The sequence below is a fragment of the Streptomyces misionensis genome, from assembly GCF_007896895.1.
Classification (GTDB): Bacteria; Actinomycetota; Actinomycetes; order Streptomycetales; family Streptomycetaceae; genus Streptomyces; species Streptomyces misionensis_A.
Window position 1 is genome coordinate 1 of the sequence record NZ_VOGW01000173.1, and the last position, 56326, is coordinate 56326.

At 71.0% G+C, this 56326-nt stretch carries 54 protein-coding genes and 2 pseudogenes (1 of these 56 cut by a window edge); 33 read left to right on the forward strand and 23 right to left on the reverse strand.

All coding sequences use genetic code 11. The features are described from left to right. Positions 1–1217, reverse strand: a 1217-nt coding sequence (gene arsB, locus FRZ03_RS28470; protein ID WP_261399384.1) for an ACR3 family arsenite efflux transporter, incomplete at its 3' end; no start/stop codon positions are given. Continuing rightward, a complete protein-coding gene (locus FRZ03_RS28475; protein WP_146467977.1) occupies positions 1214–1621 on the reverse strand; it encodes an ArsR/SmtB family transcription factor in 408 nt (135 codons plus the stop codon). The genes arsB and FRZ03_RS28475, both read right to left, overlap by 4 nt. A 91-nt stretch (positions 1622–1712) precedes the next feature. Between FRZ03_RS28475 and FRZ03_RS28480 the strand changes: the two genes are divergently transcribed. From FRZ03_RS28480 to FRZ03_RS28490, 3 genes are all read left to right on the forward strand, one after another. Further along, a complete protein-coding gene (locus FRZ03_RS28480; protein ID WP_146467978.1) occupies positions 1713–2138 on the forward strand; it encodes an ArsI/CadI family heavy metal resistance metalloenzyme in 426 nt (141 codons plus the stop codon). Positions 2139–2264: 126 nt separating this feature from the next. Next, the gene (locus FRZ03_RS28485) at positions 2265–3239 is read left to right on the forward strand and encodes an L-threonylcarbamoyladenylate synthase (RefSeq protein ID WP_146467979.1); all 975 of its coding nucleotides are present in this window, start codon (positions 2265–2267) and stop codon (positions 3237–3239) included. A 62-nt stretch (positions 3240–3301) separates the two neighbouring features. Further along, complete coding sequence (locus FRZ03_RS28490; RefSeq protein WP_146467980.1) at positions 3302–3697, forward strand: hypothetical protein; 396 nt, start codon at positions 3302–3304, stop codon at positions 3695–3697. A 44-nt stretch (positions 3698–3741) separates the two neighbouring features. On the opposite strand, the gene FRZ03_RS28495 is transcribed toward FRZ03_RS28490, so the two are convergent. The 4 genes from FRZ03_RS28495 to FRZ03_RS28515 form a co-directional block, all read right to left on the reverse strand. Continuing rightward, positions 3742–4383: a carbonic anhydrase gene (locus FRZ03_RS28495; RefSeq protein WP_146467981.1), complete on the reverse strand. Its 642-nt coding sequence runs from the start codon at positions 4381–4383 to the stop codon at positions 3742–3744. 301 nt (positions 4384–4684) lie between these two features. Next, positions 4685–5725 carry an NAD(P)-dependent alcohol dehydrogenase gene (locus tag FRZ03_RS28505; protein ID WP_146467982.1) on the reverse strand — a complete coding sequence of 347 codons (1041 nt, stop codon included), beginning with the start codon at positions 5723–5725 and terminating at the stop codon, positions 4685–4687. Positions 5726–5748: 23 nt separating this feature from the next. Then, a complete protein-coding gene (locus tag FRZ03_RS28510; RefSeq protein ID WP_146467983.1) occupies positions 5749–6528 on the reverse strand; it encodes an SDR family NAD(P)-dependent oxidoreductase in 780 nt (259 codons plus the stop codon). Between the two features lie 7 nt (positions 6529–6535). After that, positions 6536–7207, reverse strand: coding sequence for a TetR family transcriptional regulator (locus FRZ03_RS28515; RefSeq protein ID WP_146467984.1), 672 nt, complete (start codon positions 7205–7207; stop codon positions 6536–6538). Positions 7208–7453: 246 nt separating this feature from the next. Between FRZ03_RS28515 and FRZ03_RS28520 the strand changes: the two genes are divergently transcribed. Continuing rightward, positions 7454–8623: a CapA family protein gene (locus tag FRZ03_RS28520; RefSeq protein ID WP_146467985.1), complete on the forward strand. Its 1170-nt coding sequence runs from the start codon at positions 7454–7456 to the stop codon at positions 8621–8623. Between the two features lie 83 nt (positions 8624–8706). Here FRZ03_RS28520 and FRZ03_RS28525 read toward each other — a convergent pair whose 3' ends face one another. The 3 genes from FRZ03_RS28525 to FRZ03_RS28535 form a co-directional block, all read right to left on the reverse strand. Beyond that, complete coding sequence (locus FRZ03_RS28525) at positions 8707–9771, reverse strand: YihY/virulence factor BrkB family protein (protein WP_146467986.1); 1065 nt, start codon at positions 9769–9771, stop codon at positions 8707–8709. 296 nt (positions 9772–10067) lie between these two features. Next, positions 10068–10322, reverse strand: coding sequence for a hypothetical protein (locus FRZ03_RS28530; protein ID WP_146467987.1), 255 nt, complete (start codon positions 10320–10322; stop codon positions 10068–10070). A gap of 8 nt (positions 10323–10330) precedes the next feature. Further along, positions 10331–10735, reverse strand: coding sequence for a hypothetical protein (locus tag FRZ03_RS28535; protein WP_146467988.1), 405 nt, complete (start codon positions 10733–10735; stop codon positions 10331–10333). Positions 10736–11043: 308 nt separating this feature from the next. Here FRZ03_RS28535 and FRZ03_RS28540 point away from each other — a divergent pair, with 308 nt between their 5' ends. Beyond that, positions 11044–11991 (forward strand): aldo/keto reductase, encoded by a 948-nt coding sequence (locus tag FRZ03_RS28540; protein WP_146467989.1) that lies wholly within the window; start codon positions 11044–11046, stop codon positions 11989–11991. A 49-nt stretch (positions 11992–12040) separates the two neighbouring features. Further along, positions 12041–12685, forward strand: coding sequence for an HAD family hydrolase (locus tag FRZ03_RS28545; RefSeq protein ID WP_186785662.1), 645 nt, complete (start codon positions 12041–12043; stop codon positions 12683–12685). A 126-nt stretch (positions 12686–12811) separates the two neighbouring features. Here FRZ03_RS28545 and gntD read toward each other — a convergent pair whose 3' ends face one another. The 4 genes from gntD to FRZ03_RS28565 are packed head-to-tail and all read right to left on the reverse strand — an operon-like array spanning position 12812 to position 16891. Next, positions 12812–13837 (reverse strand): guanitoxin biosynthesis L-enduracididine beta-hydroxylase GntD, encoded by a 1026-nt coding sequence (gene gntD, locus FRZ03_RS28550; RefSeq protein WP_146467991.1) that lies wholly within the window; start codon positions 13835–13837, stop codon positions 12812–12814. A 50-nt stretch (positions 13838–13887) separates the two neighbouring features. Then, on the reverse strand, positions 13888–14571 hold the full coding sequence (locus FRZ03_RS28555; RefSeq protein ID WP_146467992.1) for a cyclase family protein: 684 nt from the start codon (positions 14569–14571) through the stop codon (positions 13888–13890). After that, positions 14568–15773 (reverse strand): argininosuccinate synthase domain-containing protein, encoded by a 1206-nt coding sequence (locus FRZ03_RS28560; protein ID WP_146467993.1) that lies wholly within the window; start codon positions 15771–15773, stop codon positions 14568–14570. Before FRZ03_RS28560 ends, FRZ03_RS28555 begins: the two co-directional genes overlap by 4 nt. Further along, positions 15770–16891 carry a Fe(II)-2OG oxygenase family protein gene (locus tag FRZ03_RS28565; protein WP_186785663.1) on the reverse strand — a complete coding sequence of 374 codons (1122 nt, stop codon included), beginning with the start codon at positions 16889–16891 and terminating at the stop codon, positions 15770–15772. The genes FRZ03_RS28560 and FRZ03_RS28565 overlap by 4 nt, the downstream gene beginning before the upstream one ends. Before the next feature lie 962 nt (positions 16892–17853). Here FRZ03_RS28565 and FRZ03_RS28570 point away from each other — a divergent pair. From FRZ03_RS28570 to FRZ03_RS28605, 9 genes are all read left to right on the forward strand, one after another. Then, the gene (locus tag FRZ03_RS28570) at positions 17854–20964 is read left to right on the forward strand and encodes a non-ribosomal peptide synthetase (protein WP_146467995.1); all 3111 of its coding nucleotides are present in this window, start codon (positions 17854–17856) and stop codon (positions 20962–20964) included. A gap of 123 nt (positions 20965–21087) precedes the next feature. Next, positions 21088–23802, forward strand: coding sequence for an AMP-binding protein (locus FRZ03_RS28575; RefSeq protein WP_186785664.1), 2715 nt, complete (start codon positions 21088–21090; stop codon positions 23800–23802). 21 nt (positions 23803–23823) lie between these two features. Beyond that, positions 23824–24816, forward strand: coding sequence for a class I SAM-dependent methyltransferase (locus FRZ03_RS28580; RefSeq protein WP_186785665.1), 993 nt, complete (start codon positions 23824–23826; stop codon positions 24814–24816). Between the two features lies 1 nt (position 24817). Further along, positions 24818–26422 carry an MBL fold metallo-hydrolase gene (locus FRZ03_RS28585; protein WP_146467998.1) on the forward strand — a complete coding sequence of 535 codons (1605 nt, stop codon included), beginning with the start codon at positions 24818–24820 and terminating at the stop codon, positions 26420–26422. Beyond that, positions 26419–27690: an ATP-grasp domain-containing protein gene (locus tag FRZ03_RS39435; protein ID WP_186785666.1), complete on the forward strand. Its 1272-nt coding sequence runs from the start codon at positions 26419–26421 to the stop codon at positions 27688–27690. Before FRZ03_RS28585 ends, FRZ03_RS39435 begins: the two co-directional genes overlap by 4 nt. Then, entirely contained in the window at positions 27690–28541 is an 852-nt protein-coding gene (locus FRZ03_RS39440) for a TauD/TfdA dioxygenase family protein (protein ID WP_186785667.1), read from the forward strand. Before FRZ03_RS39435 ends, FRZ03_RS39440 begins: the two co-directional genes overlap by 1 nt. After that, positions 28538–29071 (forward strand): chloramphenicol phosphotransferase CPT, encoded by a 534-nt coding sequence (gene cpt / locus FRZ03_RS28595; protein WP_146468000.1) that lies wholly within the window; start codon positions 28538–28540, stop codon positions 29069–29071. Before FRZ03_RS39440 ends, cpt begins: the two co-directional genes overlap by 4 nt. Before the next feature lie 73 nt (positions 29072–29144). After that, a complete protein-coding gene (locus FRZ03_RS28600) occupies positions 29145–30413 on the forward strand; it encodes an MFS transporter (RefSeq protein ID WP_186785668.1) in 1269 nt (422 codons plus the stop codon). 53 nt (positions 30414–30466) lie between these two features. Next, complete coding sequence (locus FRZ03_RS28605; RefSeq protein WP_222443422.1) at positions 30467–31030, forward strand: hypothetical protein; 564 nt, start codon at positions 30467–30469, stop codon at positions 31028–31030. 47 nt (positions 31031–31077) lie between these two features. Here the strand turns inward: FRZ03_RS28605 and FRZ03_RS28610 are convergent, their stop codons facing one another. After that, on the reverse strand, positions 31078–32058 hold the full coding sequence (locus tag FRZ03_RS28610) for a 2-hydroxyacid dehydrogenase (RefSeq protein ID WP_146468002.1): 981 nt from the start codon (positions 32056–32058) through the stop codon (positions 31078–31080). Positions 32059–32451: 393 nt separating this feature from the next. Here FRZ03_RS28610 and FRZ03_RS28615 point away from each other — a divergent pair, with 393 nt between their 5' ends. From FRZ03_RS28615 to FRZ03_RS28625, 3 genes are all read left to right on the forward strand, one after another. Further along, complete coding sequence (locus FRZ03_RS28615) at positions 32452–33720, forward strand: ATP-grasp domain-containing protein (RefSeq protein ID WP_146468003.1); 1269 nt, start codon at positions 32452–32454, stop codon at positions 33718–33720. A gap of 145 nt (positions 33721–33865) precedes the next feature. Then, positions 33866–35212, forward strand: coding sequence for an aminotransferase-like domain-containing protein (locus FRZ03_RS28620; RefSeq protein ID WP_146468004.1), 1347 nt, complete (start codon positions 33866–33868; stop codon positions 35210–35212). 147 nt (positions 35213–35359) lie between these two features. Next, positions 35360–36925: an APC family permease gene (locus FRZ03_RS28625; protein ID WP_261399385.1), complete on the forward strand. Its 1566-nt coding sequence runs from the start codon at positions 35360–35362 to the stop codon at positions 36923–36925. Positions 36926–36993: 68 nt separating this feature from the next. Here FRZ03_RS28625 and FRZ03_RS28630 read toward each other — a convergent pair whose 3' ends face one another. The 3 genes from FRZ03_RS28630 to FRZ03_RS28640 form a co-directional block, all read right to left on the reverse strand. Beyond that, entirely contained in the window at positions 36994–37530 is a 537-nt protein-coding gene (locus FRZ03_RS28630; RefSeq protein ID WP_146468006.1) for a hypothetical protein, read from the reverse strand. 86 nt (positions 37531–37616) lie between these two features. Further along, on the reverse strand, positions 37617–37925 hold the full coding sequence (locus FRZ03_RS28635; protein WP_146468007.1) for a hypothetical protein: 309 nt from the start codon (positions 37923–37925) through the stop codon (positions 37617–37619). 431 nt (positions 37926–38356) lie between these two features. Further along, entirely contained in the window at positions 38357–39064 is a 708-nt protein-coding gene (locus tag FRZ03_RS28640) for a DUF4232 domain-containing protein (RefSeq protein WP_146468008.1), read from the reverse strand. Positions 39065–39595: 531 nt separating this feature from the next. Here FRZ03_RS28640 and FRZ03_RS41315 point away from each other — a divergent pair. The 6 genes and pseudogenes from FRZ03_RS41315 to FRZ03_RS39450 all read left to right on the forward strand — a co-directional run bounded on the left by FRZ03_RS41315 (position 39596) and on the right by FRZ03_RS39450 (position 42600). Further along, positions 39596–39799: a hypothetical protein gene (locus tag FRZ03_RS41315; RefSeq protein WP_398661261.1), complete on the forward strand. Its 204-nt coding sequence runs from the start codon at positions 39596–39598 to the stop codon at positions 39797–39799. A gap of 192 nt (positions 39800–39991) precedes the next feature. Further along, entirely contained in the window at positions 39992–40714 is a 723-nt protein-coding gene (locus FRZ03_RS28650) for a DUF4232 domain-containing protein (RefSeq protein WP_146468009.1), read from the forward strand. Positions 40715–40913: 199 nt separating this feature from the next. Continuing rightward, positions 40914–41010, forward strand: a pseudogene (locus tag FRZ03_RS39445). A gap of 159 nt (positions 41011–41169) precedes the next feature. Further along, the gene (locus FRZ03_RS28655) at positions 41170–41430 is read left to right on the forward strand and encodes an SDR family oxidoreductase (RefSeq protein WP_261399386.1); all 261 of its coding nucleotides are present in this window, start codon (positions 41170–41172) and stop codon (positions 41428–41430) included. Positions 41431–41650: 220 nt separating this feature from the next. Continuing rightward, positions 41651–42301 carry an NAD(P)-dependent oxidoreductase gene (locus FRZ03_RS28660; RefSeq protein ID WP_146468011.1) on the forward strand — a complete coding sequence of 217 codons (651 nt, stop codon included), beginning with the start codon at positions 41651–41653 and terminating at the stop codon, positions 42299–42301. Positions 42302–42503: 202 nt separating this feature from the next. Further along, positions 42504–42600: pseudogene (locus FRZ03_RS39450) on the forward strand. Positions 42601–42916: 316 nt separating this feature from the next. Here the strand turns inward: FRZ03_RS39450 and FRZ03_RS28665 are convergent. Continuing rightward, on the reverse strand, positions 42917–43834 hold the full coding sequence (locus FRZ03_RS28665; protein WP_146468012.1) for a LysR family transcriptional regulator: 918 nt from the start codon (positions 43832–43834) through the stop codon (positions 42917–42919). Between the two features lie 101 nt (positions 43835–43935). On the opposite strand from FRZ03_RS28665, the gene FRZ03_RS28670 reads away from it, so the two are divergent. From FRZ03_RS28670 to FRZ03_RS28690, 6 genes are all read left to right on the forward strand, one after another. Further along, entirely contained in the window at positions 43936–44748 is an 813-nt protein-coding gene (locus FRZ03_RS28670; protein WP_146468013.1) for an inositol monophosphatase family protein, read from the forward strand. 78 nt (positions 44749–44826) lie between these two features. Next, the gene (locus tag FRZ03_RS28675) at positions 44827–45474 is read left to right on the forward strand and encodes an NADPH-dependent F420 reductase (RefSeq protein WP_146468014.1); all 648 of its coding nucleotides are present in this window, start codon (positions 44827–44829) and stop codon (positions 45472–45474) included. A 222-nt stretch (positions 45475–45696) separates the two neighbouring features. After that, complete coding sequence (locus FRZ03_RS39455; RefSeq protein ID WP_186785669.1) at positions 45697–45861, forward strand: hypothetical protein; 165 nt, start codon at positions 45697–45699, stop codon at positions 45859–45861. A 2-nt stretch (positions 45862–45863) separates the two neighbouring features. Then, positions 45864–46139 carry a DUF4190 domain-containing protein gene (locus tag FRZ03_RS28680; RefSeq protein ID WP_146468015.1) on the forward strand — a complete coding sequence of 92 codons (276 nt, stop codon included), beginning with the start codon at positions 45864–45866 and terminating at the stop codon, positions 46137–46139. Positions 46140–46426: 287 nt separating this feature from the next. Then, complete coding sequence (locus tag FRZ03_RS28685; protein WP_146468016.1) at positions 46427–47266, forward strand: SDR family oxidoreductase; 840 nt, start codon at positions 46427–46429, stop codon at positions 47264–47266. Continuing rightward, entirely contained in the window at positions 47263–48342 is a 1080-nt protein-coding gene (locus FRZ03_RS28690) for a class I mannose-6-phosphate isomerase (protein WP_186785670.1), read from the forward strand. The genes FRZ03_RS28685 and FRZ03_RS28690 overlap by 4 nt, the downstream gene beginning before the upstream one ends. Positions 48343–48942: 600 nt before the next feature. On the opposite strand, the gene FRZ03_RS28695 is transcribed toward FRZ03_RS28690, so the two are convergent. The 3 genes from FRZ03_RS28695 to FRZ03_RS28705 all read right to left on the reverse strand — a co-directional run bounded on the left by FRZ03_RS28695 (position 48943) and on the right by FRZ03_RS28705 (position 52871). Further along, a complete protein-coding gene (locus FRZ03_RS28695; protein WP_146468017.1) occupies positions 48943–49404 on the reverse strand; it encodes a hypothetical protein in 462 nt (153 codons plus the stop codon). A gap of 114 nt (positions 49405–49518) precedes the next feature. Further along, a complete protein-coding gene (locus FRZ03_RS28700) occupies positions 49519–51273 on the reverse strand; it encodes a thiamine pyrophosphate-dependent enzyme (RefSeq protein ID WP_146468018.1) in 1755 nt (584 codons plus the stop codon). Between the two features lie 14 nt (positions 51274–51287). Further along, entirely contained in the window at positions 51288–52871 is a 1584-nt protein-coding gene (locus tag FRZ03_RS28705) for an FMN-binding glutamate synthase family protein (RefSeq protein WP_186785671.1), read from the reverse strand. Between the two features lie 189 nt (positions 52872–53060). Here FRZ03_RS28705 and FRZ03_RS39460 point away from each other — a divergent pair, with 189 nt between their 5' ends. From FRZ03_RS39460 to FRZ03_RS28715, 3 genes are read left to right on the forward strand one after another with little or no spacing between them, the layout of a single operon-like run. Next, positions 53061–53207, forward strand: coding sequence for a hypothetical protein (locus FRZ03_RS39460; protein ID WP_186785672.1), 147 nt, complete (start codon positions 53061–53063; stop codon positions 53205–53207). Then, entirely contained in the window at positions 53204–53815 is a 612-nt protein-coding gene (locus tag FRZ03_RS28710) for a PRC-barrel domain-containing protein (RefSeq protein WP_146468020.1), read from the forward strand. The genes FRZ03_RS39460 and FRZ03_RS28710 overlap by 4 nt, the downstream gene beginning before the upstream one ends. Then, positions 53812–54237: a PRC-barrel domain-containing protein gene (locus FRZ03_RS28715; RefSeq protein WP_146468021.1), complete on the forward strand. Its 426-nt coding sequence runs from the start codon at positions 53812–53814 to the stop codon at positions 54235–54237. The genes FRZ03_RS28710 and FRZ03_RS28715 overlap by 4 nt, the downstream gene beginning before the upstream one ends. 96 nt (positions 54238–54333) lie before the next feature. On the opposite strand, the gene FRZ03_RS28720 is transcribed toward FRZ03_RS28715, so the two are convergent. After that, a complete protein-coding gene (locus FRZ03_RS28720) occupies positions 54334–55689 on the reverse strand; it encodes a histidine-type phosphatase (protein ID WP_146468022.1) in 1356 nt (451 codons plus the stop codon). 148 nt (positions 55690–55837) lie between these two features. Next, on the reverse strand, positions 55838–56326 hold the end of the coding sequence (locus FRZ03_RS28725; protein WP_146468023.1) for a YihY/virulence factor BrkB family protein. The gene runs 525 nt beyond the window's last position; 489 of the gene's 1014 nt are visible here — the last part of the coding sequence; its start codon lies off the right edge, out of view; the stop codon is at positions 55838–55840.

Below are 56326 nucleotides of genomic sequence, written 5' to 3' on the forward strand. Positions count from 1 at the left end.
CGGGGCGCTCCTCCTCGCCGAGTCGCCGGGGGTTGTGCGGCGGGCCCCGCCCCCGGGCGGCCACGCGCCTCGCCTGACCCGCCGGGACCCGGAGGCGGCCCGGCCCGCGCTCTCCCCGGCCGGCCCGCCCGTGGCCGGGGGCGGGGCGCGGGGCCGGGGGTGGCGGTGAAGTAGCGGCGGGCGTGCAGGGCGACGTACACCAGGCCGATCAGGACGGGCACTTCGATGAGGGGGCCGACGACTCCGGCGAGGGCCTGGCCGGAGGTGGCGCCGAAGGTGGCGATGGCGACGGCGATGGCCAGCTCGAAGTTGTTGCCCGCGGCGGTGAAGGCCAGCGTCGTGGCGCGCGGGTGGTCGAGGCCGACGGCGCGGCCCAGGGCCATGGACCCGGCCCACATGACGGCGAAGTAGGCCAGCAGCGGCAGGGCGATGCGGGCCACGTCGAGGGGCTGGGAGGTGATGGCGTCGCCTTGCAGGGCGAAGAGGACGACGATCGTGAACAGCAGCCCGTACAGGGCGAAGGGGCCGATGCGCGGGATGAGCCTGGTCTCGTACCAGGTGCGGCCCTTGGTCTTCTCGCCGATGCGGCGGGTCAGGTAGCCGGCCGCGAGGGGGATGCCGAGGAAGATGAGCACACTGCGCGCGATCGCCCACACCGAGACGTCCAGTCCGGTCCGTTCCAGGCCGAGCCAGCCGGGCAGGACGGAGAGGTAGAACCAGCCCAGGGCCGAGAAGGCGATCACCTGGAAGACGGAGTTCAGGGCGACCAGGACGGCGGCGGCTTCGCGGTGGCCGCAGGCGAGGTCGTTCCAGATGACCACCATGGCGATGCAGCGGGCCAGGCCGACGATGATCAGGCCGGTGCGGTAGGCGGGCAGATCCGGCAGGAACAGCCAGGCCAGGGCGAACATGAGCGCCGGGCCGACGATCCAGTTGAGCAGCAGGGACGGCAGCAGCAGGCGACGGTCGCGGGTGACGGTGTCGAGGCGGTCGTAACGCACCTTGGCCAGCACCGGGTACATCATCACCAGCAGGCCCAGGGCGATCGGCAGGGAGACCCCCGCCACGGTCACCTTGGCCAGTGCGTCGCCCAGGCCCGGGACCAGGCGGCCCAGACCGAGCCCGAGAGCCATGGCGACGAGGATCCAGACGGCCAGGTAGCGGTCGACGAAGGACAGGCGTCCGGCCACGTTCCCCTCGGGTACGGCAGTGCTCACGAGGCGGCTCCGGCCGGCGCGGTGCGCTCGGGCAGCGGCTCCCCGGCGGGACGGGTCAGGATGCCGGCGAGCCGGTCCGTCATCTCCGGGACGAGCCAGTAGTAGACCCAGGTGCCGCGCCGCTCGCAGTCGATCAGACCGGCCTGCCGCAGCAGCTTCAGGTGGTGCGAGATCGTCGGCTGGGACAGGTCGAAGGCCGGGGTCAGGTCGCAGACGCAGACCTCACCACCCGCACGCGAGGCGATCATCGACAGCAGGCGCAGCCGCACCGGATCGCCCAGCGCCTTGAACACCTTCGCCAGCTCCCCGGCCTGCTCCTCGTCCAGGGGAGCGGTCAGCAGTCCCGGGCAGCATGCGCCGGTGTCATCGGTCCGGCCGAGTACCACCAGTTCTTGATTCGACACTTCTCTATATTGACAGTCTTCGATTCAGCACGCAATCCTGCAACGACAGACATCATCGACAGACATCAATGCAATCGGATGGGAGTCCGTCGTGTCTCGCGCTCAGCTCGCCCTGCGTGTCAGTGACCTGGAAGCGTCGATCACCTTCTACTCGAAGCTGTTCGGCACCGAACCGGCCAAGCGGCGCGAGGGCTACGCCAACTTCGCCGTCACCGAGCCCCCGCTCAAGCTCGTGCTCATCGAGGGCGAGCCCGGCGAGGAAACCCGTCTCGACCACCTCGGCGTCGAGGTCGAGTCCACCGACCAGGTCAGCGCCGCCACCACCCGGCTCAAGGACGCCGGCCTGGCCACCTTCGAGGAGAACGAGACCTCCTGCTGCTACGCCCTCCAGGACAAGGTGTGGGTGCACGGCCCCGGCAAGGAACCCTGGGAGGTGTACGTGGTCAAGGCCGACGCCGACACCCTTGGCCAGAGCGCCGGCGCCGCCCCGCGGGCCTGCTGCAGCACCGCGCCGTAGCCGACCTTCCCCTGCGCGTCTGCCGGGCTTCTCTCACGGGGTGCCGAGAGCCGTGGTCTCCGGTCGTCGTGCGCCGGCGGGACCACGGAACGGGAGAGAGCGGACCGGTGAGAGAATTTCCAGGTGATGACAGGAACCAGTGACATCGAGAAGGCGGCCGGTGTGCTGCGCGCCGGCGGCCTGGTGGCCCTCCCGACCGAAACCGTCTACGGCCTGGGCGCCAACGCCGAAGACCCCGCTGCCGTCTCGCGCATCTTCCAGGTCAAGGGACGTCCGCCCTCCCATCCGCTGATCGTCCACATCGGCGGCGCGCAGCATCTGGACGACTGGGTGGAGGACGTGCCCGAGACGGCGCGCCTGCTGGCCGAGCGCTTCTGGCCGGGGCCGCTCACGCTGGTCCTGCGGCGCGGCCGGCGGGTGCCCCTGGAAGCCACGGGTGGCCTGGAGACGGTGGCCGTGCGAGTGCCCGACCACCCCGTTGCCCTCGCACTGCTGTCGGCCTTCGGCGGCGGCGTCACGGCCCCGTCCGCCAATCGCTTCGGCTCGGTGAGCCCCACCACGGCCGGCCACGTCCGGGCGGAGCTCGGGGAGGCCGTCGACTTCGTCCTGGACGGCGGTCCCTGCGGGGTCGGCGTCGAGTCGACCATCGTCGACGTCACAGGTGAGACCCCGGCCATCCTCCGGCCCGGCGGAGTGACCCGCGAGGACCTCGAAGCGGTGCTGGGGTATCCGGTCGAGGTTCCGTCCACGAGCCATGTCCGGGTGCCGGGTCAGCACCCGTCGCACTACGCGCCGTCTGCGCGGGTCGTCCTGGTCGAACCGGAGCAGGTCGTCGACGAGGCGCGGCTCGCGCAGGAGCAGGGGCACCAGGTCGGCGTCCTTCTTCCCCCGTCCCTCGTCGGCACCCCGGTGAAGGCGCATGCCGTGGTGGATGTCCCGGCGTCCCTGGCCGGCTACGCGCGCGAGCTGTACGGGTTCCTGCGCGAACTCGACCAGCAGGGGTGCGACCTCATCGTCGCCTCCTTGCCGGTGGAGGAGAGGCTGGGACTAGCGATCGCCAACCGGCTGCGTCGCGCCGCGGGGCCCCGTCCCACCGCGTGACCGGCGGTGGACCTCTCGCGTCCCGGACGCGATTGGTCCGCTCCTCGGTGCACAATGCCCTCGTGCAGCCGCTGCCGATTCCCTGCCCCGCCCATCTCGTTCCGGACGCCACCGGCACGGACGCCTTCCATGACGTGTACCGGGCGGCCATGGCGCAGCAGGCGGTGTTCGTCGCCATCGAGTCCGAAAGACGGCAGCGGTGGACCGTGAAGGCGGACACGCTCTCCGCCGGCTCCGGCCACGCTGTCGACGGTGCCGTGAACGATGCGGTCCGGGCCGCGATCACCCGGTTGGTGGAAAACCGTGAGGTCGACCTGGACGCCTACGCGGGACCGGTCTACTTCATGATGCACGGCGTGGGGAGCGAAGACCGAGCCCGTGAGCTCGCGGCCGCGCTCCACGCCGCCCTGTACGGAGACCTGGGGCCCCTGACCCGCGCCGTGCCTCCCGCCTCCTGACGGGAGGCAGCGGCAGATCGCACCGAGGGGCCGCGCCGCGGCGGTCAGGACGCCGTGGGCGCAGCCGCGTCGAGGCCGCGAGCGGCGACGAGCCGGGCGCTGCCGTCGGCCAGGCGGTAGCGCAGGCCCACCACGGCGGTCTGGCCGGCGGCGACCTTGTCGGCGAGCGCCCGGGAGCGGTCCAGCAGCAGGTCGACGGTGTGCCTTATGTGCTCGGAGAGGATCTCCTCGGGCTCGACCTGTCCGGCGGCTCGGGCGGCCAGCACGCTGGGGGTCACCCGCTCGACGATGTCCCGGACGTACCCGGCCGGTGTCATGCCGTCCTCCAGCGCGGCGCACGCCGCGCCGACCGCGCCGCACGAGTCGTGCCCGAGGATCACGACCAGCGGGCAGTTCAGCACCTCCACGCCGAACTCGATGCTGCCCAGCACCTCCGGGCCCATGACGTGGCCGGCGGTGCGCACCACGAACAGGTCGCCCAGACCTCGGTCGAAGATGATCTCGGCGGCCAGCCGGGAGTCGGAACACCCGAACAGCACGGCGAAGGGCTGCTGGCCGGGTGCGGTCTCGGCGCGGCGAGCGGCGTCCTGGTTCGGGTGCTCCGGGGTGCCGGCCACGAAGCGCTGGTTACCGGCCAGCAGCAGTTCGAAGGCGTCACGGGGCGTCGGCGTCTTTATCTCGCTCATGTCGGCAGCCTACGAGCAGGCACCAGCGGTCGCACCACCCGGTCTCCTCGGTCATCGCCGGGCCGGTCGGCCGACGACCTTCCCGCCTTCGCTCAACGCCACGAACCCCTCCCGGTAGCGAGGGGGCGACGATCCGCCCGCGCGGGCCGAGGTCCCGGTGCCGCCCCTGGTCCCCGGACCCCGAGGACCGCGGGGCAAGCCGGCGCCGGCTGTCACGCCGAGGCGCCCTCGGGCCCGTGCGCACGGAGCGGCCGGGCCACCGGCGTGAGGATGCGGTGGCCCGGCCGGGACGCGGTGGTGGTCAGCCGTTGGGAAGGATCACCGCGCGGCCGTTGATCGTGCCGGCGTGCAACCGCTCGTAGGCGAGCGGGGCGTCGTCCAGCGAGAACGTCTCGGTGTGCACCGACACGGCGCCGGAACGGGCCAGCGCGAGCACCTCCATGAGTTCGGCGCGGGTGCCCCAGTAGGGAGCGGTGACCGAGACCTCGAAGGGCAGCAGGCCGAAGCCGACGGGCAGCGCGGCGCCGCCGATGCCGACGATGGCGACGTCCGCCTCGACACCGGCGACGGCGGCGGCGGTGCGGACGGTGGGCTCGACGCCGACGAAGTCGAAGACCGCCTGCGCGCCGGTGCCGGAGGTCAGGTCGCGGACCTTGCCGGCGGCCTGGGCATCGGAGAGGACGGCGTCGTGGGCGCCGACGGCGCGGGCCAGTTCGAGCTTGTGCTCGGTGACGTCCAGGGCGACGACCCGGGCCGGGGTCATGGCGCGCAGCAGCTGGATGGCGACGTGACCGAGACCGCCGGTGCCGATGACGACGGCGGTGGAGCCGGCGACCAGCTTGGGCAGCGATCGCTTGATCGCGTGGTAGGGCGTCAGGCCGGCATCGGTCAGCGGTACGGCTGCCACCGGGTCCAGGCCCTCCAGCGGCACCAGATGCCGGGGGTCGTCGACGATCATGTACTCGGCCATCGAACCCGGGGAGCCGAGGCCGGGCGGCATGATGCCCAGCTCGGCGGCGCGCAGGCAGTAGTTCTCCTTGCCCTCCGCGCACTTGGCGCAGGTGCCGCAGCCCCAGGGGCCGTAGACGGCGACGGCGTCGCCCTCGCTCAGCCCGGTGACGCCGGCGCCCAGGGCGGCGACGGTGCCCACGCCCTCGTGTCCGAGGGTCAGCGGCAGCGGGTAGGGGAAGTTCTCGGCGGGCCAGCTCATCACCGCGATGTCGGAGTGGCAGACGCCGGCCGCGGTGACCTTCAGCAGCACCTGTCCGGGACCGGGCTCGGGGTCGGGGACGGTGACGACCTCGGGGGCGGCGCCGACGGTGCGGTACTGCAGTGCCTTCATGAGGCATGGCTCCTTTCCGGGGCTCAGAGGGCGGTGTAGGCGCCGTCGACGAGGTGGTAGCTGCCGGCCACGAACGAGGCGCGGTCGGACAGCAGGAAGGCGACCAGTTCCGCGACCTCCTCGGGGCGGCCGAGGCGGCCGGCGGGGTGCAGGGCGACCAGGCCGTCGTACGCCGCCCGGTCCATGCCCTGCAGCAGCGGGGTCTCTATGAAGCCGGGGCCCACGGCGTTGACGCGGATGTTCTTGGCCGCGTACTCGGCGGCGGCGGTCTTGGTCAGACCGACCACGCCGTGCTTGGCGGCGACGTAGGCGGCGGAACCGGCGAAGCCGACCGAGCCGAGGATGGAGGCGACGTTGACGATCGCGCCGCCGTTGCCGGTGGCCTCGATGGCGGGCAGTTCGTAGCGCAGGGAGTAGAAGACGCCGTCGAGGTTGGTGCGTACGACGCGGTCGTAGGCTTCGATGTCGTAGTCGCCGGTGGGCGCGCTCGGGCCGCCGATACCGGCGTTGTTCACGGCCAGGTCGAGGCCGCCGAAGGCGTCGACGGTGAAGGCGACGGCGGCGGCGACCGACTCGGGCGAGGTGACGTCCAGCCGGACGGCGGCGGCCTTGATGCCCTCGGCCTTCAGTTCGGCCGCGGCCTTCGCGGCGCCCTCCTCGTTGTAGTCGGCGATGACCACTCGGGCGCCACCGGCGCCCAGCCGGCGGGCGGTGGCCAGGCCGATGCCGGAGGCGGAACCGGTCACCAGGGCGCTGCGTCCGGCGAACTCGGTCGCGTATTCGGTGTTCGAGACAGTACTCATAGTGCCTTCACTCTTCGCTGTTGCGGTCGGCGGCCGCTTGGGCGGCCTCCGAGGTCAGGGCGTCGTAGGCCTGCTCCACGAGGGCGGCGAGGTCTGCGGCGCAGGAGTCGTCGTCCGACGCGCCCCGCGCCCACAGGCGCAGCGCGGCGGTGAGGACTCCGGCGGCGGCGTCGACCACGACGGCCGGGCGTACGTCCCGTACGTCATCGGTGTCGAGCCGTTCGGCGATGATGCGGATCGACTCCTCCTGGGCGTCGACCCGGATGCGTTCGTACGCGGCGAAAAGGGCGGGTTCGCCGTCCACCAGGGCCAGCAGCCGGCGCATCCGGGGCCGGACGTGCCAGGCCGGGTTCTCCCGGTCGGCGAGCCAGTCGCGTACGGCTCTGCGGTAGGCCAGCAGGGGAGGTTCGGCGGCGGGGCGCTCGCGCAGGAGGGCGTTGATGCGGTCGCCGTCACCGCGGACGAAGTCGAGGGCCGCGTCCTCCTTGCCGGCGAAGTACCGGCTGAAGGTCCGGCGGGTCACATCGGCCCGCTCGGCGATGGCCTCCACGGTGGTGGCGGCGAGACCGCGTTCCAGGATCAGATCGACCGCGGCGGTGGCCATCGCGTCACGCGTCTTCCGAGCCTTGCGCTGTCGCCGGTCCTCGGTGGTGGCGGTGGGGGGCTCCGTTGCCTTCATGACCGCACCATAACCCGTCATGTCCCGATGGGACATCTTTCCCGATGGGACACTTGTCTCACTGGGACATCAATGAAGGGGTGCTCGCCGCCTGTACCGAGGCGGACGTGCGGCCCCAGGGTCCGCATGCGAGGGGAATCCGCGGCGCGAGATGGGCAGCGGACCGCGAAGGGGGGAACGACGTCGGGAACACGCCGGTGGGTGAGGCTGCGCGAAGGGCGGGTGGCCGCTTCGTAGCATGAGCCGATGATCACGTCCGGCGGTCAGTCTCCTCGGCAGCGGCGCGAGCGGCAGAGGTCGGTGCGTCGCCGCCGGTTCGCCCTCTGCCTGGCCGGGGCCGGTGCGATGGTGGCCGTCGCGGCCTGCGTGTCCCGTGGCGGCTCCGAACACCCGGCCGCCGTCCGCTCTCCCCTGACTCCCACGCGGACGACCACCGCGTTCGGCGCACCGGCGCCGCGTCCTGCGGGCAACGTGCGGATCGCCGCCGTGGGGGACATCGTGATGGGCTCGCTGCCGGACGACCTGCCGCCGGATGACGGCGCCTCGTTCTTCGCACCCGTCGACGATCTGCTCACCGGGGACGTGGTGCTCGGGAACCTGGAGGGCACGCTCGCCACCAGCGGCTCCAGCAAGTGCGACCACATCGAGGGCCCGAACTGCTTCGCGTTCCATGTCCCGCCGTCCTACGGCCACCGGCTCAGGGAGGCCGGGTTCACGGCCGTGAACACGGCGAACAACCACATCGACGACTTCGGCGCGGAGGGACGGCGCGAGACGTTCGCCGCGCTGCGCTCGGCGCACGTGCTGTACACCGGCCGCCTGGGCCAGATCACCATGCAGCGGGTGCACGGCATCAGGGTCGCGCTGATCGGGTTCGCTCCCGACCACGGGGCGAACGACATCACGAACATCCCCGCCGCACAGCGGCTCACCGCCCGCGCCGCGAAGACGGCGGACATCGTGATCGTCACGATGCACGCGGGCGCGGAGGGCTCGGACCGCACCCACGTGGCCCCCGGCACCGAGTACTTCCTCGGCGAGAACCGGGGCGACAGCCACCGCTTCAGCCATGCGGTGATCGACGCCGGGGCCGACCTCGTCGTGGGCAGCGGCCCGCACGTGATGCGCGGTATGGAGTTCTACAAGGGCAGGCTGATCGCCTACAGCCTCGGCAACTTCACCGGCTACGAGGTACTCGGCCTCGGCGGCACGCTCTCGACCAGTGGCGTGCTTCAGGTAACCCTCCGCGCCGACGGCGGCTACGTCTCCGGGCGACTGCGCCCGACCCGGCTCGTGGCCCCCGGCACCCCCGAGCCGGGCGGCGAGGCGATCGACCTCGTCTCCGGGGTGTCGCGAGAGGACTTCGGCTTCCGCGCCGCTCGCATCTCGGCGGACGGGACGATCCGGCGCCCGTAGCAGCCGGACGGCGGCCGAAGGCGCCTCGACGCCCGCGGCGCGAGGTCGCCCTGTCGGCCGTGGTGTCCGCAGGTCACGGCTGGTCAGACGTCATCCAGTCGGCGTACGTCCTCCTCGTCCCACGTCCTGGTGTCGCGCGGCTGGGTGTAGGGCTCGGCCTCGGGCGGGTGGCCGCCGGCGACGGCGCGCTGGCGCACGGTCTCGGCGTCGAACTCCAGGCCCAGCAGGACGGCGAGGTTGGTGATCCACAACCAGACGAGGAAGACGATGACGCCGGCCATCGTGCCGTAGGTCCTGCTGTAGGAGGAGAAGTTGGCGACGTAGAAGGCGAAGCCGGCGGAGGCGGCCATCCAGATCACCAGGGCGAGGAAACTGCCCGGTGTCACCCAGCGGAACCCTTTCACCTTCGCGTTGGGGCTCGCCCAGTACAAGATCGCGATCATCACCGTGACCAGCAGGATGAGGACCGGCCATTTCGCGATCGACCACGCCGTCAGCGCCGTGTCGCCGATCCCGAGCGCATGCCCGGCTTCACGGGCCAGCGCGCCGGTGAAGACGACGATCAGCGCGCTGGCCACGGCAAGCACCATCAGCACGACCGTGACGCCGAGGCGCACCGGCAGGATCTTCCACAGCGGGCGGCCCTCGGGCATTTCGTAGACGACGTTCGCGGCGCGGATGAAGGCGGCCACATAGCCCGATGCCGACCACACCGCCACCACGATGCCCACAAGCGCCATCACCGATCCGGTGCCCGCGTTGCCCTGCAGCTGCTCCACCGCCCGGGTGATGATGTCCCGTGCCGAGCCGGGCGCCAGCTGTTCGAGGTTGGCCACCACCTTGTCGGTCGTCGACCTGCCGGTGATGCCCAACAGAGAGACCAGCACCAGCAGGGCGGGGAACAAGGACAGCACGCCGTAATAGGTCAGCGCCGCTGCCCGGTCGGTCAGCTCGTCGTCCTTGAACTCCTTCAGACTGCCCTTGAGCACGGCGCGCCAGGCCCCTTTCGGCAGCTTCGTGGGCCCGTCCGGTGCCGCCTGCTCGACGTGCGGGCCCGGCCCCGCCTCCTGCGGTGACGGCGCCCGGGAGGCCGGCGCCCGCTCACCGCTGTGATGGTTCTTCAGCCCTGGAAGATGCAGCTTCGCCATACCGGGCGGGTAACCGCACGGCACCCGCTCAAGCCCGGTACGGCGGCCGGCGCCGCGCACCGGCCTTCACTGGCCCTTCGCCCGGACCCGTTGGGACCTCCGCGGGGTGGGCACCCGGTCGGTACTGCCGTGGAGGAAGCGACTCCTCTTCCCGGTCGGCGACCGCGGGGCGTCCGAGCGGCGCACGCACGCCGCGTGCGTGTGATCGCGCGAGCGACCGGAGGCAGGGCCGGGAACGAGCCCGATCCGCTGTCGCTGCCTCCAACGGGTCAGGGACGGTGTCGTTCTCCAACGGGTCAGGGACGGTGTCGTTGCGGAAGGCCGTGCTCCGCCGCCCGGGCGATCTCGGCGCGCAGCTGGGCGCAGTCGGCCATCTCGCGCGCGTACAGATCGGGGTTCAGCTCGGCGAGCGGGGCGAGGCTCTTCTCGGAGACGGCCACCTCGCGTAGCGCTTCGTCGAAGGCGCCGGTCCAGGGGAGGGTGTCCGCGACGTTGTAGTGGCAGGTCGCGACGGCCAGCGCGTACTGGTCGGGTTCGGCGTGCGGCTCCACCCCGCGTGTCAGCTCAGGCCCTCGAGAGCGGAGCGCAGGGCTTCGGAGTCCTGTACGGGCACGTCGCGGCGCGGCTTGCGGATCACCATCTGCCCCTGCTCGACGCGAGGGTCCGACCGCACGACGACATCGGTCGGCCCCGCGAGCCGTACCGCGATGCCGTACCGGAAGAGGTGACGGAGCGCGGCGACGACGTCCGCGAGGACGGCGGCGGTGGCGGTGCCGGTGAGGACGTCCTCGCCCGGCGCGTTGGCGCCCGGCGGGCGTAAGTCGGCGTGGACGACGCCGGCCCGGCTCAGCACGTCTCTCGCAGCGCCCGTCTCCTGTCGGTCCGACGCGGCGAAGAGATGGAAGGCCACCTGTCCCCCGGTGCCGGCGCCGGTGGCCGTGGGTGTCGTCGTCGTTTCCCCCATGACTCGACAGCATGGCGGCAGACGGAGGGCTGTATCAACCGATCGGAGAGCGGGCGGCAGCCAATGGCTACGGACACGCCACCACCGGGCCCGCGAGCACCTCCGCACCGCTCAACTTCAAAGACCCGGAAATGTCCGCGAGGAACTCCGCGGTTTCCTTCGGTATGCCAACTGCCTTTTACGGAAGGGGTTGTCGCACCATGTCAGAGGATTCTATGCTGACCCGGCCCGATGGTGTTGTGACGGGGTGTCGATATCGCCGTGCTGGTAGGGCCATATACCCATCTCCTGCTCGAAAGGCATGTTCCGTGCGCACAACCGAACTTGGTTTTGGAGGTCCGGTCGTCGGCCGGATAGGACTGGGCACGATGGGGATGTCGTTCGCCTATGATCCGCAGCGCCGCGACGACGAGGTCTCCGTCACCGTCGTGCACCGTGCGCTCGATCTGGGCGTCAATCTGATCGACACGGCGGATGTGTACGGGCCGTTCACCAACGAGGAACTCGTCGGGCGTGCCCTGCTCGGCCGGCGTCACGAGGCCGTGCTGTCGAGCAAGGGCGGCGTCCGGTTCGACGGGACGGACTTCAGCCTCGACGGACGTCCCGAATACCTCAGGTCCGCCCTGGAGTCCAGCCTGCGGCGCCTGCGCACCGACCACCTCGACGTCTACTTCCTGCACCGCGTCGACCCGCGGGTCCCGGTGGAGGAGAGCTGGGGCGAACTCGCGGATCTCGTGGCCGAGGGCAAGGTGCGCGCCCTCGGCATCTCCGAGGCGTCCGTCGACGAGATCCGCCGGGCCCGTGCCGTGCACCCGGTCGCCGCCGTGCAGTCGGAGTTCTCCCTGTTCACGCGTGACTTCCAAAGCGACGTCGTGCCGTTCTGCCGTGCGCACGGCATCGCGTTCCTGTGCCACTCGCCGCTCGGCAGCGGGCTGCTGGGCGGGCGCTACACCACCCGCGTGGACCTCGCCGAAGGCGATTTCCGGGCCGACATGCCCCGGTTCACCGAGGAGGCGATGACCGCCAACGCCAGGCTGGTGGACCGGGTCCGGTCGGTGGGTGAGCGTCGTGGCGCCACCTCTGCCCAGGTCGCCCTCGCCTGGTTGCTCGCGCAGGGCGAGCACGTCATTCCGATCCCGGGCACCAAGACCCCGCGCTACCTGGAGCAGAACGCCGCGGCGGCCGAGCTCGTCCTGTCCGCTGAGGACCTTGCCGAGCTGGACGCGCTGCCGGCACCCGTGGGTGCCCGCGAGTAGCGAGGCGCCGATACTCCGTCCTTTCTCTACCCGACACGATTGGTCCCACGTGAACAGATTCGCCGTCTTCGATCTCGACGACACGCTGGTGGACAGCACGGGAGCAGTGGACCGGTGGTTCATCGAATTGACCGAACAACGGAATCTGGGGGCGGCGGGACTGGATTTCCTCAGGGCGGAGCAGCAGCGCCCAGTGACCCCTCGAGAATCCTTTCAAGCCATCATCGACCGATTCGGATTCTCCGAAACACCGGATGAACTCCGAAGTATATTCCTGGAGCGCGTACCGCTCCTTTCCCGCACATTCGACGGCGTCCTGGACAATCTCAGGGAACTGCGTGCGCGTGGGTGGCGGACGGCCCTCCTGACGAACGGTACGGCGTTGGACCAGCAGCCGAAGATGCGCGACGGCCTGGCGGAGCTGTTCGACGTGGTGTGCTTCGCCGACGACGAGCCGATGCGCAAGCCGCATCCGGAGATCTTCCGGCTGGTCGCCGACCGCGCGGACGCCGGGCTTGACGGAGCCTGGATGATAGGCGATTCCCTGGAGTACGACATCGCGGGCGCCGCCGCCGTGGGCATGTCGACCATCTGGATCTCCGGCGGCAGGCCCCTCCCGAAGGGGGAGCCGGTCCCCGGACAGGTCGTGGCCTCGGTCGCCGAGGCCTTCCCCCTGCTGCACGCCGCCGGATGAGCGCGTGCGGCCCGCGGCTGGAAGCGCGGGCCGCACGGAACGCCGACCGGACCAGATGACCTCCTGGTGCTGCGACCGGAAGGGTTCACCGGCTCGCGACGCCCGGCAAACCTTCCAGCCACAGCACTAGCGGACGACCCGGTCGTCGGACGAGAGCCGACGGGCACGCGAACGGCGCAGGTCGCGCGTGATGTTCATCCGCTTCAGCCAGCGGTCCGAGCCGTCGAAGCGCGCCTTGAACGGCCGGCGCCCGTGGATCGCGCTGTTGTTGTCGAGGAAGAGGATGTCACCGGGAGTGAGGGCGACGTCCTGGAGCTTCCGGTTGATCTCCGCGCACAGCCGCTCCAGCGCCCCGGCCGCCTCCTCGGTCAGCGGCTCCATGCAGTCGGGGTCGACGCACAGGTAAGGATCTGCTTCGTCACCGAACAGGATGCTCACGACCGGCGGGGTGCGGTGCAGCTCCTCGATCCGGTCGAAGCTCTCCTTCGCCAGGGCGTGCCGGCTCTCCGGCAGGTGTGTCGTGTACGCGTTCCGCTCCGCGGAGTGCGAGCCGCTCGGCCGGGTGGCGAAGAGCGGCTTCCGGAGTGTCGCGCGGTCCGCCTCCGTGATGTCGAGATCGGAGATCTCGGCGTACGTGGTCGGCGCGCTGTACGGATTGCGCAGGCACATCAGCGCGGTGTAGTCCGCCCGGTAGGGGTGGAACGCTTCCTCGGTGTGCCACTCGAGGGTCTCCTCCGAACCGGAGGAGATCTGCTCCTTCTCGTGCCCCTGGATGGGCACGATGTTGTGCATCACCAGCCCGTTCTGCAGGGTCGCGTACCCGAACGGGTCGCCGAGGAGCTGCGCGCACAGGACGAAGACGGACTCCTCCCGCAGGGCCGGCGAGACCTCGCCCTCGGGCTGGTGCCAGTCGCCGGGGGTGGGGCCGATGTCCTCGCCGATCCGGATGCCGGACAGCAGGAATCCCCCGGACGGCTCGGTGAGACGGAACTCGACGAGCGCCTCCCGGAGTTCCCTCGGCAGCTCGTGCGCGAGCACCGCGGCCTTCCTGTGGAACGCCGCCTCGTGCACGCTCGACAGGTCACGGGTCAACTCCCGCACGAGTGCGTCGATGTCCTCGTTGGCCTGTGCGTCCAGATGGTACTTCTCCATGTCCACGACCTTCGTAGCAACAGTGTGGTCTTCGGCGCCGGCGGTGCCGCTCACCCTTCCCCGTCGACGAGGGCGTAGGCCCGCACGGGGAATGTGCCCATGCCGGCGACGGGGATCGGCGCGGCGTGGAAGCGGAACTCCCGGCCCACGACCTGCTCCAGACCGGTCATGTGCTCGACCACGGGGATGCCGGCGGCGAGGAGCCCGGTGTGCGCGGGCCGTGCCAGGTCGGCCATGTCGTCGATGTTGACCGAGTCGATGCCCACCAGGGCGGGACGCCGGGCCACCAGCCACTCGACGGCCGCCTCGGTGAGGAAGGGGTGCTGCGGGTCCCCGTACGACGGGGTGGCCCAGTGCCGGTCCCAGCCGGTGTGGACGAGGACGGCCCGGTCGGTCACCTCGAGGCCCTCGAACACCTCCGGACCGATGCCGCTCGGAGAGCCGGCGGGGACGCTGATCGCCACGCCCTCCAGATCGACGAACCGGGACAGCGGTACCTCCGAGAGGTCGGCGCCGCCGTCGAAACGGTGGAAGGGGACGTCGGCGTACGTTCCCGTGTTCGCGACGAGGGTGATGCGCCCGATCTGGAACTCGGTCCCGGGGGCGTAGCGGTCGCGGGAGTCCACCCGCGACATGTGGTCCTCGATCACCGGGCCCGGCAGCCCCGGGTAGGTGGTCATGCCTTCGCGCACCACGTGCGAAAGGTCGACGAGGTCCCTCTTGTTGCTGGTCATCGCGGAGCTCCGAATCGTCGCAGTCGGCTGGGCAGAGTGGCCAGCGACAGCCAAGGTGTGTAGGAGTAGTCGGACATCGACGCGTGGAACGTCTTGCCGAATCGTGTGTAGTAGAGGCCGTTCTCCGAGTTCACACTGAGCACGGTGATCGAACCCCGGTGCAGCCGCAGCTGCACGGAACCCTCGAGCGGGCGGTCCAGATCGGCCAGGCACCTGGCCAGGCTCTCGCCGAGGTGGCTGAACCAGCCGCCCTGGACCACGGTCGTGGTCCATTCCCGGGCGATGGACCCGCGCACCCCGTGCTCCTGGGCCGTGAAGACGGCGTTGGCCAGGACCTGGTGCGCCTTGATGATGACGGTGGCGGCGGGAGCCTCGCGGATCTCGTGGTTCTTCACCCCGAACGGAGTGTCCTCGAGACCGGAGGAGCGGCCCACCCCGTGCTCGCCGGCCAGCGTGTTGAGACGCTCCACGAGGTCGCCGAAGGCGATCGGCACGTCGTCGAGAGCGACGGGCAGCCCTTGCCGGAACGTGAGGAGCACCTCGGCCGGGTCGGTGGGGGTGTCGGCGACGTCCCGGGTCCAGCGGAAGACGCTCTCGTCCAAACGGTTCTCCGGGCTCTCCAGGGATCCGCACTCGATGACCCGCGCCCAGGGGTTGGCGTCCACGCTGTGGATGCCCTCCGGAAAGGAGAGGCCGGCCTCCTGCAGCGAGGCCAGTTTGGCCTCGCGCGGCAGGTCGGAGCCGAGGAACGGCGCGGCCACGCCGATCTCCGGGGCGAGGGCGGCGATCGAACCGCTGAGCCGGACCGAACTGTTCTGCATGTACGTCGCCGTGTGGCCGATCACATCGCAGCCGCGTTCCCTGGCCACCTGCACGGCGGTCCGTGCCATGAGCGGCCGGGTGAGCGTCGAGCCGACCGGGAACTGGTCCTGGTACAGGGCGTCCGCGTGGACGGCGGCGGGAGCGAACTCGTCGAAGAACCGGTCCGTCACGTCGACGTCGACGAAGCTCGCGCCGAACATCCCGGCCTGTTCGGCCGCGGTGGCCGAGGACTCGCGGTCGCCGATGCGAAGGTGCAGGGCCGTCACCGTGGTCCCCAGGGCCTGGAGCCGCTGGAGGAGGTACGTCCCGTCGACGCCGCCGGAGTACAGCAGCAGCATGTGCCGCGGCGGCTGCTCGGCGAGTTCTTCCAAGCTCGTCATGAACCGGTGCACGCCGGGTCCTCGATTCGTGGGGTGGTGAGCGGGCCGGAGGAGAAGAGGCCGATGTCCCGCAGGGGCCGGCACACGCGCGAGCCGGCGGGTCGGTCCGCCCGTGACGAGCGGATGTCCGTGACGGCGAAGCACCGCCGCAGCCAGCGGTCGGTTCCGTCGAAGCGCGCGGCGAACTCCGAACGGCCGTGGATGGCGGTGCGGTTGTCGACGACGATCAGGTCGCCCACGTCGAGGACGCTGCCCCGCAGGGTCGCGAGGAACGCGGATCTGAGCTCCTCCAGGGCCGCCCCCGCCTCCTGGTCGAGTGCCTCCATGGCGTGGAAGTCGGCGAGGAGGTCCGGGACGGCGGCCGTGCCGGAGAGCACCGGCAGCGGACCGGTGAGCAGGTCGCCGGCGCCGACGCCGAACGAACTGCTCACCCTGAGGCGGAAGCGCGGCTCCCGCAGGACGCCGGCGGTCCGCTCGGACAGCAGCGGCAGCGCCTGGGCCGCCGCGCCGACGACGGTCCGGGCGATGCGCTCGTGGTCGGGGCGTATACACAGGAGCGTGATGAAGTCCGGCTTGGACGGGTGGAATCCGTCCTCGGTGTGGAGTTCGAGGTAGACCGTTCCGGAGTTCTCCTGCCGCCTCTGGGCCCCCTCGACGGGGGTGACGTCCTGGACGATCCGCCCGAGCTTTTCGTCCGCGTAGGCGATGACGTCGCCCACGGTCGACGCCACGGCGAGCTGCGCGAAGGTGGCCACCGGCAGGTCGTTCCAGTGGGAGAGGAACCCGTCGGCCGGAGTCGCGGGGGGCACGAGGTCGACGGGGATGTTCCGGAGCAGGAGCGCGCCGGCGTCGTTCCCGTGCCGGCGGAACCGGCCGAGTGCCTCGAGAATGCGCCTCGGCAGTCGGAGTCCCGCGAACTCGGCCTCCGTCAGCAGCTCCTCGTCGTCCAGCGGCCGGTCCTTCAGGGCACGGGCCGACGCGGCGAACACGTCCCTGGCCGCCTCGCGTTCGTCGTGGGTGAGCGTGATCGTCACGTCGTCGAGCGGCGCGATCGCGCTGTCGGCGGGATCGCCGCCGACGGCGGCCGGTGGATGGGTTGGTTCACGTACCTGAATCACCAGGCCCCTTCCCTTGATGTCAAAACTGATTCCGAAGTCAGGCTGTCCGAAACCTCGTCTTAATTGGCCGTTTCCGTCGTTGCGGACCCGTACATTCCGCTTGCCGGGCATGACCGAGCAGCGCATCAGGACGAGCCGGAACCATGCGGTTCCGGTGGTTGATGCGGAGACAGTTCCAGAGGCTCCAGCCGGGTCCGGCACACCCGGACCGGGGTTGCGACCTGACTTACTCGGCGAGGCTTTAGAGCCGATCAGCGGTCCGTTGCGATGCCGATGTCCCGAAGGGGTACGGCGCTGCGGTATTGAATGGCGTACCCGGGCCGGGCCCGACTGTGTCACTCATTGAAGACACCCCCGTGTCAAGGCATTCGCCTCATGCGTCCGCCATCGAAACAGAAAGGTGCGGAGGGCGCAAGCGCCTTCGTCAAGTCGCGTTCGAGAGATTGCCTCTTGCCTGCCCTACGAGCCCGAACTACAGTGCAGCCCACAGCTCACAAGGCGTGCCGGGCACGGCGTGAACGGGGGATACACAGTGAGGTTGGGGTCGTACCGAGGTGGCGGGTCTCCTTGCCCCTCACACAGCCTTTTCAAGGCTCCTTCTTTCCGGCAGAGCGAACTTCCGCACGTTTTCGGGTGCATCCACCAGGGTGAAAGACCCTTTTGATGACTTCCTCGCGACCTGCCACCCGTTAATGATGGTGTAATCTTCCCTACTCGGGGCCGATGGCCGTCCCAGGGGCGGGTCGACCCGTTTCTTCCGTCGGGTGTGTGCGGTTTTTCCCGCACCCCGCGACTCCTCGTCCCGACCCCGTCGGGGGCATCCATATGCCCGAATTCGGCGGGTTCCACTGAAATGGGCGAAATTCACACCCATTCGCCGTTCCTTCCATTGCGCCCGAGGTCACGCGCTTCGCGGCGGACGAATTGCACTGGGCAGGGAAAAGCACCGTGGATTTCTGGAAATGAACCGGTCTACCATTCACGACCTGATAGCCGCACGCGCTCGGTCGAACCCCGACCTGCCGGCCGTCGAGTACGGCGACGAGCGCCTCGACTTCCGCGAGCTGGAGCGCCGTTCCGACGCCGCAGCCCGGAGACTGAGCGCACACGGCGTCGCGCCGGGCGTCTTCGTCGCCGTGTCCCTGGAGCGTTCCGCCGCCATGGTGGTGACGCTGCTGGGCATTCTGAAGGCCGGTGGCGGCTACGTGGCCCTGGACCCCGCGCACCCGGAGGCCCGGCTGCGCTGGATCCTGGAGGACATCGCCCCGCGCCTGGCGGTGGCGAGCCGGGACATGCGGGACGCGGTGCCCCGGACCGGCATCCCGGTCCTGGTCGCCGAGGAGCTGGCCGACGCACCGGTGGCGCACGGGCCTGACGCCGCCCCGGTGACGGCGGAGACGGGCGCGGTACTGCCCGAAGGCGATCCCGACCGACTCGCCTTCATCACGTACACGTCCGGAACCACCGGCCGCCCCAAGGGCGTCATGCATGTGCACGACTCCATGGCCTACTTCATGGAGATGATCCGGCCCTACCTGGGTCTGGGGCCGGGCACCCGTTTTCTCCAGTTCTACCCGCTGACCTGGGAGACCCAGGCCCTCGACATCTACGCGGTGCTCGCCGCCGGCGGCACCGTGGTCATCCCGCCCGCCGGCACCGAGACGGCCGGGCCCGGCCTGGTCGGGTTCCTCAGGGACGCCCGCGTGACCGCGGCGATGCTGCCCCCCGCGCTGCTCGCCGAGCTGACCGAGGAACCACCTCTGCCCGCCCTGCACACGCTCGCCTACATCGGGGAGCGATGTCAGCCGCAGACAGCCGAGCGCTGGGGGCGCGGGCGACGCCTGATCAACCTCTACGGACCGACCGAGGTGACCGTCGCGGCCAGTGCCTCGGACGAACGGCCGCCCGGCGACGCACCGCCGATCGGCAAGGCCCTGCCCGGCCGCGAACTGCACGTCCTCGACGAGCAGATGAATCCCGTGGCCGACGGCGAGCCCGGTGAACTCTACGTCGGCGGCCGAGGCCTGGCCCGCGGCTACTGGGGGCTCCCCGAGCTCACGGAGCGGGCGTTCCCCCCGGACCCCTTCAGCGGCCGGCCCGGCTCCCGCCTCTACCGCACCGGCGACCGGGTGCGGTACTTGCCCGACGGCAACCTCGATTTTTTGGGCCGCGTGGACGGACAGCTCAACGTCCGCGGCCAGCGCGTCGAACGCGGCGAGATCGAAGCGGTGATGGCCGCCCACCCGGGCGTGCAGTCCTGCGCGGTCGTCGTCCAGGGAGAGGGCCCGGACGCCAGGCTCGTCGGCTTCGTCGTCGGCGCCCCCGGCATCGAGAAGGAACTGGCCGACCGGCTGGCCGAAGAGCTGCCGCCCGCCATGGTCCCGTCGCTCCTCGTCCCCTTGGAGCGCCTCCCGCTCAACCAGCATGGCAAGGTGGACCTGGCCGCGCTGCGCGCGCACCGCCCTCGGTGGGCGCTCTCCCCCACCACCGGATCTGCTCCGCGCCCCGGGCCCGAGGCCGATCTGGCCCGCATCTGGGAGGACGTCCTGGGCGTCGAGGGCATCGGTACCAACGACGGCTTCCGCGCCCTCGGTGGCACCTCGCTCCAGGCCATCAGGGTGCAGAACCGGGTCCGCGAGCACTTCGGCGTCCCGCTGACCGTCCGGGAGCTCCTCGGCGCCGGCACCCTGGCGGAGCTGGCCCGCCTCGTGACCGCCGGCGACACCGAGCGCAGCGCCCTGCCCCCGCTCACGCGCACCACCGCCGGCCCGTCGCACCCCGCCTCCCTGCACCAGCGGCGGCTCTGGACCCAGGCCCGGATGAAACAGGCCGCGTCCGTCGCCTACAACGAGACGTCCGCGCTCCACATCACCGGACCGGTGGACCTGCCCGCCCTGCGGCGCGCCGTGCAGGACCTGGCGGACCGGCACGAGGCCTTCCGCAGCAGCCTGCACCTGGACGGCGCCGACCTCCGCGTCGACGTCGCACCGCGTGTCACGGTGGAGCCGGCCGAGGAGGACCTGACGGGGGCGGCCGACCCCCTCGCGGCGGCCACCCGGCGGGTCGCGGAACTCGGCGCCGTCCCCTTCGACCTGGAGCGGGCACCGCTGCTCAGAGCCACCCTGCTCAGCCTGGCGGCCGAGGAACGGGTCCTCGTCCTCGTGACCCACCACACCGTCGCCGACGGCCTCTCGCAGGACGTGCTCGACCTCGACCTGGCGGAGTGCTACGCCGCGCGCCGGGCCGGACGGGAACCGGCCCCCCGGCCCGAGAACGCGCTCCGCCCCCGTGACCACGCCCTGTGGCAGCGCGCCACGGCCGGGCACCCGGTGCTCGCCGCGGGCCTCGACCACTGGCGCTCCGTGCTCGCCAGCGCCCCCACCGAGACCGACCTCCCGACCCTGACGGCCCGGCCCGCCTCGTTCAGCCACCTCGGTGGCCGGGTGAACCACGCGACGGGCGCCGAACTGCGCGCGGCCGTCGAGCGTTTGGCCAAGCAGGCGGGCACCACCCCGTACGCGGTGTGCCTCCTGGCGCTCGCCGTCCTGGTGTCGCGGCGCACCGGGCAGCAGGACGTCCTCATCGGCTCCCCCTTCTCGGGCCGCCCGAGCCAGGAGGCCGAGGACGTCATCGGCTTCTTCACCAACACCGTGGTGATGCGTGTGACCCTCGACGGCTCCCCCGACCCGGTCCCGCTGCTCGGCACCGTGAACGAGCGGATCCAGGAGGGCCTGGAACACCAGTACGTCGCGTTCAACGACGTCGTGCGGGCGGTCGGGGCCCGGGCCGGCGCGTCGGGCCAGCCTCTGGTCCAGGTGGTCCTGGCCTACCAGGGGCCGTTGCGCCCCCATGCCGCCCTCGCCGGGGCCCGTGTGGTGCCGTGGCTCGTGGACAACGGCACGGCCAAGGCCGATCTGACGGTGGAGATCAACGAGGTCGGGGACGAGCTGGTGGTGGTCCTGCCGTACAGCGCCGACGTCATGGACCTGCCGACCGCCGAGCACACGCTGGCCGAGTACGTCGAGATCCTGCGCGAACTGACAGCCGTCCGGACAGACGCCGCACGGTCCTGAGGCACCGGACGGCCCGCCCGGCGCCGGACGGTCGGTGCCGACGTGCCGGAAGCCCGCGCCCCTGCCTGTCCGTCCGTGCGGCGTGCCCCTCCCAACCGACAAGCCAACCTGAAGGGAAGTCCGGTGGACCTTTCCACGCTCCTCGCTCACCACCTCGGCGCGCGCGGCGACGAGCCGGCCCTGGAGTCGGGTGCGCGAACCTGGTCGTACGCCGACCTGGACCGGGTCACCCGGGACCGCGCCGCGCATCTGCGCAGCCTGTACCCGCAGGCCGTACGCGTCGCGCTGGTCGGCGAGCACACCGCGGAGGCGCTCGTCTGGGCGCTGGCCGTGATGCGCGCCGGGTTGGTCTACACCCCGCTCAACCCCGGGCTCCCCCCGGAACGCATGCGCGAGGCCCTGCGCGTGGCCGGGCCCGACCTCGTGCTCTGTTGTACCTCCGAGGCCCCGCGCGAGCAGGACATCGGCCGGCCGGTGGTCGTCGCTGCCGAGCTGGCCGCCGCGGCCTCCCCGGCGGTCGGCGGCGAGAGTCCGGCTTCCTGGCCGGTGCGGGAGACGGCGTACTCGGTCTTCACCTCGGGATCGAGCGGGCTGCCCAAGCTGGTGAACGTCGGCCACCGGGGCATCGAGGCCCTCTGCCGGGCGCAGACCCGCCTGTTCGGGATCGAGCCGGGCGACCGCGTGCTCCAGTTCTCCTCCCTCGCCTTCGACGCCTCCGTCGCCGAGGTGCTCGTGACCCTGTACGCCGGCGGCACCCTCATCGTCCCCGAGTGGGACGGCGGCTCCTGGGTGAACACGGTGGGCACCTACCTGGCCGAGCACGGCTGCGACGTGATCACCGTGCCCCCGTCGGTGTACGCGCGGCTGAACGACGAGGCGCGCAAGACGATCGGCACGGTCGTCTTCGCGGGCGAGGCGCTGACCGAGGTGGAGTTCCGGACGGCGGCCCGGTTCAGCCGGGTGCTCAACGCCTACGGTCCCACCGAGGGCACCGTGTGCTTCTCCGTGGCCGAGCCGAGCCGGTTCACCACCTCCGTCGGCCGTCCCATCGACGGGTACGAGGCCCGCGTCCACGACCGGGCGGCGCACACGTACGCCGCCTCGGGGCGCGGCGAACTCGTCATCGTCGGCGAGGGAGTCGCCCTGGGCTACGAAGGCGTGGAGCAGGGGGACGGGCCGTTCACCACGGTCGACGGCAGCAGCGCCTACCACACCGGTGACGAGGTCGAACTCCGCGACGGCGAGGTCTTCTACGTCGGCCGCATCGACGACCAGGTCAAGCGCCTCGGCCACCGGATCGTCCTCACCGACCTGGAAGGCCGGTTGTCCGCGCTGCTGGGATCGCGCGTCGCGGTCCTGACGCACGACGGCTGCCTGGTCCTCGCCCACACCGCCACGGGCCGACCGGAGCCGGAGCTCAAGGCCTGGCTGCGCGAGGTGCTTCCGACGTGGGAAGTGCCCGACGTCCTCCTCACGGTCTCCGACATCCCGGTCACCCACACCGGCAAGGCCGACAAGGACGCCCTGCGCGCCCTGATCGGGCACGACGGCGTCGGGGAGCCCGTCGCCGATGAGGAGGCCGGTCAGGACGTCGTGAGCGCCCTGGTGGAGGAGGTCCTCGGCACGCCGATCGCCCCCGACATGTCCTTCTTCAACGCGGGCGGCGACTCCTTCGGGCTGGTGCAGCTCCAGGTCAAGCTCGCCCGGATCTACGGGGAGGAGGACGTCCGGAAGGCCTTCGACCTGCTCAACTACGACTTCACGGTCGAGGGGTTCGTCGCCGCCGTGAGCGAGAGCCCGCAGGCCGCGCCCTCCCCCGTGCCCTCGGTCTTCCGCGCCATCTCGACCGAGCTGGCCGTCGAACTGCCCGCCACGCTCGCGGCCCTGCGGCGGGAAGCGGTCGGTGACCCACGAGCGGTGACCGTCACCGGGGCCGGCGGATTCATCGGCGGGCACGTCCTCGACAGACTGCTCGGCACCGGCCGGCCGCTGACCGTCGTCACCACCAGCAACCCCCGGCGGATCGTCGAGCGCCACTGCGCGCGCTTCGGACGGCGGCCGGCCGACTTGGCGGACGTGCGGTTCCTGGCCTATGCCGATCTGGAGGCGCCCGCGGGCGGCGCCGACGGCTGGGGCGCCGTCGTGCACTGCGGGTTCCACGTGAACCACGTGCTGCCGCTGGAGCGCCAGGTCAACGACAGCATCGCCACGACCCGGGCCTTGGTCCGGGCAGCGGCCGCGCGCGGTGCGCACCGCTTCGTGTTCGTCTCCGCCGCCTCCGTGGGCCGGGATTTCGTGCCGCTGACCGAGGAATCCCTCGAAGCCGTCGGCGACCCGTACTCCCAGTCGAAGTTCGTGGCCGAGAGCTACGTCGAGGCTCTGGACAGCGACAGCTGCCGGGTCGACCTCGTCCGCACCGGCCTGGTGTACGGTCACGCGGACGGCGACAGGGCGTTCCTCGACGACGACGTCTTCGCGAACCTCCTGCGGATCTCCAAGCAGCAGGGCGTCATGCCGCGACTGACCGGTCTGGTGCCGGTCTGCCACGTCGCTGACGTCGCCGACTCGCTGCTGGCCGCGGCCCTCGGGCAGGCGTCGGAGCGGCGCTCCCTGCTGTTGCAGCGCACCTACGACATCGAGGAACTGCACGCGGAGCTCGGAGACGTCCGCCTGGTCGATCCGCAGGAGTGGCTCACGACCGTGACAGCGGCGGGTACCGCGGACACCCGCGTGCTGGCCGCACTCCGGCTCTGGCTCGACGAGCCGGGCTGGACCGGACCGGTGCGCGCCACGTGTCGGCCGATCATCCGAGAACTCACCAAGACCTTGGAGATCTGACGCATGAATTCCGATGTGGCCGTGACCACGACCCCCGAGCAGCGCTGGGACCCGGGTGCTCCCCTCGACACGGAGTTCGTCGCCGACGAGGTCGGCATCCGTGAAGCGCTGCGGCGGGGCGATTTCACCCGCTGGCGGCGACCCGGTGGCCATGAGCTGCGCGAGCGGCTGACGGACTGCCCCGAGCGGCTGTTCCTCTTCCGGACCGGCGACCGTTGGTACGCCGGCTGCAAGACGATCTCCGACTACGTGCTCGACCAAGGCATGCCGGGCGTCTTCTGCAGCCGCGTGTACTGGTACAACGTGGTCGGTACGGTGCTGTCCGTACGCACCTCCGATGCCGACGCCCGGATCGTGTTCGAGCCGCTGGACGAGGCCGACCGCCGTGCCGCCTTCGAGGCGATCACCCCGCTCACCGAGATCGTCCACCCCTTCGCCAAACAGCGCGATCCGGGCCGGGAGAAGACCAGTCCGCCCGACGGCTGGCTGGTGACCGAGGAGCGCGCCGCCTTCCTCGGTCTCGGCGAGGAACACATCCGGCGCTACACCCGGGAGCGGTTCAGCCAGTGGCTCGACGCCACCGAGGGCGACATCCTCGCCTACGACCCGGCCTGCTCGACGGGCCAGTTCCTTTCCGAGTTCGCCGCCGCGGACCCGGCCCGCATCCGTACGGTGGGACAGGACCTGAGCAGGCAGATGACCGAGTTCGCCGCCTCCCGCCTGGAGAAGGTGGTCTGCGGCGACGCGGCGAGTCCCGCCGTCGAGCCCGGCAGCGTCGACATCCTGTTCAGCCGGTTCCTCAACTCCGAGGTCGTCTCCACCGCCCAGGCCCGGTCCATCCTGCCGAAACTCGTCGACACGCTGCGTCCGGGCGGCGTCATGGTCCTGCTCGGCCACAGCCCCGTCCTGCTCGACACCGTGGACCTGGAGAGCGCCGGGCTGCGCGTCCTGCAGACGGTCGCGCGCCAGGACGACTTCCTCTTCCAGTACTACGTGTGCGAACACGGAGCCTGATGTGACCCTGTCCCTCAAGAAGAACGTCATCGCGGAGCCGGCCGTCGCCGGGTGGTACGCCTGGTCGTACCTGATCCCGCCGCAGACGCTGGCGAAGTACCTCAAGAACCACTACCGGAACATCGTCGAGTCCTACCTCGCCGACCCCGAGACCCACCGCACGGCACTGCGCAACGCCCGCTTCCTCGGCGGCCCGTTCGTGTACGAGCAGGATGGCTCGTACGACCGGATCCGGGAGTGGTACGACACCCTGCGTGCGCGGATCGCCCCGTTGTCCGAGCTCGCCGACGCCATCGACGAGTTGGAGCAAAACATCCTGCCGGCCCAGACCGGCGCGTCCCTCGACCAGGTGTACCGGCAGTTGCCCGGGCCGCTGGCGGGCCGGGTGGAGCTGTTCTACAACCGGGACAACCGCACGCCGGACTACCGGTTCATCGAGCCCTTCCTCTACGAATCCCCCTACTACGACCCCGGTCTCCAGCAGGTCAGGTTCTCCGAGATCCACCAGGACGCACGCCGGTTCGCCCTGACCACCCCGGTGCTCGCCCACACGCCCGACCAGGTGCTGGTCACGGTGCCGCTGGGATCGGAGCTGCTCGACACGGTCTTCCGCGGCAAGCTCACCGCGGAGGAGCTGGACCGGGTGACCGCCGGCCTCGGCCTCGACGGGGAGCGCGCCGCCGCCTTCCGGGCCTTCTTCGAGGAGGACCCGGCGCCCACGGAGGTCTCGGGACCGGCGGACCCCGGCGAGGACGTCATCGAATACGTGGGCCACGCCTGTGTGTTCGTCCGCCACCGGGGCACCACCTTCCTGGTCGACCCCGTGATCAGCTACAGCGGTTACGCGAGCGTGAGCGACGGCAGGTTCACCTTCGACGACCTGCCCGAGCGCATCGACTACGTGATGATCACGCACAACCACCAGGACCACATGCTCCTGGAGACGCTGATCAGGATTCGTCACCGGGTCGGGCGCGTCGTCATCGCCAAGTCCGCGAACTCCAGTCTCGTCGACCCCGACCTCAAGCGGATACTGACGCGGCTCGGCTTCCGGGACGTCGTCGAACTCGACGACCTGGACGTGCTCGACACCCCCGGCGGCACCATCACCGCGGTGCCGTTCCTGGGGGAACACGGTGACGTCCGGATCCGCACCAAGTGCGGCTGGCTGCTGGACCTGGACGGCACTCGGGTGCTGTTCGCCGCGGACTCCACCAACGTCTCGCCGGAGCTGTACCCGCAGGTGACGGCCGCGCTCGGCCAGGTGCACACCGTGTTCATCGGGATGGAGAGCGTGGGCGCGGCGGTCAGCTGGCTCTACGGTCCGCTCTTCCCGGAGAAGCTGGAGCGCCGGATCGACGCGGGCCGGCGCCTCAAGGGCAGCAACTTCGAGCAGGCGGCGGCGATCGTCGACGCGCTCCGTGCCGATTCCGTCTACGTGTACGCGATGGGTCAGGAGCCCTGGCTCGGCGCGGTGATGTGCGTCGAGTACGACGAGACGCACCCGGCGATGATCGACAGCGACAAGCTGGTCGCGTACGTCGAGGAGCGGGGCGGCGTCGCGAAGCGGCTGTTCCTGCACGAAACCATGGCGGTGCGGCCGTGAGCACCGGCAAGCAGCACGTCGTCCACATCGGGTTTCACGCCTCCGAGGCGCACGCCGTGGACTTCGACGCCGACCACGTGAGCGCCGTGATGCCCAGGGCGAGCGCCGCACGGCTGCCCGCCGCCCTGGCGTCGAGGTTCGCCCGCATCGCGGTCCTCGACCTGCCCGACTCGGACGACCTGGACGCGTACGACCGGGCCGTGGACCGCATGCGCGAACTCGTCGGGGAACTGGCCGCCGAGTTCGGCCCGCCCGCGGCGTTCGTCGGGCTCTATGAGCACACCACCCTGCCCGCGGCCCGGCTGCGCGAGCACTTCGGGGTGCCGGGCACGAACGCGAAGACCGCGCTCCTGTGCCGTGACAAGGTGCCGATGAAGGAGGCTCTGTCCGGCACCGGCATCCGGGTACCGAGGTTCCTCGCCGTCGGGCCGGACACCGGGCGCGCCGAACTCGCCGAGTTCGCCGCGGGAATGCCCGGCCGGGTCGTGCTCAAACCCCGGAGCCAGGGCGCGAGCATCGGCGTGCGCATCCTGGACGGTGCCGCGGAGCTCCTCGCGCTGGCCGAGGCCGGCGGTATCGAGGAGGGGTACGAGGCCGAGGAGTTCGTGGACGGCTCCATCCACCACATCGACGGCGTCGTCCGGGACGGGGAGATGCGCTGGTTCTGCGCCTCCCGCTACCTCGACACCTGCTTCGACTTCCAGCACGGCACCGCCCCCCTGGCGGCGGTGACGCCCGACCGGCCCGAACTCGTCGCCAGGATGCGCGAGTTCACGGAGACCGTGCTGCGGGCCCTCGGGCTCACGGACAGCACCTTCCATCTGGAGCTGTTCCACACGCCCGACGACGAGCTGGTCTTCCTGGAGATCGGCAACCGCTTCGGCGGGGCCGGCATCAGCTGGCACCAGCGCGAGGTCTACGGCGTCGACCTGGCCCGCGAGGCGGTCCTGGCCTGCCTGGGCCGGCCGTCCGAACTGGCCACGCCCGCCACCATGCTGGACCACCGGGAGGTGGGGGCCTCCGGTTGGCTGTACATGCCGGCCGTCAGCGGGGCCGTCCAGGTCGTTTCCGTCGGCGGACTCGACGAGCTTCCCGATTCCGTCGTGGGCGTCAGAACGCCGTCGGTGGGCGACGTCCTCGACGCCGACGGAATGATCTGGGCCACCTCCGGAGGGTTCCTGGTCAGCGGGGACTCCACGCGCGCAGTGGAGCAGGACATGACGCGGATCATCAACACGTACACACTGGAAACGAAGGCAGGGGACTAGTGGCCCGCACGAAGCTCGGCACACACATCGGAGTGGTGGTCGACGACTACCGTCTCGATCCGGCAGACCCGGGGCTCCGCGACTTCGTCACCGAACTGCTGCTGCAGCACAAGGTGGTGTTCTTCAAGAGCCAGCACCTCGACCGGCACACCTTCGTGCAGGTCGCGAAGCGGCTCGGCCGGACCGAGGTGCACCCGTTCATCTCCGAGGAAGAGCCCGTGGTGCACGGCATCTCGCCGTTCCAGCCGTACCACGAGTACCCGGAGATCACCGGCATCTACCACGACGAGAAGCACACCGGGAACCTCAACGCCTGGCACAGCGACCTCAACTGGCGCGAGGTTCCGACCTTCGGCTCGATCCTCCGCGCCGTGCAGATCCCGCCGCGCGGCGGCGACACCTGCTGGGCGAACATGGCGGCGGCGTACGCCTCGCTCAGCGACGAGGTCAAGGAGCAGCTGGACGGTCTGCGCGTCGTCCACGACTGGATGCAGATCTACTTCCCCGCCTTCGACGGAAACGACGAGGCGCTGGCCCGCATGCGGGAGAAATACCCCGCACAGTCCCACCCGCTGGTTCTCACGCACCCCTTCACCGGAGAGAAGTCCCTCTTCTCCAACAAGGTTTCGGGCGTCCGCATCGAAGGGGTCGACGAGGCGGAGAGCAAGCGGATTCTGGATATGGTGCACCTCTTGGCGTGGCGCCCGGAATTCCAGTGCCGCTTCAAGTGGGAAGAGGGCGACGTGGCGATCTGGGACAATCTGGCCAGCCAGCATTACGCCGTCTCCGACTACTGGCCGCACGCCCGCAAAATGGAACGCATCACTCTCGAAGGTGAGCCGATCAAGTGAGTACTCAAGTCATCGTCCTGAACGGCGGATCCAGCTCCGGCAAGACCGGAATCACCCGCTGCCTGAAGGCGATCCTTCCCCAGCCGTGGATCAACCTCGGTGTCGACGACCTGATCGACCGGCTGCCGCCGTCCCTGATCGAGTCCGGCTCCGGCGTCGAGTTCGGGCAGCAGGGCGAGGTCGTCCTCGGTGACGGCTTCCGCGAGATGGAGGAGGCCTGGACGAAGGGCGTCGCCGCCATGGCGCGCGCCGGGGCCCGGATCATCATCGACGACGTGTTCCTCAGTGGAGCGGCCTCCCAGGAGCGCCTGCGGGCCCATCTGGAGGGCCTCGAGGTGCTCTGGGTCGGCGTGCACTGCGACCCCGAGATCGCGGCCGGCCGCGAGATCGCCCGCGGCGACCGGGTCATCGGCATGGCCGTCTCGCAGGCGGAGATCGTGCACAAGGGCGTCGTCTACGACGTCGAGGTCGACACCAGTCACACCGAGTCCCTGGACTGTGCCCGGGCCATCGCCGCACGCGTGAGCTGAATCGCCCCTGGTGAGCACGCCCGTGTGCGCGGGCGTGCTCACCGCTGCAATGGACACGACGAGGAGACAGAGCATGGACAGTGCGGAAACTGACGGGTCAGGCGCGGCCCCGGCCGTGTCGCGCCCGCCGGGGCGGCCGGCCGCGCAGCAGACGTGGAGCAAGTTCTGGCTGCTGACTTCCGCGGCGTCGGTCTCCGAGATGGGCAACACCTTCCTCCACCTGGCGATGCCGTGGACCATCCTGGCCAGTACGGGGTCGCCCTTGATGGCCGCGCTCAGCCTCGGCGTGCAGTATCTGCCGTTCGTCGCCTCTCCCCTGCTGGGGACCCTGATCGACGGCTACGAACGCCGCATGGTCTTCATGATCTCCGAACTGGTGCAGGGCGTGCTCGTCGCGCTGACCCCGTTCCTGCTCATGATGGACCAGGTCGAGCTCGTCCTCGTGGTCCTGCTGGTCGCCGGCTGCGGCACCGTGACCTCCAACCTGACCAGCGACTTCAGCCTGCTGCCCCAGCTCGCGCCGCAGGACCGGCTCACCGAGGCCTACAGCAGGTTCGGTGCCGCGACGGAACTGGCCCGTACGGCCGGGCCCGCCGTCGCCGGCCTGGTGCTCGCCGGGGTCGGCGGGTACGGGGCGCTGTGGATCGACGCCGCGACCTTCCTGGTCACCGCGGTGGTCGCGGCCGTCCTGCCGCGCGGTGAGAAGCCGGTCGCCGAGCGGGGATTCCTGCGCATGCAGATCGAGGGCTTCCGCAGCTTCCGGAAGATCCGCGGAGTGCCGCGGCTCACCCTGGTGCTCTCGGTGTACAACCTCGGGGCCGGCGCCGTACCGACCGTCATCCTGGTCCTCGCCGCCGGCACCTGGGGCTGGTCCAGCGGCTGGGCGGGCGCGGTCCTCGCCACCGGGGCCGCCGGCAGCGCCCTCGGGTCCTGGCTGGGCGGCAGGCTCTGGCAGAACGCCCCGGCGGAGCGGCGCATCCGGCTGTGGTTCCTGGTGTGCGCCGTCGCCTCCGCCGGCCTCCTGGCCCCCTGGGAGGGCCTGGTGGTCCTCGGCTTCTGCGGCCTGATGGCCGGCGAAGGGGGCATGAACGTCACCACGAACGAGTACCGCTTCCGGGCGATACCCGACGAGGTGTCCGGCCGGGTCAACGCCGTCATGCGGGCCTTCATCCTGGGCGGCGCCGCCCTGTCCTCCGTGCTGCTCGGCTGGTCCGTGACGCTGCCGGAGCAGGTGCTGCGGTTCGCCCCGGCCCTGGTCACCTCGGTCCTGGCCGTTTCGATCTGGGCGGGTGTGCGGAGCGTCCGGGCGCCCTCGGGGACCGAGCCGGAGAAGGCGGTATAGGCCCCCGCCCCGCCCCGCCCATCGACTCAACGCACGCTGCGAGAGGAATCCGAATGCTCTACATGTTCGCCTTCGACAAGCTCGGCATCGTGGTGGGAGACCTGTACTTCGTCGATCCCGAACCGCTCAAGGGACAGGAGAGCCCCGAGCACGGGGTCCGGCTGGAGCTGAGGCTGGTCGAGCAGGGCACGCTCGTGGACTCCGTCTACGCCGCCTACCCGATCACCGTGGACCGGCCGGTGTGGCGCGCCGACTTCCTGGAGTCGGTCGACGGCAGGCCCGGGAGCTTCGACCGGACCCACCACCACCCGGTGTTCACGGGCTGGGACCCAGGCGACCGGGTCTTCGTCCGCGAGCTGTCCGCGGACCCGCTGGGCTGGCTGGGGGAACGCCTCGCCGACCTCGACGGTCTGCTGCAGACGGCGGGCTTCCCCGCCGACACGGCCGGTCCGACCGATGCCGCGGAGCTGCGCAGGGCGGCGCCCGAGATCGTGGACGCGACCCGCAGGCTCCTCGACCGGGTTCGTGCGGGCGAGCTCGGGAACCGGCCGGAGGGCGAGCCGCCCGCGCCCGTGGAGGAACAGCTCCAGGCGCTGGTCCGCTCCGGCTGGCTGTGAGCCGCGCGGGTGCTGGTCCCCCGCCCGGGACCAGCACCCGAAGGCGGTCAGTAGCCCGCTTCTCCGATCACGTTGGCCAGCGGCTCGCCGGCGGCGTAGCGCGCCAGCTGGGCCTTGGCGAGGGCCATGGCCTTCGCCGGCGGCGAGGTGTTCGACCCGGCGGTGTGCGGGGTCAGGATGAGTCCGGGGGCGGACCACAGGGGATGCCCGGTGGGCAGCGGCTCCGGTGCGGTCACGTCGAGCGCCGCGTACAGCCGGCCGGCGCACAGCTCGGCGACCAGCGCGTCGGTGTCGACGAGGCGGCCGCGGCCGGCGTTCACCAGCAGGGTGCCGTCCCGCATCCGGCTCAGGAACGCGGCGTCCACGAGGCCGGTGGTGGCCTCGGTCAGCGGGAGCAGCAGGACCACGATGTCCGCCTCGGGCAGCAACCCGGGCAGCTCGTCCACGCCGTGCACGCCCGGGCGGGGCCGCCGGGCCACGGCCGTGACCTCGGCGCCGAATCCGGTCAGGACCGGGGCCAGGGCCGAGCCGAGGGAGCCGTACCCGACGAGCAGCACGCGCTTGCCCTCAAGGGTGTCGGTGTGCGTGTAGTCCCAGCGCTGTTCGCGACGGGCCTGCTCGAAACGGGGCAGTCGCAGCAGGTGAGCCAGGACGACACCGGTGACCCATTCGGTGACGGCCCGGTCGTACGCGCCCTTGGCGTTGCACAGCACGACGCCTTCCGGCACGTACGGCCTGATCCACTCCACGCCGGCGGACTCCAACTGCACAAGCCGCAGCCGGGGCAGCTCGGCGAACCGGGACAGGAGGTCAGGGCCGATGCCGTAGGGCGGGACGATCACCTCCACGGTGTCCGCCGACGCCGGGAGTTCGGCCTCCCCGGTCCACACATCGGCCCGGAAGCCCTCCGGGAGGCCGCCCATGAGGGCCTCGGATTCCGGAGTCGGCAGCCATACGGTGATCTTTTCAGCAAAGGGGGACGAGGAACTCCGGAAGTTCTCCGGATTGTTCTGCGCACGAAGATCCATGTGACGTACATTAACGCCCGGACTATGTGTGCGGCCATGTCATGGGACAGCACGGAATCCATGAATGTCCGTGCAGATGCGGTGGTTTCGGACGGTGGGGGAACTGCGCCGGATCGGAATTCCGGGCGGTCCGGCAACCGTTGACACAGGTTCAGCGCGACAGTAAGAATCGGGACCGGTAAAAATTTGTCCGGTCGCGGTATTCGGCCCTCCGATCCTCCGGCCCAGCGGGATGAATCCGTGAACGGCGAGGCTTCTCACCGGATCCGATCGAGCCCCGCGTCCACCGCCGCGTACCGCGTTCGCCGCACGGCGTCAGGCCGCTCGGCGGCCGGCGTGCACGGCTCGTCTCCGCGTTCACAGCTCGTCTCCGTACAGACCGAAGGAACCGTCATGACCGACCTGGCCGTTCACACCCCGGACACCGACGCGCGGGAGCTGCCGGTCCTGCTGCTCGTCGGCAGCGGGTACCGCCCCTACCGCGAGTACATCCTGGCCGCGGTCTCGAAGCACTACCGGTTGTGGCTCCTGGACTCGCACGAGGCGACGTGGCAGCTGCGGTACTGCGTGGGCGCCACCCGCGTCGACACCCAGGACGCGGACGCCGTGCGCGAGGCGGCCCTGGCCGTCGTCGCATCGCTGCCGGTCGGGGGCGTCTTCACGTACGACGAGACGCAGGTCGTGTTCTGCGCGCGGCTCGCGCAGGACCTCGGCCTGCCGGGCAGCCCGCCCGAGACCATAGCCAACTGCCGTGACAAGGCGGCCACTCGTGCCGTCCTCACCGCCGCCGGCGTGCCCCAGCCCGCTTCCTTCACCGTCACCAGCGCCGCGGAAGCCCTCGCCGCGGCGGAGAAGATCGGCTACCCGGTCATCGTCAAGGCCCGTGCCATGGCCGCCAGTTTCGGCGTCGTCCGCGCGGACGGCCCCGCGGACATCGCCGCCGCCTTCGCCGCCGCCGACGGCGCCGACTTCATGAACCTGCCGCGCTACCCGGCGAACGTGCTGGTCGAGGAGTTCCTGACCGGGCCGGAGATCAGCGTCGACGCCGTCATCCACGACGGCGAGGTCACCCCGACCGTCATCGCCCACAAGCGGCTCGGCCTCGAACCGTACTTCGAGGAGACGGGACACGACGTCGACGCACGCGACCCGCTGTTCGAGGACGAGGAACTGCTCGGCCAGCTCCGTGACATCCACCGCGCCCTCGGCTTCGTCCACGGCGCCACCCACTCCGAGTTCAAGCTGACCCCCCGCGGCCCGCGCCTGGTGGAGATAAACGCCCGGCTCGGCGGGGACCTCATCCCCTACCTCGGTCTGCTGGCCACGGGCGTCGACCCCACGGTCGTGGCGGCGCACGCCGCGGCCGGCCGCAGGAGCGACCTCACTCCGCTCCACCACAAGGCCGCGGCCGTCAGGTTCCTGCTGCCCGAGGGCCACTGCCGCACCGTGGAGGTCGTCGTCCACGAGGAGCGCTTCGGGCCGACGATCCACGAGACCGGCATCACCGCCGAACCCGGGGACGAACTCGACCTGCCGCCCGCCGCGTTCCTCACCCGCTACGGCCATGTCGTCGCCGTCGGGGACGACATGCGCCAGGTTTGGCACGACCTCCAGGAGCCCGAGCGCCTGGTGGAGCTCCGGGCCGACGTGCTGCCCGAGTGAACCCGCGGCCGGCGTCCTGACCGGCCCGACCCGCAGACCCGGCGTCCTCGCCGCCCGATCCGCCGACACTGCCCGCAGCACCGTGACCGGTCCGCCCGATCCGCCACCGCACCGGCCGATCGGGCGGCGAGAACAGGACCCCCACATGACCAGTGTTTCCGAGCACCTCGACATCGCTCCGGTGCCGCGCACGGCAGCACCCGGCGGTGTCCGACTGGACGCCGCCGAGCTGCACGCCTCGGTGAGCGACCCGTGCCTGACGGCGATGACCCTGCTCAACGACATCGCCGGGCGCCACCCGGACGCCGTCTCCTTCGCCGCGGGACGCCCGTACGAGGGCTTCTACGAGGTCGCCGCGCTCAGCGACTACCTGAGCGCCTTCGAGCGGCACCTGGTGGACGATCTCGGCCTGGGCCCGGAGGACGTGCGCCGGACCTTCTTCCAGTACGGCCGCACCAAGGGGTTCATCCACCACCTGATCACGCGTCACCTCGCCTCCGACGAACGGATGACCGTCGATCCCGAGTCGGTGCTCGTGACCACCGGCTGCCAGGAAGCGATGGTGCTCGTCCTGCGGGCGCTGTGCCGCGACGAGCGCGACGTGGTCCTCGCCGCGTACCCCTCGTACGTCGGATTCCTCGGCGCGGCCCGGCTCGTCGACGTGCGGGTACGGCCGGTCGCCGAAGGCCCGGGCGGCATCGACCTCGCCGACCTGGCGGAGCAGATCCGCCGCGCCCGGGCCGACGGGCTGCGCCCGCGCGCCTGCTACGTGGTCCCCGACTTCGCCAATCCCAGCGGCGTCAGCATCGCGGAGGACGACCGCCGCCGGCTCGTCGAGCTGGCGGAACGGGAGGACATCCTGCTTCTGGAGGACAACCCGTACTCGATGTTCCACGGGGGCGAGGGCCGGCTGCCCACCCTGAAGTCCATGGACACCGGGCACCGCGTGGTCTATTTCGGGTCGTTCGCGAAGACCGCGTTCGCCGGGGCGCGGGTCGGGTACGTGATCGCCGACCAGCCGATGGCCGACGGCGCACTGTTCGCCGACGAGCTCGCGAAACTCAAGAGCATGCTCACGCTCAACACCTCCACGGTCGCCCAGGCCGTCGTGGGCGGCTTCCTGCTGAGGAACGAGTGCAGCGTGGAACGCGCCACCGTGCGGGAGGCCCAGGTCTACCGCGACAACCTGCGCGCCGTGCTCACCGGCCTCGAGAAGCACTTCGGCGAGGCCGGTCCGCTGCACGGATCCGGGGTCTCGTGGAACGCCCCGGCGGGCGGCATGTTCGTCGTCGTCACCCTGCCCTTCCGCGCGGACGACGCCCTGCTCACACGCTCCGCCGAACGTTTCGGAGTGCTCTGGACACCCATGTACCACTTCTACGCGGGGGAGGGCGGATCACACCAGATCCGGCTCTCCTTCAGCGTCCTGTCGCCCGAGCGGATCGACGTGGGGATCGGCCGGCTGGCCGAACTCGTGGCCGACCGCGCCTGACCCTCGGCGCGCACGCACCGGAACGCCGTTCACCGCTTGCCGTTCACCGCTCACCGATCGCCGCACACTGGGGGAAGACCACATGAAATGGCCAATGCGCAGATCCGTCGTGCCCGACGCCGGGAGAGCGAACCACGGAGGCGCGGCGTGACGGCCACCACGACGGGTCCCGAGACCCGGCCGCAGCCCGGACAGGACGGCAACCTCCGACGCGAGCTCGGCTACTGGAGCCTGACGGGCGTGGCCTTCGGCGGCATCATCGGCTCGGGCTGGCTCTTCGGCTCGTTCTACGGTGCCCAGGCGGCGGGCCCCGCGGCCGTGATCTCCTGGGTGATCGGCGGCGCCGCGCTGACGCTGGTCGCCCTTGTCCTCATCGAGCTGGGCGCCGGCAGGCCGGAGGCCGGAGGCATGGTGCGGTGGCCGCTCCTCGCGAACGGACCGCTCGCGGGCACCCTCATCGGCTGGACCATGCTCCTCGCGGTCGCCAGCACGATGGCCGCCCAGGCCTCCGCCATCGTGCAGTACGCGAACCGCTACCTGCCGGGCATGTACGAGGGCGATGCGCTGACTCTGCGGGGCCGGTCCGCCGGTGCGGCACTGCTGCTGCTTCTCGTCGTCCTGAACTGGTTCGGGGTCAGGCTCTTCGCCCGGCTGAACCTGCTCGTCACCACCGTCAAGATACTTGTCCCGCTGCTCACGATCGTGGCGCTGCTGGTCTCGAGTTTCCACCCGGGCAATGTCTCCGCGGGCGGCGGGTTCGCCCCCTACGGATGGGCGGCCTCGCTGACCGCGATCGCGAGCGCGGGCATCGTCTACGCCATCGACGGCTTCGCCTCCCCGATCGAGCTGTCCGCCGAGGCGAAGAACCCGCGGCGGGACATACCCCGGGCGATCCTCACCGCCATCGGACTCTCGGTCCTCCTGCACGTCGTGCTCCAGCTGACGTTCATCTTCGCCGTCCCGACCGAGAGCCTCGGCGGGGGCTGGCGCGGGCTGAACTTCGCCTCGCCCTTCGGCGAGCTCGCGCTGCTGCTCAACCTCAGCTGGCTGGCCGCGGTCGTCTACGCCGACGCCGTGTTCTCGCCCGGCGGCTCGACGTACGTGACAGTGGCCGCCGGCAGTCGGGAGACCTACGCAGTGGCCAAGAACGAGGCGTTGCCGCGGCGGTTCTCCGTGGTGTCGGAGCGGGCCGGCGTCCCGCGGAACGCCATGGCTCTCAACTTTGTCCTGAGCGTCGTCATCCTGCTGCCGTCCAGCGGGTGGCGGGACCTCATCTCCGTGGTCGGCGCCCTGGCCCTGCTGACCTACGCGCTGTGCTCCGTGGCGGCGGGCGCCTTCCGGGAGGCCGCCCCCGAGCGGCTGGCGGGCTGGGTCCCCGGCCTCGGCTGGATCGCGCCGGCAGGCTTCGTGGTCGCCTCGGAGCTCGTGCACTGGTCCGCCTGGGAGAACCTCCGGATCGCGCTGCCCGAGCTGCTGGCCGCCGTGCTCCTGTTCGTCGTCCTGCGCCGCCGCGACCTCGACCTCCGCGCCGAGCTGCGGACCGGCGCCTGGCTCCTCGGCTACTTCGTGTGGCTGCTGGTCCTGTCGGGCCTCGGCAGCTTCGGCGGCGCGAACCTGATCCCGGCGCCCTGGGACACGGTGGCGGTGGCCCTGTGCGCCCTGGCCACCTACCGCTGGGGCGTCCGCTCGGGCACGGCGTACCTGCGCCGCTGACGGTGCACCGGCCGGTTCGGCCGCCGTCCCCGTACTGGGCGTCCGGTGGCGAGGATTGTCCGGAAGGATCAGTCGCTCACGAATTCAAGGCTGGAGAAATCGGCGTGAAAAACGTGCCCATTACGGTTCACGCGCGATGCCGCCGCACCGACACAGCCGGCGCGCCTGTAAAGCAGAACAACCTCGTCGGTTTCGTTGTGGACGTACCCGCTGCCTTTGATGTTGAAGCACCGCTCGGATGTGGGATTCTCCAGCGTTCTCCGCTCTCCGGGTTTGAGATAGATGAAGATTCCGAAGGCAGGGCCGATCCCATTGAATCGCACACTTCGAAATGTTTCGTGTGGCCGTCGACCTCGGGGCGGAACATACGAGGGCACCCCCGAACAATTGGGAGTGCCGTAGAGCTCGGCCTGCACGTCGGTCTGGTTCTCCACCGGACCGCTTCCCTCCGTGTACGGGTAGCAGCGAATATCGGGGTCCTTGATGTGCCCCTCCGCCGGAGGCAAGGTGTAGGTGAATTTCCCCTCCGCCGCAACCGCGTCAACAGGCGGAACGGCCAACGCGAATACCGCCAGGGCGCTGATGGTGAGAACAAGCCGGTACACGACACACCTCTCGTTGATCAAGGCCAGGTCGGTCGCGGCGACGACCGAGCGGCAGGCCCCGCGAGTGGGGCCTGCCCGCGCCGCGGTCAGTCGGCGAAGAGGACGCTGCCGAAGTCCAGGTTGACCCCGTTCTCGCCGGGCTTGATGTGCTCCGGGTGGCCCAGGCAGCCGGCATGCGGGTACAGCAGGACGACATCGTCGGTACCGTTGAAGGCCCGCCCCGCGCCCTCGATGGTGAGGCACTTGTCGGACAGCGGGTTGTCGAGTGTGATCTGCCTGCCGGCGGCATTGTGGTAGATGAACACCCCGTTCGCGGCATAGGACGGGGCGACGCTCCCGAAGGTGATGGCGGCCGCGGTGACGACCGTGGACAGAGCGAACATGATCCGCTTCATATACCACTCCTGGATTTCGCGGGTGAACCGCACGGGACTGCGCGCACGGATGCATGAGAGATCGACTCCGGAACGAGACGTACGAGCATTCCAGGATGTCGGATCATTCAGCTCACCGCACGCTGCGGCGGATTGCGAAACAAGCATGGCACCCCCGCACCCGGAATGAGCGTTTCTGCAGATCGAAGCACCGGAGCACCGGAGGCATTCCCGCGCACAACACACCACACGGAATGCTCCGGCACACGACCGATCCGACCTTCGAAGCCGGGGACCTACGGCAATACATGCACTGATACAGCAAAACAGATATCGATCATGGGATAATCGGAATCCCAATCGGGTAGGCCCGTCCCGACCGAGCGGCCCTCCAGGATCGCCACCGCCCTGCGCCGTTCGTGCACCGCTGGGGCGTCCGGCCGGGTGTGCGGTCAGCCGCCCTGGCCGGCGCTGCCCACCGGGCCGACCGTCACCTGGGAGGTGGTCTCGTCCGTGACGGGCAGCGTGGCGGCGCCGGGCCACTTCAGGGTGACCGTCTTGGTCTCGTTCGGCGGGGTCACCAGCAGCCCGGTGATGCGGACGCCGGAGCCGCCCGTGTCGTTGGACGGGTAGTGGATGCCGAAGGCGATCGACTGCCCGTTCTTGAGGACCGACGAGGTGGCCTTCTCACCCGTGCGCTTCGCGGACAGCGAGCCTTCCCGAAGCTGCAGATCGACGCCCGCGTACCCCGAGATCGTGCAGTCCCGGCCACCGTTGTTCTTCATCGTCACGGCGACGGTGCGGTCGGGGTCGCCGTCGATGGTGTTGTCCGCCGCCGTGATCTCCAGCTCGTCGGTACGGCACCAGGCGGCCTTGCCGGTCCCGCCTGCCGCGGCGGATCCGCTGCCCGCGGCCGTGCCCTGCGTGGAGGAGCCCTTACCAGCTGAGCCGTTCCCGGCCGAGCCCGCGCCGTCGGAGCCCTGCGCGCCGTCGCCCTGTCCGGAGCCGCTGCCCGCGCCCGTACCGTCCTGGGAAGAGGCGGTGGCCGCGGCCGACGGGTCGCTCTGCCCCGTCGTGCCGCCACCGTCGTTCTGACAGGCGGCGAGCGAGAGGCTCGCGGCGACGGCCAGAGCGGCGAAGGTGAGCTTGTGAACGCGCATCGTTTTTCCTCGGATCGGTTGCGGTCATCGGCCGCTCGGTACCGTCCCGCACACCTCCTCGTGAGTCGGCGGGAGTCGGTACCGGCGAGCGTTTCTGATCAACAGGACCCCTCGGTCACGGCGAGCCGTTCCCTCGAACGCCCGCTGGATACACGCCTGTTACGCACGCCGTGGCACAACGCATGCCACCGCTGGCCGCGCCGCCCCTTGCCACCTGTCGGAGGCCGGCGCCGGTTGGGACAGACCTGTGACCCGGTGGATCTTGACCAGTGTCCCGGGCACGGCGACAACGTCCAGCACAGCTGACCGGCAGAGGTTACGTACGCAGGGCGGGACCGGGTGCGCCCCGGCAGCAGCCATGGATCGCATGACCGTCACGGGAGCAAGCCGGCCGCGATCCCTGGCCGCCGCCTCCGCGCCGCAATGATCTGATCCGATCGGGGCACCCGCCGGGGCGGGCACAGCCGGACCGGAGCGGCAGCACCCGGGCCATGGACGAGCCGGGCTCGTTGGTGTACACGCGACGAGCAGATGACCCGGACCTGGGCCGCCGAATCCGGCCCTCGCGGTGTCCGGGGCAATGCCGTCGCTCCCGGCGTCACCCCGACTCCCGGCACCGAGAGCGCCCGCCCGTCATCGAACGCATGGCCGCGACGACTCCGGCCGGAGCCCCGGTCGCTCCCGAGGACATCGCCCACGCCGTCGCCTTCCTCGCCTCCGACGAGGCCCGCATGAGCCACCCATGCCGGTTCACCTGGTTCGTCCCGTTTCGCACAAGCGGTTGTCACGGATCATCAACTCGCCTGTCACAGCGGCATCTTGATCCGGCCCGCGGCGCAACGGCCCGCCCGGAAGCAGACATCCCCAGAGACGACAGCGGCTCGTCGGTTCGAGCGGGCCGGACAAGACCACTTCGCAGGAGTGCACATGCGCGTCAAGAAGATCTCCGCCCTCGCCGTGATCGTCGCCGCGGCCGGCCTCTCGCTGACCGCGTGCGGCGGCAGCGACGGTTCGAGCACGGCCGCGCAGAGCAGCACACCGGCTTCCGCCAGCAGCTCCACGGGCGGCCAGGGCGCGGCAGGCGCTTCCTCCGGCACCTCCGGCGACACCACCGGCGGCACCTCCAGCGACACCACCGGTAGCACCGGCACCAGCGGCAACACCGGAACCAGCACCAGCGGCGGCGCAGGGAAGAAGGCCGCCGCCCGGACCGGGACCACGGCGTCGGGCGCCCTGTGCAAGACCGACCACCTCGGCTTCAGCGCCGCGTCCGCCGGAGTCAAGAACGAGATCGTCGTCAACCTGAAGAACACCGGCTCCACCACCTGCAGCATGCACGGCTTCCCCGGCGTCCAGCTCCTCGGCGCCGACGGCCTGGGCGACAAGGGCCCCGACGCCGCCCGCACCGACACCACCGCGCCCGCCGTCACCATCGCCCCCGGCGAGGAGACCCGCTTCCTCCTCCACTACATCCCCGACACCAGCGGCTCCGGCAAGACCTACACCAGGCTCGCCGTCACCCCGCCCAACGAGACCGTCTTCGACGTCATGGACCTCGACGGCCTCAGCATCACCGTCCCCGCCACCACCGGCAACGCCCCCGACGTCTACGTCGACCCCGTCGGCTACCACACCGGCACCGGCAAGTGACCGCGTCAACAGGTCCGGCCCGTGAAGCCCCGGCAAGGGGCTCCGGAGGTCCCACTCCCCCGTGTCAGGGACGGCCGTAGTGGACGGGCAGGCCGCCGGCGGCCTCGCCCCCGTCTTCGCCATGTCAGTTCCGTGTCAGGGGCCCGTGCCACTCTCTTTCACGTGAACGACCCCGGAAACGAAAGGGGGTCGGGAGCGAGGAGAGGTGCCCGGAGTGGTTGATCGGGGACCAGCGAGCACGCCTCGAGGTCGGACCCCGTCAGGGGTCCACGCAGGTTCGAATCCTGCCCTCTCCGCGTCACACGGCACGCCGCTCACCGGGAAACATCCGGTGAGCGGCGTGCCGATGCCGTGCGACATCGCCCCCGTGGACGACGACGTCCAGACCGCCTCACCGAGCACTCCCGGCCGAGGGCTGATGGCGTCTGCGTGCTCGGGCCGGCGCCGCGGTCGTCCTGGCCGATCTCGGCCAGGGGTACGCCCCCAGGGGCGTCCGCCTCGACGCCGTGTGCCCCGGTGTCATCGAGACCCCGATGGTCGCTGACATGCTCGATGGACAGGCCGAGGCCATGGCCGAGATCATGAAGCAGCAGCCCATCGGCCGCCCGGGCACCGCCGACGAGATCGCCGACGCCGTCCTGTGGATGTGCCGCCCGGCCGCCGCCTTCGTCGTCGCCGTCGCCCTGCCCGTGGACGGCGGATTCACCGCCCACTGAGCCCTGGTCCCCTTGAGCACCCCCTGCCAGAACCTTCAGGCCCCAGCACTCGAAATCCGCGACTCCTCCGGCTTTCGACGTACGATCCCTGATCGACCAGGTCAGGCGGTGTCACCTGATGGGGTCCAGTTCACCCGGAGTGGCCGATACCTCACGGCTCCCACGGGAGGGCTCGCTAACCTCCGGACCCGGAGACGATCAACCGGAACTGGAGATTCTCATGTCCAAGATCGCCCTGTTCGGCGCCAACGGCACCATCGGATCCCGCGTCCTTGACGAGGCCCTTCGCCGCGGTCATCAGGTCACAGCCGTCGTACGTGACCCGGCGAAGCTCACCAAGAGCGACCCGAACCTGACCGTGGTCACGGGTGACGTGCTGGACCCCGCATCGGTCGCCGAGGTGGCCAAGGGGAAGGACGTCGTGGTCAGCGCGGTCGGCGGAGGCGACGGGCCGGGCCACATCGCCACCATCAGGCCCGCCGCCGAGTCACTGGTCGCCGGCGTGCGCACGCTCGGGGGCGACGCACCCCGGCTCATCTCGGTGGGCGGCGCCGGTTCCCTGCGCCGGCCGGACGGCACGCAGGTCTGGGACGCCGATGGCCTGCCGGAGTTCCTGCTCCAGATCATGCACGCCCACGGCGACGCCCTCGACTTCTACCGCACCGTCAGCGACGTGAGGTGGACCAACATCAGCCCCGCGGCCACGATCGAGCCGGGCGAGCGCACAGGCGCGTACCGCACCGCCACAGACGACCTGATCGTCGCCGAAGACGGCAGCAGCCGCATCTCCGCCGAGGACTACGCGGTCGCCCTCCTCGACGAGATCGAACAGCCACGGCACATCGGCGAGCGTTTCACCGTCGGCTACTGACCACGGGTCCCGATTCGGCGTCGCTCGAATCTCCGCCGGCCCAGGATGCTCGGAGTGGTCGGTCGCGTCGGTCGGCTGCCCGGCGGTGGCCGGTCGGTGCGGCGCGGCCGCGATCGCCCGCCGTATGTCAGTCCCGTGTCAGGGGCCCGTGCCACTCTCTTTCACGTGAACGACCCCGGAAACGAAAGGGGGTCGGGAGCGAGGAGAGGTGCCCGGAGTGGTTGATCGGGGACCAGCGAGCACGCCTCGAGGTCGGACCCCGTCAGGGGTCCACGCAGGTTCGAATCCTGCCCTCTCCGCGTCACGCGGCGCGTCGCTCACCGTAAAACTCTCGGTGAGCGGCGCGCTGATGCCGTGCGGCGACGGCGGTGTCCGGCACGAACTGATCGGCTGGAGCTCGCGTCGCGCCTGAGCCTGCGGCGGGCTTCGGTACTGGCCCGCTGCGTTGATGGGTTTCCGCTGGGCGGCACCGGCCGCCGTCGGGGCGCTTCTTCGACGCCCTCGCCGCCTTCGTCCGCCCCTGCGGAGGGATTCGGCCCGACCCCGGAGGGCAGCGTGGCCGGATGGGTCCCCGGCGAACCTGCCCGCCGCTGCCCGGGCCAGGTGGGGAGAGCCCTATCGGAAGGCGGACGGTGGCGTGAACAGCGCCTGGACGGTTTCGGTGGCCAGGTCGCGGAGCCAGATGTGGGCGCGGTCGTCGTCGTAGCGCTGGTGCCACAGCAGGTACAGCGGGATGTCGGGCGACTGGAAGGGCAACGGCAGTGTGATCAGGCCGAGTTGGTCCCGGGCGGCGCGGGTGACCGCGTCGGGGAGGGTGACCACCAGGTCGGTGTCGAGGGCGAGTTGCAGCGCGAAGGCGGTGGTGGGCCCGGCGGCGACGACACGGCGTTCGTGGCCGTGTGTGGTCAGGGCGTCGTCGATGGGGTCGTGCAGGCGTCCGCGCCGCGAGACGGTGAGGTGTTCGGCGGCGGCGTAGCGCTCGATGCTCAGTGGGCCTTCGGTCAGCGGATGTCCGGGACGGACGGCGACGACGAGCCGGTCGCGGCCGACGAGGCGGTGGCGGATGTCGGGGAGCGTGGGCCGGCTGGAGCTGGATTCGAGGTCGACCTCACCGCGGCGTAGCTCGGGGGTGTCCGTGCCGGGTTCGGCGGGCAGGCGCAGTCGGACGCCGGGGGCCCGGCGGTGGACGGCGGCGATCAGGGCCGTGCCGCACGCGGCGGTCAGGGCGTCGTGCCAGCGCACGGTGAACACCCGCTCCAGGGTCTCCAGGTCGAGCTCCTGCTGCACGGACAGAAGGCGGTGCGCCTGCTGCACGAGGGCGTGGACCTCGGCGCGCATGGCCAGGGCACGGGTGGTGGGGACCATGGTGCGGCCGGCGCGGACCAGGATCTGATCACCGGTGGCCTTGCGGATGCGGCCGAGGGAGCGGCTCATCGCCGGCGCTGTGACGTGCAGGCGGGCCGCGGCACCGGCGACGCTTCCCTCCTCCAACAAGGCGTCCAGCGCAGTGAGCAGGTTCAAATCCAGTTGCATGAGAGTAACTCTACGAGTGAAAAGCATGCACTTGTTGTTAATCACCGGGCGGCCTACCGTCGAGCACATCCCCCGCATCGAGCACATCCGAGGAGCCCGCCATGAGCACAGCCATGCCTTTCGACGCCGGCACGTCGCTGATGTCCGACACGACCGCTGCCGTGAGGACGGCCGGCCTCACACTGCGCGAGCGCTACCTCCCACAGGCACGAGGCGTCAGCCTGAGCGAGGTCGTCGAAGAGATCCACGCCAATGACGACGCGGTGCTGGACGTGCTGCGTGAACCGCTGCTGCGGGCCCGGCCGGGATCGCGGTGGGCCGACGACGAGCTGGCCGGCGGCGCGCTTCCGCCCGGGGAGTGGTGGGTCGTCGACCCCGCCGAGGGGAACATCAACCATGTCCACGGGATGGCGGACTGGGCCGTCACCGCCACCCTGGTCCGCGACAACCAGCCCGTCCTCACCGTCGTCCACCTACCGCTGACCGGCGACACCTACACCGCCGTCGCGGGCGGCGGTGCCCGCCTCGACGGCCTGCCCCTGAAGGTGTCCGCCAAGTCAGACCTGAGCGCCGCGCTCACCGGCACCGGCCAGGCCAGGCCCGGCGAGGACCACCGTGTCTTCCGGCGGATCGGCGAGTCGGTGACCGCGATGCTCGCAGGCGGCCTCGTCGTGCGCGTCAGCGTTCCCGCCACATTGCAGCTCATCCACGTCGCCGCCGGACGCATGGACGCGTTCTGGCAGTTCTCCGACGTCCGCTCCGGGCTGGTCGCCGGTGCCCTGCTGGTCGCCGAGGCCGGAGGCACCGTCACCGACCTGGCGGGCAAGCCGTGGCACACGGGCAGCCGCGACTTCCTGGCCGCCGCCCCCGGCATCCACCCGGCCGCGCTCACGGTCCTGTCGTCGATCGCCTGACCGCGAAGCGTCCTGCATTCCCCTTCACCCGACCCCGACTCCGACTCCGATCTCGACCCCGCAAGGGAGCACCGCCTCATGACCAGCATCGGCATCCTGGGCGCCGGACGCGTCGGCGCCAACCTCGCCGACAAGCTCGCCTCGTCCGGACACCACGTCGTCCTCGGCCGCCGGAGCCCGAAGGAGCGGACGGAAGCACCCGTCCACGGCAACAACCCCGGCATCTCCTTCGCGGACCAGCGCACCACCGCCCGCACCTCGGACATCGTGATCAACGCGACGCCCGGCGACAGCTCCCTGGACCGCCTCACCGGTCTGCGCGCCGAACTCGCCGGGAAGATACTCGTCGACGTCTCCAACGCGACCACGGACGCCGACGACGGCCTGCCCGGCGCCCTGTGCTATCCCGGCAGCAGCCTCGCCGAACAGCTTCAGGCCGCCCTCCCGGACACCCGAGTGGTCAAGACCCTCAACACCATGCTGTTCATGGTCATGACCGCTCCCGCATCCCTGGCCACCCCACCGACCGTCTACCTGTCGGGCGACGACGAACACGCGAAGAAGGCGGTCACCGGCATGCTCGGCGACCTGGGCTGGCAGCCGTCATGGATCGAGGACCTCGGTGACATCACCACAGCACGCGCCACCGAGGCCATGATCCTGGTGGTGCCCCACGTCCTGCGCCGACGCGGCTTCCAGCCCTTCGCCGTGTCCCTCGCCCGCTGACCCCCTGGCCGGTCGGTATCACCGCCCCGCCCGGCCGAAGGCGACGGGGCGGACGCGTGCGCCTGAGGACCGGTCCGGGGCGTTCCGGGGCGCGTGAGACGCGCACCCGCGGGTAACCGGCGATGTCATGAACGCGTTGAGGATACGGCCGCAGAGTTCGCCGTACGGACCGGGCGCCGAACCGCCGTACGTCGCCGGTCTCGTCGGACCGAGGAGGTAGACATGCTCTTCCTGGTCGTCGCCCTGCTCCTGCTGGGCATCGTCCTCGGCTCGGCCGCCTACCTTCCCTGGCCCGTGACCCTGGTGGCCGGTGCCGTGATCGCCGTCTGGCTCGTCGTGTTCGCCGGTCGCGAGCGGCGTCGGCGCAGCCGGACGAGGAGGGCCTGACCATGCGGCTGACCGCACCACCCTCCGTCCGCACGGGCCGAAGGGACACAGAAGGCATGGCGGTGGCCTCCTTCGTCCTGGGACTTCTGGGACTGCTCGTCCTCAACCTGGTCCTCGGGCCCATCGCCATCGTGCTGGCCGTCATCGCCCTGCGCCGGGACACACCGCGTCGCTCACGAGCACTGCTCGGACTGGGGCTCGGCATCGCCGACCTGGTGCTGTTCGCCGTCCTGGCGTCCGCCCACGGAGCCACGTCCTGGTCGGTCTGGGGCGGCTGAGCGCTCCGGGGCGCCCGTGCCCTGTGCGGGCGCCCGGTTCGGCGCGCTCCCGTCCGAAAAGCGTCGCTCGTGCTGTCCCACCGGCCGGGCTCGGTGTGCCCCGGAGACGGCGGCGAGCGGAGTCGCCTGGCGGCGTGCAGCGCGTTCGGCACGCAGCGCGAGGGAGCGCCCCGTGTGCGTGCCGATACCAGTGGGGTACTCGGCGCCCCGACCGTTTTCATCGGGGTGCCGGTCCGCTTGACACCGGTATCGGCCCCGGCCCCGCCCGAGTCGTTTCTGGAGCCCACATGTCCCAGCCTCGCCAGCAGCAGGTCCCGCCCGGTGCGACGGGCGCGATGGTGCCTCGGCCGGATCACGGTGAACACAGCTACCGGGGCTCCGGACGGCTGGCCGGCAAGGCCGCGGTGATCACGGGCGGGGACAGCGGAATCGGACGTGCGGTGGCGATCGCCTACGCCCGTGAGGGCGCGGACGTCCTGGTCTCCTACCTGGACGAGCACGAGGACGCGGAGGAGACCGCGCGGTGGGTGCGGGACGCGGGCCGCACATGCGTACTGGTGCCCGGGGACCTGGCCGACCCGGCGCACTGCCGCTCCGTCGTCGACAAGGCCGTCGAGGAGTTCGGCCGGGTCGACGTACTGGTCAGCAACGCCGCGTTCCAGATGACCCACGACTCCCTCACGGACATTCCCGACGAGGAGTGGGACCGTACTCTCGCGGTCAACCTCAGCGCGTTCTTCCACTTGGCCAAGGCCGCGGTGCCGCACATGCGGCCCGGATCGTCGATCATCGGGAGCACCTCGGTCAACTCCGACAGTCCGCCCCCGCAGTTGCTGCCGTACAACGCCACCAAGGCGGGCATCGCCAACATGGTCGGTTCGCTGGCCCAGATGCTGGCGTCGAAGGGCATCCGCGCCAACAGCGTCGCCCCGGGGCCCATCTGGACGCCGCTCATCCCCGCGACCATGCCGCCCGAGCAGGTCGAGAGCTTCGGCTCCGAGGTGCCCCTCGGGCGGCCCGGCCAACCGGCCGAACTGGCGCCGGTGTACGTCATGCTCGCGTCCGACGAGGCCGCCTACGTGTCCGGTGCCAGGGTCGCCGTCACCGGCGGACAGCCGATCCTGTGAGCGCCGGGGACACGGCCCTGTACCCGTTGCGGCTGACGGTCACGGCGAGGCCCCTGGTTTTCGGCGGCCACGCCATCGCCCGCCGCCTGGGCAAAAGGGGCCTGCCCGACTGGAGCGTCGCGGAGACCTGGGAGTGCAGTGACGTCGAGGACCACCGGAGCGTGGTGACCAATGGCCCGCTGGCCGGCCGGACCCTGCACCAGGTGCTGTCGGAACAGCCCGAAGGGCTCATGGGCGCGGGCTTCTCCGGTGCGCGCTTCCCCGTGCTGACCAAGTTCATCGACGCCGCCGGCACCCTGCCCGTGCACCTGCACGCCGACGACGAGGCCGCCCGGCGCCTGGAGGGGCAGCCCAACGGAAAGACCGAAGCCTGGCACATCCTGGAAGCCGCCCCCGGCGCCACCGCCCTGTGCGGCGTCAAGGAGGGGATCACGGCCGGCCGATTGCGTGCCGCGCTGGAGGCGCAGGACTTCGACGCCGTACTGCGCCGTCTGCCGGTGCGCGCGGGCGAGACCCTCTACGTGCCCGGCGGCACCCTGCACAGCTTCGGGCCGGACACCCTCGTCTACGAGATCGAGCAGACGTCCGACATCCAGCAGCACGCGATGCGCTGGCACATGGAGGACGGCTCGCCGGTGGGTGATCAGGAACACCGGGCCAACCTCGACATGCTGATGCGGCAGGCCGACCTGGCGAACCGACCGGACTTCACGCCCGGATCGAGCATCGCCGTCGGGGACGGAGTGGAGCGGGTCTTCCTCTGCGCGGGCCCCTACTTCGCCCTCGAACGCTGGCGCGCCGGAACCGCCGAACCCTTGCGCCACGCCTTCACCACCGCGCACATCTTGTCGAACGTCGGCGCCCCGGTGCGGGTACGGACCGGCACGGGGAGCGAGGAACTGGGCCGCGCGGAGACGCTCCTGCTCCCCGCGGCGTGCGGTGACGTCGAGATCACCGGGCCTTCCGATGTCCTGTTCGGCTATCTCCCCGACCTCGACCGCGATGTCCGCGGCCCCTTGCTCGCCGCGGGATACCCCTTGTCGCTCCTGCGCCGGTTCACCGCGACGTCCGGCTGACGGGTGAGGAGCGCGCCCGGCACCTGCCTCGGGCAGGCGCCCTCTCGCCGAACCGACCGCGTCGCGCGCCCCGCCACGGTGCGGGTGCGGGTGCGAGCCGGCCCGCGCGCACAGGCGCGGCTGCCGCCCGCGACAGGCACGCGCGCAGCGACAGCGTTCCCACGGCGCCGCCACCACCGTGGTGACGTGACCGGCGAGGCCGCACCGCGTCGATCGATCCTCGGCGTGGCCACGGCCGCCGGACGTGACGACGGCCTGCGCCGATCCGGCGCGGCGCGGGCGCCCGAGAAGCCGGCCGGTGCCGGAGACCAGCCGGACGGGGCCGGTCCGGTGCGCCGTCCGGCGCGGTGAGTTCCTCTCTCGGCTGGTCGGCCGTGGCGTGCCTGTGCCCAGCCGTGCGAGGTTCCCCGTCGCGCAGGGCCGGGCCTGCGCAGCCTGTACCAGGTCATCGGTGGCGCACCGGCCGAGGAGTGTCCGTGCCGCGCCGTGCGCCGGGAGGAGCGCGGCCGTCCGCCGTCGCGGAGTACGCCGCGACGGGCGCGGCCCCGGCCGGTGGGGTCCTGCACGCTCTGGACCGCGCCGAGGCGCCGCACCGGGTCCCTACTCGTCGAGCGAGCGGACGGCGTCCGGCCGGGTGGTGTGGTCCGGGTGCCCCCGCGTGCGGCGCCGCTCCTTCAGCTCGGCCTCGTACAAGTGGTCCCTGCCCGCGACCAGTTCCCGGCGTGCCTCGGCTTCGATGTCCTTGAACGGCTCGTAATAGGTGGCGTTGTAGGCCTCGATGATCTGGAACGTCCAGTGCCCGGGGATCACGTTGCGGCCCAGGATCTCCCGCTGCACCCGGTCCGCCCACCCGTGCTGGCCGGCCTCCCGCAGCAGCGCCACCGCACGGTCCAGTGCGAAGTCGGCCCCTCCCGTGAGCTGGTGGAAGGCGTAGAGGTGGCCGCGGGCACGTTCGGTCGTCTCCAGCGCCTTCGACAACGCCCCAAGGGCCTGGACGAGGGTGTCCGAGACATTCGGCGGGCGCCGGTGCGCGCCGTCCGGGCCGTCATGGTGAGTGCTCATGCCCTCACGCATCCCCCGGCCCGGCTGGTTTCGCGCTCCCGCGCCGCCACATGGGCAGCCGCGGCCACCCGTCCGGCGGGCACCCGGCCCCCCTCGCCGGGCAACTCGAAACGGTCAGTGCCCGTCCGTGTCCCCGAGGCTCCGTACGGCCTCCTTCACCTTGGCCACCGCGAAGCCCCAGCCCTGCTCGACGGTCGGCTGGGCCGGAACGGCGACCTCGTCGGGGTTGGTGAGGACGTCCAGCAGGACCGGGCCCGGACTGCGGAAGGCCCGCCGCACCGCGCTCTCCACGTCCGACGGGTCCGTCACGCGGATGCCGGTGATGCCCATGGCCTCGGCCACGGCGGCGAAGTCGGGATTGTCGAGCACGGTACCGAACTCGGGCAGCCCGGCCTGTTCCTGTTCGAGTTTCACCATCCCCAGCCGGCGGTTGTCGAAGACGACGAGCTTGACGGGCAGGCGGTGGGTCTTGAGGGTCATGAGGTCGCCGAGGAGCATGCTCAGTCCGCCGTCGCCGCAGAAGGCCACGACCTGGCGTTCGCGGTCCAGGCACTGGGCGCCCAGTGCCTGCGGCATGGCATTGGCCATCGAACCGAGGTTGTACGAGCCGATGAGGCGTCGCTCGCCGCGCATCTCGACGAAACGGGAGAGCCACACCGTGGCCATGCCCGTGTCGGACGTGAAGACGGCGTCGTCGGCGGCGGCACGGTCCACCGCGGCGGCCAGCACCTCGGGCCTGATGTCGTGGGCACGGTTGTCCAGCGCGGAACGGAGTCGCCCGACGAGGCCTTGATCATGACGGGGGTCGGCGAGCCGGGCCTGGCCGGCGCGCCACCGGTCGAAGCGTTCCCGCGCCTGGTCCAGGTGCGAACGGTCACGTGCGTCCCCGGGCGCGGTGGCGAGGTGGTCCAGCAGGTCGCGGACGGTGGCGCCGGTGTCCCCCACCAGCCCGACGTCGACCGGCACCCGGCGTCCGATGTGCGTGGCCTCGGTGTCGACCTGGATCACCGTCCTGCCCTCGGGATACCAGTCCCGGTAGGGGAAGTCGGTGCCGAGCAGCAGAAGAGTGTCCGCGTCCTGGAGGGCCGCCGCTGCGGCGGGGTTGCCGATCAGACCGGTCTGGCCGACCTGGAAGGGGTTGTGGTCACCCTCGAATCCCGCCTTCGCCTTCAGCGTGAGCACCATCGGCGCGGCCAGACGGTCGGCCAGAGCGAGGACGTCCTCGCGAGCGGCGCGCGCTCCTTCCCCGACGAGCATGGTGACGCGCTCCGACCGGTCGAGGAGTTCCGCGGCGCGCCGGCCGGCCGCTCCGTCCGGCCGGCTCACCGGAGGGGTCAGCGAGAACCTGGGCGGCCGGTCGGTTGTCACCTCCCGCTCTCCCAGGTCGCCGGGCACGGTGAGGACGGCGACTCCCCTGCGGCCGAGCGCGCTGCGCACCGCCGTCTCCAGGAGCTGCGGCAGTTGGCCGGGCGAGGTGATGGTGGCGCGGAAGACCGCCACGTCGCTGAAGAGGGCGTCGTTGTCGACCTCCTGGAAGTAGTCGCTGCCGAGTTCGGCGAGCGGTACCTGGCCGGCGATGGCCAGGACCGGGGCGTGGCTCTTGGCGGCGTCGTACAGCCCGTTGAGGAGGTGGACGGAGCCGGGTCCGACGGTGCCCATGCACACGCCGAGGGTGCCGGTGAGCTGGGACTGGGCGCTCGCGGCGAAGGCCGCCGCCTCCTCGTGCCGGCAACCGACCCATTCCAGGTTCTCCGTGCCGCGGATCGCGTCGGTCAGGGGATTGAGGGCGTCCCCCACGACGCCGAACACCTGGCGTACGCCGAGTTCGCTCAGTGCGTCCACGATGACGCGGGCAACGGTACGGGGCATGTGGATCCTCCGGGTCAGACGGTGAAACGGTCGGGGTCGGCGGCCGCCCAGTCGGCCGCCCACGAGGCCGGTGGCTCGGCGAGCAACTGCCCCGGTTCGAGCCACTCGTACAGTTCTTCGTAGGAGCGCTCGGTGACGGGGTCCACGCGTCGACGGAGCATGTGCGGACGCAGCTCCGCGGGATCCGTGACACCCATGGACGCCATGAGCTGCAGCGCGCCGGCCACGGTCGCCTCCTGGAATCGCCGCACGCGTGCCGTCTTGTCATGGACGTCGAGGGCGCGCGCCCGGCGGGGGTCCTGGGTGGTGACGCCGGTGGGGCAGGTGTTCGTGTGGCACCGCTGCGCCTGGATGCAGCCGACGGCGAACATCATCGCGCGTGCGGCGTTGCCGTAGTCGGCGCCCTGCACCATGCGCTTGACGAGGTCGGTACCGGTGGCGATCTTGCCGCTCGCCCCGACCTTGATCCGGTCGCGGAGCCCCGCGCCCACGAGGGCGTTGTGCACGGTGAGCAGCCCCTCGGTGAGCGGGGTGCCCACGTGGTCCGCGAACTCCAGCGGTGCCGCGCCCGTTCCTCCCTCGGAGCCGTCCACCACGATGAAATCCGGGGCGGTGCCCTCCTCCACCATCGCCTTGCACACGGCCAGGAACTGCCGGCGCGAGCCCACACAGAGCTTGAACCCGGCGGGCTTGCCGCCCGACAGCTCGCGCATGTGGGCGATGAACCGCACGAGTTCGCGCGGAGTGGAGAACACGCGGTGGTACGGCGGGGAGACAACCGTCCGTCCTTCGGGCACGTCCCGGACCCGGGCGATCTCGGCGTTCACCTTGGCGCCCGGCAGCACACCGCCGATGCCGGGCTTGGCGCCCTGCGACAACTTCAGGGACACGCACTTGACGTGGTCGTGCGCGGCTTTGTCGGCGAACTCGGCCGCGTCGAAGCCGCCGTCCTCGGTGCGGCAGCCGAAGTACCCGGTGCCGATCTCCCACACGAGGTCGCCGCCCGGACGCAGGTGGTACTCGGACAGGCCGCCCTCACCGGTGTCCTGGGCGAATCCCCCGGCCGCCGCGCCTCCGTTGAGTGCGAGGATCGCGTTGGCGGACAGCGAACCGAAGCTCATCGCGGACACGTTCAGCAGCGCCATGTCGTACGGCCGGGCGCATTCCGGGCCGCCGATGCGCACGCGCGGCGGATGCTCCGGCACCGGGCACGGGGCCATCGACGGAACCAGGAACTCGTGACCGGGCTGGTACACGTCCCGTTCGGTGCCGTACGGCTCCTCCGCGTCCGTGCCCTTGGCCCGCTCGTAGACGATGCTTCGCACGTCCCGGTCGAAGGGGCGCCCGTCGTAGTTCCGCTCGATGAAGTACTGCTGCAGTTCCGGACGGATGCGCTCCATGAGGAAGCGGGCATGGCCGAGAACGGGATAGTTGCGCAGCACCGAGTGCTCTCGCTGGACCAGGTCCCAGCCGCCCAGCGCACCCAGGGACACCAGCGGAAGGGCCGCGAACCACCAGTAGGGCGAGGTTCCGACGGCTGCCGCGGCGCTCACGATCGCGGCGATCGTGGTCAGGAGGACGATCACAATGCGGGTCACCCCTCGCGCATTGCCCGACGACCGGCCTCCATGCACCCGGACCTCCCAAGAACCCGTCATTTCCTGCGCGCCGGCGAGGGCCACGGCCGCGGAGGAAGGCGTGCGACTCCCCTGCGCGGGAAGCAGGAACCGCAGGGACCCGTCGCACAGGGCGGCGGCCCTCGCGAAGACGACAGGAGGAGGTCGGCGATGGAATGGTCTGGCTGGATCGTCTTCTTCATCGCGGTGGCGGTGTCGCTCACCGCGGCGGCACTGGTCATCCAGGCCAAACGCCGCAGCGGAACGGTGATCGCCGTGCGTTCGGGTCGCCGGCCGGGCAGGGAGGGATCGCGGTGATCACCCCCCTGCTCGCCTCGGAACTGACCAAGCGGGTGGTCGTGACCCTGAGCGGCGAGGCGGTCGCCCAGGTCAAGGACACCGTTTTCGACTTCAAGGCAGGCCGGATCACCGGCTTCACGCTGAGCGGGCGCGGCCTGCTCGCCGGTCCGCTCAAGGTGAGCCTGCCGTTCTCCGGAGTGCACGCCATCGGCCCCTTTGCCGTGATGGTCCCCAGTGCGGCGGTCCTGACGGAGCGGAAGGCGGTCCTGGCGGCCCATGAAGCCGAGCACGGGCAGGTCATCGGCGCGCCGGTCCTCACCGACCGGGGAACCGAAGCGGGCACGGTCCTGGACGTCGTGATCGAGGCCGGCAGCAGCGGACGTCTGATCGGCTTCGAGATCGCCATGAAGGAGGACACCGGCACCGGCCACGAGCGGCGCAGGGCGTTCATCCCGCGCGGAGAGGCGCTCGCCGTCTCCGGACGCGCCATGATCGTCCCCGCGCACGCCCGCCACTTCGTCGCCGACGACCTGCCGAGCTTCGGCGCCCAGGTCGAGGCCTTCCGCCGGCACACGGCGCGGCCGTCCCACCTCACGCCCACGACCACCGAGGAGGCCCAGGCATGATGCTGATGAGTCAGGCCCACGGGCTTTTGGTGATCACGGCCGAGGAAGCCGAACAGCTGGGCCGCGTGAGCGGCCTGACCATCGACCCGCGCACGAGGAGCGTCGTCGGCGTGCGTCTGTCCGGGGCTCCGAAACACGCGACGGCGATCGCCTGGGACCGGATCGAAGGAGTGGGACGAAGCGCCGTCGTCGTACGGTCCGTCACCGCCGCCGGTGCCGGCCGGGACGATCTCCCCACCCATCACGAGATCCTCGGCAAGCGGGTCCTCACGGAAAACGGCAGCGAGCACGGCACCGTCAAGGACATCGCCTTCGACACCACCACCGGCCACATCCACACGCTGTACACCGCTCTCGGCGACATCTCCGGGAACCACCTCCTGGGCGTCGGCGGGTACGCGGTCGTCGTACGCGGTGCCTAGCGCGGCGGCGGTTCCCATGTGTCGACGGCGTGCGTGACGCCGCCGGCACGGGCGGCTCGGCAACGGGCCCACCGCCGCGGTGGGCGCGGCCGGCCTTCAGCTCGTGCGGCCGAAGCAGCGTTCGAGTTCGTTCAGGTCGTAGAACGCGCTGCCCTTCGACACCGGGCGGCAGCCCTGCTTGAAGGCGGTCTCCTTCTCGTCGTAGAGCATGCGCACCAGGTAGGTGTCGCCCTTGCGGAAGACGTCCCACTGGATGTTCGCGGCCATGGGGGCGACGGACGCCCCGCGCCACGTGTTGTCCTCGTAGGTGTACGGATGATCGGGCGTCGCCGCTTCGGTGCTGCCCGGCAGGCCCATCAGCGCGGCCAGCGGGATGATCTCCTCGGCGTGCGTGAAGCGCAGCTCCGCGCCCAGGTTGCTCGTGCCGTCGCGCTTGGCCTCGACCTGCCGGAAGAAGTCGTCGAGCAGGACGTCCGCCATCTTGTAGGTGATGTCGCTGTCCGCGAAGCCGGGGCCCTTCTCGTAGAAGTCCTCGGCGTCGCTCAGGTATCCGAACCATGCGGCGTCGCGCGGCGCGATGTAGCGCTCCATGGGCAGGGCGCGGCCGTCCGGCATCTCGGCGCTCATGGCCGGGGCGATCGCGTAGAGGTTGTAGACGGCCTGGGCGGCGTCGACGTCCGAGGCGATGGCGGAGAACTCGCCGTCCGCGATGCGCTGGACGAACGCGGGGGTGAAGATCCTCTCCAGGACCCTGCGGGCGGCCTTCCGGGTGGCGGGCTGATCGGTGATGCTCGTGAGGGTGGCGGCCAGCCGCTGGTCGTGGTCGATGTAGTCGCGGTAGGCGGCGCCGCCGGCCGACTTGTGGAAGTAGAGCAGGTCCCGGTCGGACCGGGCGGGCCGGATGAGCGGCTTCAGGGCGGGGTCGGCGGCGGCGAGGGCGCCGGTGAACACGGTGCCGCCGGCGACGGTGCGTGCCTCGCCGGAGTTGACGACATCGATGGGTTCGGAGTCCTCGGCGATCCGCCGGAACAGATCCGGAAGCCGCTGCTCCATGCGTGCCGCGGCGCCGCGCAGCTCCTGTTCGCCGCGCCCGCTCAGGTTTCCGTGGCCGATCTTGTCCATGGCGGCGAGGAGGGTTCGCACGTCGGGCCCGAACCGCCTGCCGGCGGAGGTGAGCCGGCCTTCGCGGGCGGCCTGGTCCCACAGCCCGAGGATGAGGTCGCCGTCCTTGCCGCTGGTCGCGGCGCGCGAGCCGTGCCGGGAGACGGTCTCGGTGAAGACGGGGACGTAGCCCCTGGGCGCGTGCTGGTAACTGCCTACGTTCTGCCGCGGCTCGTACGACGCCTTGGTGCCGTAACTGTCGAGGGACCGCGAGCCGGTGGCGTGGGCGGGCACCGAGGCGGCGAGCAGCGCGGACAGTCCGAGGGCGATGGCAGGGGCGACCCGTTTCATACGGCGCATGGTGATCGGTGCGGGTGAACGGAGGCCGACCCCCAGGTGGCCGCAACTGATCGTTCGGGATCGGCGACGGCACAGCCGGGCCGGTGAACCGGGCGGCCCGGTCGGCATGCCGGGTCGGCGCGGTCGAGCGGGAGCCGCCTCAGGAGGCGTCGTCCGGCGGCTTCCCCCGCTGGGGTTCGGGCGGCGGATCGAAGCGCACGCTGACCTTCTGGAACCCCTTGAAGGCCTCGGTGGCGGCGTACGACCGGTAGGCGCGGCGGTCCGCCGCGCTCAGCTGCACCCGGTCCGTGAACGGCGTCAGCAGGCTGCGGGGCCACAGGCGCATGACCCACACGGCCCCCGCCTCGGCCGCCATGACGAAGATCAGGGCCCCGACGTAGAGCCAGGCGAGCAGGCCCAGGACGATGCCGAACATGCCGTAGGTGGCGGTGGCCCCGTGCAGCACGTGGCTCACGTAGTAGGAGCCGACCCACTGCAGCGCCTGCCACGCGCAGGCACCGCCCAGCGCGACTCCGGCGAGCCGGCGCAGCGGCAGGGCCCGGTGTGTCAGCAACCGGTAACTCACGAGCAGCAGAAGCGCGTTCAGGCACACGGACCCGGCGGTGACGGCCAGCCAGCTTCCGCCCCG

What these genes read in the sequence shown, in the direction of transcription:
- FRZ03_RS28670 (WP_146468013.1), top strand. Translation starts at nt 43,936, where the DNA reads ATGAGCACAGCCATGCCTTTCGACGCCGGCACGTCGCTGATGTCCGAC.
- FRZ03_RS28570 (WP_146467995.1), top strand. Translation starts at nt 17,854, where the DNA reads ATGAACCGGTCTACCATTCACGACCTGATAGCCGCACGCGCTCGGTCG.
- FRZ03_RS28520 (WP_146467985.1), top strand. Translation starts at nt 7,454, where the DNA reads ATGATCACGTCCGGCGGTCAGTCTCCTCGGCAGCGGCGCGAGCGGCAG.
- FRZ03_RS28495 (WP_146467981.1), bottom strand. Translation starts at nt 4,383, where the DNA reads ATGAGCGAGATAAAGACGCCGACGCCCCGTGACGCCTTCGAACTGCTG.
- FRZ03_RS28635 (WP_146468007.1), bottom strand. Translation starts at nt 37,925, where the DNA reads ATGAAGCGGATCATGTTCGCTCTGTCCACGGTCGTCACCGCGGCCGCC.
- FRZ03_RS28505 (WP_146467982.1), bottom strand. Translation starts at nt 5,725, where the DNA reads ATGAAGGCACTGCAGTACCGCACCGTCGGCGCCGCCCCCGAGGTCGTC.
- FRZ03_RS39455 (WP_186785669.1), top strand. Translation starts at nt 45,697, where the DNA reads ATGCTCTTCCTGGTCGTCGCCCTGCTCCTGCTGGGCATCGTCCTCGGC.
- FRZ03_RS28620 (WP_146468004.1), top strand. Translation starts at nt 33,866, where the DNA reads ATGACCAGTGTTTCCGAGCACCTCGACATCGCTCCGGTGCCGCGCACG.
- FRZ03_RS28555 (WP_146467992.1), bottom strand. Translation starts at nt 14,571, where the DNA reads ATGACCAGCAACAAGAGGGACCTCGTCGACCTTTCGCACGTGGTGCGC.
- FRZ03_RS28535 (WP_146467988.1), bottom strand. Translation starts at nt 10,735, where the DNA reads ATGGGGGAAACGACGACGACACCCACGGCCACCGGCGCCGGCACCGGG.
- FRZ03_RS28665 (WP_146468012.1), bottom strand. Translation starts at nt 43,834, where the DNA reads ATGCAACTGGATTTGAACCTGCTCACTGCGCTGGACGCCTTGTTGGAG.
- FRZ03_RS28700 (WP_146468018.1), bottom strand. Translation starts at nt 51,273, where the DNA reads ATGCCCCGTACCGTTGCCCGCGTCATCGTGGACGCACTGAGCGAACTC.
- FRZ03_RS28615 (WP_146468003.1), top strand. Translation starts at nt 32,452, where the DNA reads ATGACCGACCTGGCCGTTCACACCCCGGACACCGACGCGCGGGAGCTG.
- FRZ03_RS28720 (WP_146468022.1), bottom strand. Translation starts at nt 55,689, where the DNA reads ATGAAACGGGTCGCCCCTGCCATCGCCCTCGGACTGTCCGCGCTGCTC.
- FRZ03_RS41315 (WP_398661261.1), top strand. Translation starts at nt 39,596, where the DNA reads ATGACCCGGACCTGGGCCGCCGAATCCGGCCCTCGCGGTGTCCGGGGC.
- FRZ03_RS28525 (WP_146467986.1), bottom strand. Translation starts at nt 9,771, where the DNA reads ATGGCGAAGCTGCATCTTCCAGGGCTGAAGAACCATCACAGCGGTGAG.
- FRZ03_RS28560 (WP_146467993.1), bottom strand. Translation starts at nt 15,773, where the DNA reads ATGACGAGCTTGGAAGAACTCGCCGAGCAGCCGCCGCGGCACATGCTG.
- FRZ03_RS28650 (WP_146468009.1), top strand. Translation starts at nt 39,992, where the DNA reads ATGCGCGTCAAGAAGATCTCCGCCCTCGCCGTGATCGTCGCCGCGGCC.
- FRZ03_RS28675 (WP_146468014.1), top strand. Translation starts at nt 44,827, where the DNA reads ATGACCAGCATCGGCATCCTGGGCGCCGGACGCGTCGGCGCCAACCTC.
- FRZ03_RS28715 (WP_146468021.1), top strand. Translation starts at nt 53,812, where the DNA reads ATGATGCTGATGAGTCAGGCCCACGGGCTTTTGGTGATCACGGCCGAG.
- FRZ03_RS28660 (WP_146468011.1), top strand. Translation starts at nt 41,651, where the DNA reads ATGTCCAAGATCGCCCTGTTCGGCGCCAACGGCACCATCGGATCCCGC.
- FRZ03_RS28610 (WP_146468002.1), bottom strand. Translation starts at nt 32,058, where the DNA reads ATGGATCTTCGTGCGCAGAACAATCCGGAGAACTTCCGGAGTTCCTCG.
- FRZ03_RS39460 (WP_186785672.1), top strand. Translation starts at nt 53,061, where the DNA reads ATGGAATGGTCTGGCTGGATCGTCTTCTTCATCGCGGTGGCGGTGTCG.
- FRZ03_RS28680 (WP_146468015.1), top strand. Translation starts at nt 45,864, where the DNA reads ATGCGGCTGACCGCACCACCCTCCGTCCGCACGGGCCGAAGGGACACA.
- FRZ03_RS28640 (WP_146468008.1), bottom strand. Translation starts at nt 39,064, where the DNA reads ATGCGCGTTCACAAGCTCACCTTCGCCGCTCTGGCCGTCGCCGCGAGC.
- FRZ03_RS28685 (WP_146468016.1), top strand. Translation starts at nt 46,427, where the DNA reads ATGTCCCAGCCTCGCCAGCAGCAGGTCCCGCCCGGTGCGACGGGCGCG.
- gntD (WP_146467991.1), bottom strand. Translation starts at nt 13,837, where the DNA reads ATGGAGAAGTACCATCTGGACGCACAGGCCAACGAGGACATCGACGCA.
- FRZ03_RS28485 (WP_146467979.1), top strand. Translation starts at nt 2,265, where the DNA reads ATGACAGGAACCAGTGACATCGAGAAGGCGGCCGGTGTGCTGCGCGCC.
- FRZ03_RS28515 (WP_146467984.1), bottom strand. Translation starts at nt 7,207, where the DNA reads ATGAAGGCAACGGAGCCCCCCACCGCCACCACCGAGGACCGGCGACAG.
- FRZ03_RS28600 (WP_186785668.1), top strand. Translation starts at nt 29,145, where the DNA reads ATGGACAGTGCGGAAACTGACGGGTCAGGCGCGGCCCCGGCCGTGTCG.
- FRZ03_RS28605 (WP_222443422.1), top strand. Translation starts at nt 30,467, where the DNA reads ATGCTCTACATGTTCGCCTTCGACAAGCTCGGCATCGTGGTGGGAGAC.
- FRZ03_RS28510 (WP_146467983.1), bottom strand. Translation starts at nt 6,528, where the DNA reads ATGAGTACTGTCTCGAACACCGAATACGCGACCGAGTTCGCCGGACGC.
- FRZ03_RS28695 (WP_146468017.1), bottom strand. Translation starts at nt 49,404, where the DNA reads ATGAGCACTCACCATGACGGCCCGGACGGCGCGCACCGGCGCCCGCCG.